50 protein-coding genes, 1 tRNA gene and 1 pseudogene are annotated in these 55,471 nt (G+C 67.1%); 22 read left to right on the top strand and 30 right to left on the bottom strand.

Going from position 1 to position 55,471, the window contains the following annotated elements; translation table 11 throughout:
- Nucleotides 1-2 precede the first annotated feature (2 nt).
- Together C5O79_RS35865 and C5O79_RS35860 are read left to right on the top strand one after the other, a co-directional pair.
- The gene (locus tag C5O79_RS35865) at nucleotides 3-506 is read left to right on the top strand and encodes a shikimate kinase (RefSeq protein WP_046549569.1); all 504 of its coding nucleotides are present in this window, start codon (nucleotides 3-5) and stop codon (nucleotides 504-506) included.
- A gap of 342 nt (nucleotides 507-848) precedes the next feature.
- Nucleotides 849-1,643, top strand: a complete 795-nt coding sequence (locus C5O79_RS35860) for a polysaccharide lyase family 7 protein (RefSeq protein ID WP_046549387.1) — start codon at nucleotides 849-851, stop codon at nucleotides 1,641-1,643.
- Between the two features lie 77 nt (nucleotides 1,644-1,720).
- Here the strand turns inward: C5O79_RS35860 and C5O79_RS35855 are convergent, their stop codons facing one another.
- Together C5O79_RS35855 and C5O79_RS35850 are read right to left on the bottom strand one after the other, a co-directional pair.
- Entirely contained in the window at nucleotides 1,721-3,031 is a 1,311-nt protein-coding gene (locus C5O79_RS35855) for an MFS transporter (protein ID WP_122475086.1), read from the bottom strand.
- Between the two features lie 238 nt (nucleotides 3,032-3,269).
- The gene (locus C5O79_RS35850; protein ID WP_122475084.1) at nucleotides 3,270-4,352 is read right to left on the bottom strand and encodes a tartrate dehydrogenase; all 1,083 of its coding nucleotides are present in this window, start codon (nucleotides 4,350-4,352) and stop codon (nucleotides 3,270-3,272) included.
- 108 nt (nucleotides 4,353-4,460) lie between these two features.
- Between C5O79_RS35850 and C5O79_RS35845 the strand changes: the two genes are divergently transcribed.
- Nucleotides 4,461-5,381, top strand: coding sequence for a LysR substrate-binding domain-containing protein (locus C5O79_RS35845; RefSeq protein ID WP_122475082.1), 921 nt, complete (start codon nucleotides 4,461-4,463; stop codon nucleotides 5,379-5,381).
- A gap of 43 nt (nucleotides 5,382-5,424) precedes the next feature.
- On the opposite strand, the gene C5O79_RS35840 is transcribed toward C5O79_RS35845, so the two are convergent.
- From C5O79_RS35840 to C5O79_RS35830, 3 genes are all read right to left on the bottom strand, one after another.
- Complete coding sequence (locus C5O79_RS35840; protein ID WP_236862371.1) at nucleotides 5,425-6,510, bottom strand: LysR family transcriptional regulator; 1,086 nt, start codon at nucleotides 6,508-6,510, stop codon at nucleotides 5,425-5,427.
- 97 nt (nucleotides 6,511-6,607) lie between these two features.
- On the bottom strand, nucleotides 6,608-7,027 hold the full coding sequence (locus C5O79_RS35835) for an ATP--cob(I)alamin adenosyltransferase (RefSeq protein WP_046549383.1): 420 nt from the start codon (nucleotides 7,025-7,027) through the stop codon (nucleotides 6,608-6,610).
- Nucleotides 7,028-7,154: 127 nt separating this feature from the next.
- Nucleotides 7,155-7,955, bottom strand: a complete 801-nt coding sequence (locus C5O79_RS35830) for a helix-turn-helix transcriptional regulator (protein WP_122475080.1) — start codon at nucleotides 7,953-7,955, stop codon at nucleotides 7,155-7,157.
- 180 nt (nucleotides 7,956-8,135) lie between these two features.
- Between C5O79_RS35830 and C5O79_RS35825 the strand changes: the two genes are divergently transcribed.
- The 3 genes from C5O79_RS35825 (at nucleotide 8,136) to C5O79_RS35815 (ending at nucleotide 11,024) form a co-directional block, all read left to right on the top strand.
- Nucleotides 8,136-8,762: a LysE family translocator gene (locus C5O79_RS35825; protein ID WP_047851713.1), complete on the top strand. Its 627-nt coding sequence runs from the start codon at nucleotides 8,136-8,138 to the stop codon at nucleotides 8,760-8,762.
- An 85-nt stretch (nucleotides 8,763-8,847) separates the two neighbouring features.
- Nucleotides 8,848-10,263: a hypothetical protein gene (locus tag C5O79_RS35820; RefSeq protein WP_122475078.1), complete on the top strand. Its 1,416-nt coding sequence runs from the start codon at nucleotides 8,848-8,850 to the stop codon at nucleotides 10,261-10,263.
- Between the two features lie 8 nt (nucleotides 10,264-10,271).
- Nucleotides 10,272-11,024: a class I SAM-dependent methyltransferase gene (locus tag C5O79_RS35815; protein WP_122475076.1), complete on the top strand. Its 753-nt coding sequence runs from the start codon at nucleotides 10,272-10,274 to the stop codon at nucleotides 11,022-11,024.
- A 24-nt stretch (nucleotides 11,025-11,048) separates the two neighbouring features.
- On the opposite strand, the gene C5O79_RS35810 is transcribed toward C5O79_RS35815, so the two are convergent.
- The 4 genes from C5O79_RS35810 to C5O79_RS35795 all read right to left on the bottom strand — a co-directional run bounded on the left by C5O79_RS35810 (nucleotide 11,049) and on the right by C5O79_RS35795 (nucleotide 14,288).
- Complete coding sequence (locus C5O79_RS35810) at nucleotides 11,049-11,738, bottom strand: DUF2848 domain-containing protein (RefSeq protein WP_047851716.1); 690 nt, start codon at nucleotides 11,736-11,738, stop codon at nucleotides 11,049-11,051.
- A gap of 72 nt (nucleotides 11,739-11,810) precedes the next feature.
- Complete coding sequence (locus tag C5O79_RS35805) at nucleotides 11,811-12,197, bottom strand: cupin (protein ID WP_122475074.1); 387 nt, start codon at nucleotides 12,195-12,197, stop codon at nucleotides 11,811-11,813.
- 48 nt (nucleotides 12,198-12,245) lie between these two features.
- A complete protein-coding gene (locus C5O79_RS35800) occupies nucleotides 12,246-13,724 on the bottom strand; it encodes a 4-hydroxyphenylacetate 3-hydroxylase N-terminal domain-containing protein (RefSeq protein WP_122475071.1) in 1,479 nt (492 codons plus the stop codon).
- Between the two features lie 36 nt (nucleotides 13,725-13,760).
- Nucleotides 13,761-14,288, bottom strand: a complete 528-nt coding sequence (locus C5O79_RS35795) for a flavin reductase family protein (protein WP_122475069.1) — start codon at nucleotides 14,286-14,288, stop codon at nucleotides 13,761-13,763.
- Nucleotides 14,289-14,564: 276 nt separating this feature from the next.
- Here C5O79_RS35795 and C5O79_RS35790 point away from each other — a divergent pair, with 276 nt between their 5' ends.
- Nucleotides 14,565-15,776, top strand: coding sequence for an IscS subfamily cysteine desulfurase (locus tag C5O79_RS35790; protein ID WP_122475067.1), 1,212 nt, complete (start codon nucleotides 14,565-14,567; stop codon nucleotides 15,774-15,776).
- Between the two features lie 40 nt (nucleotides 15,777-15,816).
- Here the strand turns inward: C5O79_RS35790 and C5O79_RS35785 are convergent, their stop codons facing one another.
- Complete coding sequence (locus tag C5O79_RS35785; RefSeq protein WP_047851721.1) at nucleotides 15,817-16,359, bottom strand: MarR family winged helix-turn-helix transcriptional regulator; 543 nt, start codon at nucleotides 16,357-16,359, stop codon at nucleotides 15,817-15,819.
- A 129-nt stretch (nucleotides 16,360-16,488) separates the two neighbouring features.
- On the opposite strand from C5O79_RS35785, the gene C5O79_RS35780 reads away from it, so the two are divergent.
- Nucleotides 16,489-17,079: a nuclear transport factor 2 family protein gene (locus C5O79_RS35780; protein WP_122475065.1), complete on the top strand. Its 591-nt coding sequence runs from the start codon at nucleotides 16,489-16,491 to the stop codon at nucleotides 17,077-17,079.
- Nucleotides 17,080-17,117: 38 nt separating this feature from the next.
- Here C5O79_RS35780 and C5O79_RS35775 read toward each other — a convergent pair whose 3' ends face one another.
- Nucleotides 17,118-17,642: an SUKH-3 domain-containing protein gene (locus tag C5O79_RS35775; protein ID WP_122475063.1), complete on the bottom strand. Its 525-nt coding sequence runs from the start codon at nucleotides 17,640-17,642 to the stop codon at nucleotides 17,118-17,120.
- An 81-nt stretch (nucleotides 17,643-17,723) separates the two neighbouring features.
- Nucleotides 17,724-19,343, bottom strand: coding sequence for an RNA repair transcriptional activator RtcR (rtcR, locus tag C5O79_RS35770; protein ID WP_122475061.1), 1,620 nt, complete (start codon nucleotides 19,341-19,343; stop codon nucleotides 17,724-17,726).
- A 335-nt stretch (nucleotides 19,344-19,678) separates the two neighbouring features.
- Here rtcR and C5O79_RS35765 point away from each other — a divergent pair.
- The 5 genes from C5O79_RS35765 (at nucleotide 19,679) to C5O79_RS35745 (ending at nucleotide 24,707) form a co-directional block, all read left to right on the top strand.
- A tRNA-Cys gene (locus tag C5O79_RS35765) sits at nucleotides 19,679-19,751 on the top strand.
- A gap of 258 nt (nucleotides 19,752-20,009) precedes the next feature.
- Complete coding sequence (locus tag C5O79_RS35760; RefSeq protein ID WP_122475058.1) at nucleotides 20,010-21,149, top strand: slipin family protein; 1,140 nt, start codon at nucleotides 20,010-20,012, stop codon at nucleotides 21,147-21,149.
- Between the two features lie 62 nt (nucleotides 21,150-21,211).
- Nucleotides 21,212-22,435 (top strand): RtcB family protein, encoded by a 1,224-nt coding sequence (locus C5O79_RS35755; RefSeq protein WP_122477327.1) that lies wholly within the window; start codon nucleotides 21,212-21,214, stop codon nucleotides 22,433-22,435.
- 55 nt (nucleotides 22,436-22,490) lie between these two features.
- Nucleotides 22,491-23,303: a nucleotidyltransferase domain-containing protein gene (locus C5O79_RS35750; protein ID WP_122475056.1), complete on the top strand. Its 813-nt coding sequence runs from the start codon at nucleotides 22,491-22,493 to the stop codon at nucleotides 23,301-23,303.
- A gap of 255 nt (nucleotides 23,304-23,558) precedes the next feature.
- A complete protein-coding gene (locus C5O79_RS35745; RefSeq protein ID WP_174242132.1) occupies nucleotides 23,559-24,707 on the top strand; it encodes a DUF1176 domain-containing protein in 1,149 nt (382 codons plus the stop codon).
- Between the two features lie 9 nt (nucleotides 24,708-24,716).
- Here the strand turns inward: C5O79_RS35745 and C5O79_RS35740 are convergent, their stop codons facing one another.
- Complete coding sequence (locus C5O79_RS35740) at nucleotides 24,717-25,385, bottom strand: O-methyltransferase (protein WP_122475053.1); 669 nt, start codon at nucleotides 25,383-25,385, stop codon at nucleotides 24,717-24,719.
- A 132-nt stretch (nucleotides 25,386-25,517) separates the two neighbouring features.
- Here C5O79_RS35740 and C5O79_RS35735 point away from each other — a divergent pair, with 132 nt between their 5' ends.
- Complete coding sequence (locus C5O79_RS35735) at nucleotides 25,518-26,813, top strand: aminotransferase class I/II-fold pyridoxal phosphate-dependent enzyme (RefSeq protein WP_039349320.1); 1,296 nt, start codon at nucleotides 25,518-25,520, stop codon at nucleotides 26,811-26,813.
- A gap of 181 nt (nucleotides 26,814-26,994) precedes the next feature.
- Nucleotides 26,995-27,720 (top strand): hypothetical protein, encoded by a 726-nt coding sequence (locus C5O79_RS35730; protein ID WP_047851725.1) that lies wholly within the window; start codon nucleotides 26,995-26,997, stop codon nucleotides 27,718-27,720.
- A gap of 22 nt (nucleotides 27,721-27,742) precedes the next feature.
- Here C5O79_RS35730 and C5O79_RS35725 read toward each other — a convergent pair whose 3' ends face one another.
- Both C5O79_RS35725 and C5O79_RS35720 read right to left on the bottom strand, forming a co-directional pair.
- On the bottom strand, nucleotides 27,743-28,246 hold the full coding sequence (locus C5O79_RS35725) for a hypothetical protein (RefSeq protein ID WP_047851726.1): 504 nt from the start codon (nucleotides 28,244-28,246) through the stop codon (nucleotides 27,743-27,745).
- Between the two features lie 65 nt (nucleotides 28,247-28,311).
- Nucleotides 28,312-28,587 carry a DUF4148 domain-containing protein gene (locus C5O79_RS35720; protein WP_046549373.1) on the bottom strand — a complete coding sequence of 92 codons (276 nt, stop codon included), beginning with the start codon at nucleotides 28,585-28,587 and terminating at the stop codon, nucleotides 28,312-28,314.
- A 316-nt stretch (nucleotides 28,588-28,903) separates the two neighbouring features.
- Here C5O79_RS35720 and C5O79_RS35715 point away from each other — a divergent pair, with 316 nt between their 5' ends.
- A complete protein-coding gene (locus C5O79_RS35715; RefSeq protein ID WP_122475051.1) occupies nucleotides 28,904-30,064 on the top strand; it encodes a porin in 1,161 nt (386 codons plus the stop codon).
- A 199-nt stretch (nucleotides 30,065-30,263) separates the two neighbouring features.
- On the opposite strand, the gene C5O79_RS35710 is transcribed toward C5O79_RS35715, so the two are convergent.
- Nucleotides 30,264-30,512, bottom strand: a complete 249-nt coding sequence (locus C5O79_RS35710; protein ID WP_236862370.1) for a hypothetical protein — start codon at nucleotides 30,510-30,512, stop codon at nucleotides 30,264-30,266.
- Between the two features lie 297 nt (nucleotides 30,513-30,809).
- Between C5O79_RS35710 and C5O79_RS35705 the strand changes: the two genes are divergently transcribed.
- Entirely contained in the window at nucleotides 30,810-31,097 is a 288-nt protein-coding gene (locus C5O79_RS35705) for a DUF4148 domain-containing protein (protein ID WP_122475049.1), read from the top strand.
- Between the two features lie 79 nt (nucleotides 31,098-31,176).
- Here C5O79_RS35705 and C5O79_RS35700 read toward each other — a convergent pair whose 3' ends face one another.
- From C5O79_RS35700 to C5O79_RS35680, 5 genes are all read right to left on the bottom strand, one after another.
- The gene (locus tag C5O79_RS35700) at nucleotides 31,177-32,601 is read right to left on the bottom strand and encodes a heavy metal sensor histidine kinase (protein WP_046549371.1); all 1,425 of its coding nucleotides are present in this window, start codon (nucleotides 32,599-32,601) and stop codon (nucleotides 31,177-31,179) included.
- Nucleotides 32,598-33,281, bottom strand: a complete 684-nt coding sequence (irlR, locus tag C5O79_RS35695) for a heavy metal response regulator transcription factor IrlR (protein ID WP_039349341.1) — start codon at nucleotides 33,279-33,281, stop codon at nucleotides 32,598-32,600. Before irlR ends, C5O79_RS35700 begins: the two co-directional genes overlap by 4 nt.
- Entirely contained in the window at nucleotides 33,281-36,493 is a 3,213-nt protein-coding gene (locus tag C5O79_RS35690) for a CusA/CzcA family heavy metal efflux RND transporter (protein WP_046549370.1), read from the bottom strand. The genes irlR and C5O79_RS35690 overlap by 1 nt, the downstream gene beginning before the upstream one ends.
- Nucleotides 36,494-36,618: 125 nt before the next feature.
- Nucleotides 36,619-38,094, bottom strand: coding sequence for an efflux RND transporter periplasmic adaptor subunit (locus tag C5O79_RS35685; protein WP_122475047.1), 1,476 nt, complete (start codon nucleotides 38,092-38,094; stop codon nucleotides 36,619-36,621).
- Nucleotides 38,095-38,128: 34 nt separating this feature from the next.
- A complete protein-coding gene (locus tag C5O79_RS35680) occupies nucleotides 38,129-39,442 on the bottom strand; it encodes a TolC family protein (protein WP_122475045.1) in 1,314 nt (437 codons plus the stop codon).
- A 338-nt stretch (nucleotides 39,443-39,780) separates the two neighbouring features.
- On the opposite strand from C5O79_RS35680, the gene C5O79_RS35675 reads away from it, so the two are divergent.
- Entirely contained in the window at nucleotides 39,781-40,233 is a 453-nt protein-coding gene (locus C5O79_RS35675; protein ID WP_131932218.1) for a hypothetical protein, read from the top strand.
- Nucleotides 40,234-40,375: 142 nt separating this feature from the next.
- On the opposite strand, the gene C5O79_RS35670 is transcribed toward C5O79_RS35675, so the two are convergent.
- The 6 genes from C5O79_RS35670 to C5O79_RS35645 all read right to left on the bottom strand — a co-directional run bounded on the left by C5O79_RS35670 (nucleotide 40,376) and on the right by C5O79_RS35645 (nucleotide 48,271).
- Entirely contained in the window at nucleotides 40,376-41,566 is a 1,191-nt protein-coding gene (locus C5O79_RS35670; protein ID WP_122475043.1) for a phosphotransferase, read from the bottom strand.
- Between the two features lie 41 nt (nucleotides 41,567-41,607).
- On the bottom strand, nucleotides 41,608-42,240 hold the full coding sequence (gene pnuC / locus C5O79_RS35665) for a nicotinamide riboside transporter PnuC (RefSeq protein ID WP_047851735.1): 633 nt from the start codon (nucleotides 42,238-42,240) through the stop codon (nucleotides 41,608-41,610).
- 59 nt (nucleotides 42,241-42,299) lie between these two features.
- Nucleotides 42,300-44,531 (bottom strand): TonB-dependent siderophore receptor, encoded by a 2,232-nt coding sequence (locus tag C5O79_RS35660; protein WP_122475041.1) that lies wholly within the window; start codon nucleotides 44,529-44,531, stop codon nucleotides 42,300-42,302.
- Nucleotides 44,532-45,100: 569 nt separating this feature from the next.
- Nucleotides 45,101-45,304, bottom strand: coding sequence for a DUF2970 domain-containing protein (locus tag C5O79_RS35655; protein ID WP_046549365.1), 204 nt, complete (start codon nucleotides 45,302-45,304; stop codon nucleotides 45,101-45,103).
- Between the two features lie 123 nt (nucleotides 45,305-45,427).
- Nucleotides 45,428-47,590, bottom strand: a complete 2,163-nt coding sequence (locus C5O79_RS35650; protein ID WP_131932215.1) for a pyridoxamine 5'-phosphate oxidase family protein — start codon at nucleotides 47,588-47,590, stop codon at nucleotides 45,428-45,430.
- Nucleotides 47,591-47,626: 36 nt separating this feature from the next.
- The gene (locus tag C5O79_RS35645) at nucleotides 47,627-48,271 is read right to left on the bottom strand and encodes a glutathione S-transferase (protein WP_046549363.1); all 645 of its coding nucleotides are present in this window, start codon (nucleotides 48,269-48,271) and stop codon (nucleotides 47,627-47,629) included.
- A gap of 126 nt (nucleotides 48,272-48,397) precedes the next feature.
- On the opposite strand from C5O79_RS35645, the gene C5O79_RS35640 reads away from it, so the two are divergent.
- Nucleotides 48,398-49,348 (top strand): LysR family transcriptional regulator, encoded by a 951-nt coding sequence (locus tag C5O79_RS35640; RefSeq protein ID WP_046549362.1) that lies wholly within the window; start codon nucleotides 48,398-48,400, stop codon nucleotides 49,346-49,348.
- A gap of 663 nt (nucleotides 49,349-50,011) precedes the next feature.
- On the opposite strand, the gene C5O79_RS35635 is transcribed toward C5O79_RS35640, so the two are convergent.
- Nucleotides 50,012-50,653, bottom strand: coding sequence for a TetR/AcrR family transcriptional regulator (locus C5O79_RS35635; protein WP_235442078.1), 642 nt, complete (start codon nucleotides 50,651-50,653; stop codon nucleotides 50,012-50,014).
- Nucleotides 50,654-50,756: 103 nt separating this feature from the next.
- Here C5O79_RS35635 and C5O79_RS35630 point away from each other — a divergent pair, with 103 nt between their 5' ends.
- Genes C5O79_RS35630 through C5O79_RS35620 form a run of 3 tightly spaced genes read left to right on the top strand, consistent with a single transcriptional unit; the run spans nucleotide 50,757 to nucleotide 54,245 of the window.
- The gene (locus C5O79_RS35630) at nucleotides 50,757-51,683 is read left to right on the top strand and encodes an SDR family NAD(P)-dependent oxidoreductase (RefSeq protein WP_131932213.1); all 927 of its coding nucleotides are present in this window, start codon (nucleotides 50,757-50,759) and stop codon (nucleotides 51,681-51,683) included.
- Nucleotides 51,680-53,254 (top strand): NAD(P)/FAD-dependent oxidoreductase, encoded by a 1,575-nt coding sequence (locus C5O79_RS35625; protein ID WP_124471714.1) that lies wholly within the window; start codon nucleotides 51,680-51,682, stop codon nucleotides 53,252-53,254. The genes C5O79_RS35630 and C5O79_RS35625 overlap by 4 nt, the downstream gene beginning before the upstream one ends.
- Before the next feature lie 7 nt (nucleotides 53,255-53,261).
- Entirely contained in the window at nucleotides 53,262-54,245 is a 984-nt protein-coding gene (locus C5O79_RS35620) for an alpha/beta hydrolase (protein ID WP_131932211.1), read from the top strand.
- A gap of 57 nt (nucleotides 54,246-54,302) precedes the next feature.
- Here C5O79_RS35620 and C5O79_RS35615 read toward each other — a convergent pair whose 3' ends face one another.
- Nucleotides 54,303-54,701 (bottom strand): carboxymuconolactone decarboxylase family protein, encoded by a 399-nt coding sequence (locus C5O79_RS35615; protein ID WP_046549358.1) that lies wholly within the window; start codon nucleotides 54,699-54,701, stop codon nucleotides 54,303-54,305.
- 417 nt (nucleotides 54,702-55,118) lie between these two features.
- Nucleotides 55,119-55,471 (bottom strand): annotated as a pseudogene (locus tag C5O79_RS38965) (highly repetitive protein); the annotation flags it as partial.

The following is a 55,471-nucleotide window of genomic DNA, read 5'->3' as shown; positions in this document are numbered from 1 at the left end:
CCATCGCCCCACCCCCCCTTACCGTCATCCACCTGAACGGCCCGATCAACAGCGGCAAGACGACGATCGGTGTCGCGCTCGCACGCGTGCTGCCCGACGCGCGCTTCATCGACGGCGACGATCACGATGCGCCCGAGGATGCGCCGTTCGACGTGCAGTGGGCGATCGCGCTCGAACGTCTCGTCACGCAGATCACCCACGCACGTGAGCGTCATCTGGTCATCGCCTATCCGATCGGCGAAGCGGAATTCGAGCGGCTGCGCGCCGCCTGCGATGCACGCGGTGCGCGGTTGTGCGTCGTGACGCTCGCGCCGCCCGAAGGGATCGCGTCGTCGAATCGCGGCTCACGTGCGTTGACGGACTGGGAGCGCAACCGGATCGCCGAGATGTATCGCGAAGGCTATGCGTCGCGGCCGTTCAGCCAGATGGTGCTCGATACGTCCAATGCAGCGCCCGACGCTTGTGCGGCGAGGATTGCGCAGCACGTCGCGGCGACGGAGCCTTAAACGGCGCACCTGCCCGCGCCCTTCACACGGGCACGCCGATACCTCGCAGCGGTCAGCAATAAAACCACTTCCCCAGCCTGAATAGGAAAACGTTTACTCCCCTCACACTTCTTGCTAGCATCGTCCTCGATCGGCCTGGCCAGATTCACGGAAAGCCGATTGCAAGCCTTGAAATTTCCGCAATTCCCGGCATCACTGTTCCAACCTTCGAGCCTTACCTGCTTTCTGTATTTTGGAGTGCTTTCTACGGGCAGCCGATCCCATTTCGACGATTGTGCGCCTTAAAAGGAAAACGTTATCCACAACGTGGCGCCCAGCCACGGACCATCAGAGAGAGACACCATGAAGAACAGGATCATCCCGTGCGTCGTCGCCGTTCTGTCCGTTGCGTGCCTGTCCGCGTGCGGCGGCGACGATCCGGCCAGCCCGGCCGCCGCCGCCCGCCAGCAGGCCACCGCGATGGCGCTCAGCCCGTCGAGCCCGCCCGGCTCGAACTTCAACCTCGCGCCGTTCACGCTGCAGTTGCCGACCGGCTCGTCCGGCAAGGTCGACACCGTGAGCGGTTCGTCGCTCGCGGGCGGCTACGTGAACCCGACGTATTTCTATACGGACGCCAACGACGGATCGATGGTGATGATGGACCCGACGCAGGGCTGGACGACGTCCGGCTCGCTGCATCCGCGCACCGAACTGCGCGAGAACGCGATCTGGCCGACCTCCGGCACGAACCGGCTGAATGCGACGGTGGCCGTCACGCAGGTGCCCGATCACACGACGATCGGCCAGATCTTCCAGGGCACCGGCCCGAGCAAGCCGCTGTGCGAGCTGCAGTTCACATCCGGCGGCGTCGTGCAGTTGCTGCTCGAAAGCACCAACCAGGGCGGCAAGTCGACCACCACGCCGATCACCACGGTCGGCGTCGGCAAGCAGTTCAGCTACGCGCTGAGCCTGAGCGGCACGACGATCACCGTCACCGCGAACGGCACGACGAAGACCTTCACGATGGATTCGAGCTTCGACGGCGAAAGCTTCTACTTCAAGGCGGGCGACTACGACCAGACGGCCGTGTCCGGCACACCGCTGACGACGCCCGGCACCGTCGTGAAGTTCTATGCGCTGACGCTCACGCATGGCTGATCGCACGGCACGACGCATGAAGCCGGACGGGCGCGCGTCATGCGCGGCGGTCCGGCGTTTCGATGCAGGGGTCGCGCTTACGAGTGATGCCGCACACCCGGCACGACGGCTTCCTTCGCACCCTTGCGGCTCAACATCAGCGTGACGACCGCCGACACCGCGAGCGTCCCCGCGACCACATACAACCCCGCCGCATACCCGCCCGTCACGTGCTTGAGCCACCCGATCGCGAACGGCCCGACGAATCCGCCGAGATTGCCGATCGAATTGATCATCGCGATGCCCGCCGCCGCGCCGGCGCCGGACAGGAACGCACTCGGCATCGCCCACAACGGCGCCTTCGCGGCGCTGATCCCGATGTTGACGACCACCAGCGCGAGCACGGTCAGCAGCGCCGTGCTCGCCTGCCCCGCGAACACGAAGCCGATGCACGCGAGCACGCACGGAATCACGACGTGCCACGTGCGCTCGCCGGTACGATCCGAGTGCCGCGCCCACACGATCATCGCGACGACGGCGGCGATGCTCGGAATCCCGGTGAGCAAACCCGTCTGCAGCGCGGTGAAGCCGAACTGCTTGACCATCAGCGGCGCCCAGAGGCCGAGCGTGTACAGCCCCGCCGACGTGCCGAAGTAGATCAGCGCGAGCGCCAGCACGCGCGGGTCACGCAGCGCCTGCCACGCGCCGGCCGTATGCCCGGCATGCGTGTGGCGCGCATCGGCTTCGGCTTTCAGCTTCGCGACCAGCCAGTCGCGCTCGTCAGCGCGCAGCCACGCGGCCTTCGACGGCGCATCGGTCAGGCACTTGAGCACGACGAAGCCGAGCACGACCGCCGGCAGCGCTTCGATGATGTACAGCATCTGCCAGTCGGCGAGCCCGAACATCGGCGGCATCTGCATGATCGCGCCCGACAGCGGCGAACCGATCGCGGTCGAGATCGGCGCGGCCGCCATGAACCACGCGGCGGCCACCGCGCGCTGCTTCGCGGGAAACCACAGGCTCAGGTACAGGATGATGCCGGGGAAGAACCCGGCTTCGGCCATGCCGAGCAGGAAACGCAGCACGTAGAAGCTCGTGGGCCCGGACGCGAATGCAGATACAGCCGACACGATCCCCCACGTGATCATCACGCGCGCAATCCAGATGCGCGCGCCGACGCGATGGAGGATCAGGTTGCTCGGTACTTCGAACAGAAAGTAGCCGATGAAGAACAGGCCGCCGCCGAACCCGAATGCGGTCGGCGACAGGCCGATCGCCTTGTTCATCGTCATCGCGGCGAAGCCGACGTTGACGCGATCGAGAAAGCTGACGAAGTAAAGCAGCATCACGAACGGAATGATGCGCCACATCAGTTTCCGCGCGACGCGGGTTTCCAGATCCGCTTGCATGTTGTCTCCTCCTTCGAGGTCGAGCCGTCGAGTCGTGCTCGGTGTATGAATGCTCGCCGGCGGCGCGGCGAAACGCGTGAGCCGGCGCGCCCGGCTCGCGTCGGACGCGCGAGTCTCGGGGCAGGAAAATCCCGGGGGACGATGAACGGGCGACGCGCGGTAACCGGTTGCGCACACGCGCCGCCGCGGGTCGCTGGCTGCTACGTCGCGGCCCGCCTGCACATCGCCGCGCGTGTCATCAGGCTGCGACCGCCGCGTTCGCGACGCGCTCGCACACAGCCGCCGTCACCTGCGCGGTCGTCGCGCTGCCGCCGAGGTCGCGCGTATGCAGTGACGGGGCGGCCGTCACGGCCTCGATCGCCTGCATCACGCGCGCGGCGGCTGCCGTTTCGCCGAGATGTTCGAGCAGCATCACGACCGACCAGAACGTGCCGACCGGATTCGCGAGCCCCTTGCCCATGATGTCGAACGCGGAGCCGTGGATCGGCTCGAACATCGACGGATAGCGGCGCTCGGGGTCGATGTTGCCGGTCGGCGCGATGCCGAGGCTGCCGGCGAGCGCGGCCGCGAGATCGCTGAGGATGTCCGCGTGCAGGTTGGTCGCGACGATCGTGTCGAGCGACGCCGGCCGGTTGACCATGCGCGCGGTCGCCGCATCGACGAGCTCCTTGTCCCACGTCACGTCGGGGAACTCCTGCGCAATCTGCTTCGCGATCTCGTCCCACATCACCATCGCGTGCCGCTGCGCGTTGCTCTTCGTGATCACGGTCAGCAGCTTGCGCGGGCGCGACTGTGCGAGCCGGAACGCGAAGCGCATGATGCGTTCGACGCCGGCGCGCGTGAGGATCGACACGTCGGTCGCGGCCTCGATGGGGTGACCCTGATGCACACGCCCGCCAACGCCCGCGTATTCGCCTTCGGAGTTCTCGCGGACGATCACCCAGTTCAGGTCGTCGGGCCCGCAGCGCTTCAGTGGCGCATCGATGCCGGGCAGGATGCGCGTCGGGCGCACGTTCGCGTACTGGTCGAAGCCCTGGCAGATCTTCAGGCGCAGCCCCCACAGCGTCACGTGATCCGGCACGTCGGGGTCGCCCGCCGAGCCGAACAGGATCGCGTCCTTGCCGCGCAAGGCGTCGAGGCCATCGGCCGGCATCATCGCGCCGTGCTGGCGGTAGTAGTCGGCACCCCAGTCGAAATCCTCGAACTCGAACGCAAAGCGGTCGCTGCCGCGGGCCAGCGCTTCCAGCACTTGCTTGGCCGCAGGCACCACTTCCTTGCCGATCCCGTCGCCGGGAATCGTTGCGATACGGTAGGTCTTCATGCGCACATCCTCGATTGATCGTCAGCGTGGATGCACTTTACCGAACCGAAAGTGCGGGAACCGGTGCTAGACTCAAAGCATCTTTAACTTCAATTCATGAATCCCGTCATGGCGGATACCGTCCAGCCGGCCGATCTCGGCTTCTTCTCGACGCTGGCCGCGTCGGGCAGCCTGAGCGCGGCCGCGCGCGAACTCGGGCTCACCGCGGCGGCCGTCAGCAAGCGGCTCACGCAGATGGAGCGGCGCGCGGGCGTGACGCTCGTGAACCGCACGACACGGCGCATGATGCTGACGCCCGAAGGCGACGTATATCTCGACTACGCGCGCCGGATCCTCGATCAGATGGACGAACTCGGCGAACTGCTCGGCAGCGCGAAGCAGCGCCCGAAGGGGCTGCTGCGCGTGAACGCGACGCTCGGCTTCGGGCGTAACCAGGTCGGCCCCGCGATCTCGCGCTTCGTCGCGCGTTATCCGGAGGTGTCGGTGCAGCTGCAGTTGTCGGTGATGCCGCCGCCGCTCACCGACGACGCGTTCGACGTATGCATCCGCTTCGGCGAGCCGCCCGATACGCGGGTCGTCGCGCGGCGGCTCGCGCCGAACCGCCGGCTGCTGTGCGCGGCGCCCGCCTATCTCGCGCAGCACGGCACTCCGGCGACGCCGCACGACCTGACGCAGCACAACTGCATCGGCATCCGGCAGGGGGACGAAGGTTACGGAATCTGGCGCCTGACGAACGGGCGCGGCACGGCGCGCCATACGGAAGCCGTGCGGATCAACGGCAACCTGACGACGAACGACGGCGAGATCGCCGTGAAATGGGCGCTCGACGGGCACGGGATCCTGATGCGCGCGGAATGGGATCTGCGCGACTATCTCGCCGACGGCCGCCTGGTCGTCGTGCTGCCCGACTACGAGACGCCGAGCGCCGACATCTATGCGGTGTATGCGCAGCGCCATCAGATGTCCACGCGGATTCGGGCGTTCGTCGATTTTCTGGCGGACGAGCTGGGGCGGTTGAAAGGCGCGTAGCGCGCCGGCCGCTGCCTTGCGCAACCGCGCGTGAACGACGGGCTCAGTTCAGCGCGGCCAGTGCAGCGGGCTCGAGATCCTCGGCGGCCTGGGCGGCCCTGGTGTGTACCGTGCGTTGGCCGTCGCGCACGGCCAGCGGATCAACACCGTTTTCCACTGCGAGCGCCACGCGCCCATCCTGCACCGCCCGCCATCCCGACACGCCGGCCACCACCAGCCCCTCATGCTCGTGCGCGGCCTGCGCGAAACGCTCGCCGATCCATTCGACGAACGCGCGCACACCGGGCGACACATGCGGCCGCTTCACATACACGGCCGACACCGCGATCGCGTCGGGCCGCCAGCGCGGCAGCACTTCGCGCAACCGCCCCGCATCGATCAGCGGCTGCGCGGCGACGCGCGGCGGCTGGATCAGCCCGAGGCCGTGCATGCCGCACGCCAGATACGCGGGCTCGTCGTCCACGCTGACGATCCCGTCCATCCGCACCTTGCGCACCGCGCCATCGACGAGGAAATCGAGCTCGGCCGTGCGCTGGCCCGGCACCGACGACAGGCTAACCGCGCGATGCGAGGCCAGGTCGTCGAGCGTGCGCGGCACGCCGTGGCGGTCGAGATACGCAGGGCTCGCGCAGGTCACGCGCTCGAGCATGCCGAGCCGGCGCGCGACGAGCGACGAATCGGGCAGTTCGCCGAGCCGGATACTGCAGTCGATCGCATCGCCGACGCGATCGGCCGCGCGCCCGGATACACCCAGCGTCAGCACCAGATCGGGATGCCGCGCATGAAACGCGCCGAGCGCCGGCAGCACGATCGCGTCCGCGACCGCCGCCGGCAGCTCGACGCGCAGCGGCCCGCTCGGATGCAGCGCCGCGCCGCGGATGCTGGCTTCGAGCTCGTCGACGTCCGCCGTGATGCGCACGCAGCGCCGGTAATACGCATCGCCTTCGGGCGTCGCCCGCAGCGCGCGCGTCGTACGCACCAGCAACGGCATGCCGAGTGCCGTTTCGAGCTCCTGCACGGTCCGCGTCGCGGTGGCGCGCGAAATGCCGAGCGCCTGCGCTGCACGCGTAAAGCTGTTCATTTCGACGATGCGCGTGAAGATGCGCATTGCGCGGATCGGATTGTCCACCGGACACCCCTGCATGTTGGCCGCATGCAGCGGCGCGCGTTCGCGCACCGTGCATGCGTTTCGAGGAACGCCGCGCCGCCGGCGCGGCAGAGTGAATTCAGCCGTTCGCCGCCACGGCGCGCCGCGCCGGTTCGTCGAGCAGCCGCTGCGCCAGCGCAAGCGCGTCGTCGCGCGTGGCAGCCGCATTCAGCGGATAGCCCCACACCTTCTCGAACGCACCCGAGAATGCGTTGAGCGCCACACGCCGCGCCGCGTCGGGCTCGATCGCGATCATCGCGGGGATCCATTCGCGCGACTGCGCGCGGTTGGCCTTGCTCCATTTCGCGAGCTGCTTGCGCAGTTCGTGATCGTCCCCGCCGCGATCGTCGCCGGACGGCGCATCGTCGGTCAGAAGAACGAACGGTTCGCGACGCGCCAGCAACGCGTCGAGCTCGGCGATCAGGCGGGCGGGGTCGGTGTGCGTCGAACCGGTGTAACGCAACCAGACAAACGGGAAGTCAGTCGTGACGATTTGCATGTCGGCCTCCAGATGAGAACGATTCTCATTTTATGGATCGAGGCCTGCGGCGTCATTTATCGTCCCGGCCAACCGCTTGCTCAATCCGGCCAATCGCGCACGCATGGGGCGGCACGGCCTTCATCGTTCAGCGTTGCCGGTCGGTCAGGAATTGCGTCGGCGACTTGCCGGTCGCCTTGCGGAACATCGTCACGAAGCTGCTCGCGCTCTCGTAGCCGAGATCGATCGCGATCTGGTGCACGCGGCGGCCGGTCGTCAGCATCCGCAGCGACAGCGCGACGTGCAGCCGCCGGCGCCAGTCGCCGAGGCTCATCCCGAGTTCCTTCGCCGCGAGCCGCGTCAGGCTGCGCTCGCTGACGCCCACGCGCCGCGCGAGTTCGGGCAGCGACGACTTGTCGGCCGGATCGTCGAGCAGATGGTCGATCAGCTTGCGCAGCCGCCGGTCGGCCGGCATCGGCAAGTACAGATCCTCGACCGGCGCCGCGACCAGTTCGTCGAGGAGCGTCGCGATCAATCGCCCTTGCGGCCCGTCGACGTCGTACAGGTTCGGGAAGCTCGCCGCCTTCAGCAGCAGCTCGCGCAGCAGCGGCGACACCGACAGCGTGCAGCAACGCGCCGGCAGATCGAGCGCGGCGTCGGGTTCGACCAGCACCGCGTAGAACGTCGCGCCGGCGGAGCCGCGCGCCGCGTGCGGGACGTCGCCCGGAATCCACACCATGCATTGCGGCGGCGCGCTCCACACGCCGCCGTCGATCTCGCAGTAGATGACGCCGCTCAGCGTATAGAGCAGTTGCGCCTGCGGATGACTGTGCCGCTCCAGCCGCCATTCGGGCTCGACGACCGAGCCGCCGAACACGACGAGCGGACGCGGCACGTGGAAGACTTCGTCATCCGCTGCGGGATCGGTGGTCGGTGGAAGCTTGCGCATGAAACGGTGGACGATGGAGAAAGCCGGACGCGCTGCCTGCGCGCCCTTTCGTGCTTATACCAGAAAGGCACCGGTGCGGCCCTGCCGCCGGCCGGGTGACCGGGCCGCGTCTGCAGCCGCGCGGCGAAGCGAATACAATGCCCCGATCCCCCGCCGCTGCGCCCACTTTCCGGAGCCGCCATGTTCGACCTGACCACGCTGACCACCTTCACGGCCGTCGTCCTGGGCCTGTTCCTGATTCCCGGCCCCGCCGTGCTGCTCGTGCTGAGCCGCACCGTACAGGGCGGCCGCAGGACCGGCATCCTGACCGGTCTCGGCGTCGCCAGCGGCGATTTCGTGCATACGCTGTTCGCGGCGGTCGGCCTGTCGGCGCTGCTGATGACGTCGGCGCTCGCGTTCAACGTCGTGAAGGTGGTCGGCGCCGCATACCTGATCTACCTCGGCGTGCGCGCGCTGATCGAGAAGCCGTCCGATCCGTCGCTGCCGAGCGTGTCGCCCGTCACGCCGCTCAAGGCGTACCTGCAGGCGATTCCCGCCGAAGTGCTGAACCCGAAGACCGCGCTGTTCTTCCTCGCGTTCATGCCGCAGTTCGTGCATCCGGAACGCGGCTCGACGTTCGTGCAGTTCGCGGTGCTCGGGCTGATCTTCGTCGTGCTCAGCTCGCTTTACACGACGCTGATCGCATGCTCGATCCGCCCGCTCGGCCGCATCGTGAAGCGGCTCACGTGGCTCACGCGCTGGCAGGGGAAGATCATCGGCTCGATCTTCATCGCGCTCGGGCTGCGCGTGGCGGTGCAGCAGCGCTGATGCGCACCGGCAGGTCGCACGGCCCCTGCGAGCGCAGGCAAACCGAACAACGACACGACAACAACCGGTAGCGACGCTCCGATACATGGCCGACTCCCCTCGCGCGCCGCGCAAACGCACTGTCCGGCGCATCGCCTGGCCGCTCGCCATCGTCGCGGTATTCGCGCTGGCGGCAGTCTGGCTGCTGACACCCCGTGATCCTCGGCCGCCCGAAGTGCTGGCGCCGCCCGGCACGTCGCACGTGACCCTCGCGCTCAGCGATCTCTACATGCCGTTCCTCGCGCCGGAAGAAAACGCCGATCTGCGCAACCGGCTGCCCGACAGCGTCGATATCGTCGCGCACTACACGCACACGACCACGTCCTACAGCCTGCTGTCGTGCAGTTACGGCCTCGGCTGCCTCCCCGATCCGCACTGGGACCAGCGTGTCGAAGAGGAGATGCGTCCCGTTCCCGCCCGCGTCACGCCGCGCGGCGGCCCCGGCACGCAACGCACGATCAGCTTCGACCTGCCGCACCGGCTCGACGGCGGCTATTCGATCGTCTCGTTTCACGTGACGCTGTCAGCGGATGCGCTGACACACCAGCCGGGCTACCACGCGCTGCTCGCGCGCGCCCGTCAGCCCGACACCGCGATATCCCGCGGCGGCGAGCCGAACCTCGACTACACGATCCGCTTCGACGACCAGGATGCCGCCCGCGAGCAGCGAGTCATGCAGGACTGCTTGGAGACGGTCCTGCCGAGCGGCGTGCCCTCTGCCGGCATCCCGATTGCCGTCACGATAACGACCGGATCGCCGCACGTATCGCTGGCCGGCAGTGCGCGCTGCCCGCTGTCGGACGCGGCGGCCGACGCCCTTCGCGCGACCGACGTGGTTCCTGGCGTCAGCGTGCCGGCCGCACCGGGGCGGTTGCCGCCCGGCCGGATCGCCGCCGCGCAGGTTGCGCTCGACCTCGATCATCAGGTCGGCGCCACGCTGCTGTCGGGCCCGATCGTGCCGACTGCCGCGATGCCGCGCTGGTATCAGCGCAACGACGAAGGCCTCGGTGCATACCTGATCGAATTCGGCCCGTACCGCCAGCTCGAAATCCGCATGCGCTTCGACAACGCGCATCCGGTCAAGGGCATGATGCCGATCCGCACCGAACGCTGGACGTATTTCGACGACGCACTCGTCGGCTACACGGCCGATATCGCCTACTTCATGGACACGGAAAAAGGCATGGTCGTGTTCCATACGCAATGGGATCAGTATTTCCACGACGGCAAGACCGTGTTCACGCAGACGACGAGCCGGCCCTGCGACGACGCCGTGATCTGCGGTGACGATGTCGCCCGCAATCCCGAAGCGCAGGCCGCCAGCCCCGACGTGCGGGCGGCCGGGCGCGATGCGCTCGCCGAGATTAGGGGCTGGATGGCAAGGCCGTATGACGCGCTGCAAGCCGAAGCGCGCTCATACCTGCAATTCCGCTCGGCGCTGAAGCCCGTCGCCAACCGCTGACGCCGCTCATGTCCGCAGACGCAGACATCCTCTACACCGACCCGCGCCTCGTCGCGATCTACGACCTGTTCAACGCGGGCGACCAGGATTTCGCGTTCTATGCGTCCGTGATCGGCACCGCACGGCAGCGCATCCTCGATCTCGGCTGCGGCACCGGCACGTTCGCACGCCGGCTCGCGGCAGCCGGGCACGACGTCGTCGCGATCGATCCCGCGCCGGCGATGATCGAATACGCCCGACGCCAGCCCGGCGCCGACACCGTGCGCTGGCTCGCGTGCGGGCTCGACAGCCTGCCGCCCGGCGCACCACCGTTCGATGCGGTCGTGATGACCGGGCATGCGTTCCAGTGCCTGCTGACCGACACCGAAATCGACACAACGTTGCGAGGCGTGCGACGCGTGCTCGCCAACGGCAGCCGTTTGCTGTTCGACACCCGCAATCCGCGCATCCAGCCGTGGCGTAAATGGACGCAGGAACATTCGGCACGCAGCGTCGAGTCACGTGAAGCGGGCATCGTCGATCTTCATCATGCGGTGCGCTCGGTGGAGGGTGCGATCGTGACGTTCGACACGCACTACCGCTTCCGTCGCGACGACACGGTGCTGACGAACACGAGCCGGCTGCGTTTCATCGCGCAACCCGACCTGCAGGTACGCATAATCGCAGCCGGATTCTCGTCCGCCGACTGGTACGGCGACTGGCAGCACGCGCCGTTCGACGATGCGACCAGCGCGGAGATCGTCGCGATCTGCCGCGCCTGAGTGCGTGCGCGTGCTGCTACCGCATCAGCCAGCCACAGGCAGCGTGTCCACCGCATACGCATGCCGCAGCGTGCGGCCCAGCACCGGATCTTCCAGCTCGACCTCGAACCGCTCGGCCGGCCGGATGCCGCCGATCGCCGCAAGCGTGCCGCACAGCATCGCGGTGCCGTCGACGAAGCGGCCGTCGTGGCGTGCGAACTGCGCGAGCAGGTCGTCCGGCGCACGCATCGCGGTCACCTTTCCTTCCTGATACAGCACGCGCTCGCCGTCGATCGTCGCGTATGCGCGCAGCACGAGCTGATCCCAGTGCCCGGCCACGTCATCGAACTTCCACAGCGTGTTCGCGCACGGTTTGCCGCACACCTGCTTCGACACCGTGATCCCGTAGATTTCGACTTCACGATCGGTGTGGTCGGACGCGATGCCGACGAAAGTCTCGCCGCCGTCTCGCACCAGCACGAATTCCGCTTCGCCGCTGCTCTGCCCTCCCGATACCTGGATCACAGGCGACGGATCGAGGCGATCGGCCGCGACGCGGTAGAACACCGGCGTCGTCGCCGGGCGCTTGACGCCGAGTTCCTCCAGCTCGCGGATGTGCTTCTCCATGGCGACCGTGTCGCGGCCGGTCCAGCCCGCGATCACGAGCGTGTCGATTGTGATCACGCGCTCGGTGCGGCCGTCGCGACCGTCGATCGCGAACGTGATGGTTTTCATCGAATGCTCCTCGTGGCGGGCAGCGCACGTGCTGCGCGCTGCCGCCCGCCGTGTGTCGTTGATCGGCCGTGCTTACGCCGGGTCGTAGTAGTGGATCTCCAGCAGCACGCAGCCGCCGTTCGACTTGAACGGGCCGTGCCACGCGCCGGGCGGACGCACCGCGTACGTGTAGCCCTTGAACGGCGACCCGCCGTTGCCGTGCTCGTCGTTGCCGACGGTCAGGTCGCCCTCGACGAGAAACACTTCTTCCCAGTAGTCGTGCACGAACGGCTTCTTCGTATGCAGCCCGGCAGGCAGGCGCAGCAGGCGCGTGCGGCTGCCGCGCTTGCGCTCGGTGTCGAGCGCGCCGGACAGGATCAGCTCCTGCGCGCCGGACGCCGGGTCATAACCTTCGGGCAGCCGCCAGTCGCGATGTATGTCCAGCGTATGGAATTCGTCGTGAAGCTTGTTGATGGCCATCTGTCTCTCCTGTGGCGATAGCGGGTGAGTCGGACGCACGACGACGCCTCAGGCGGCGCGCGGCGTCGACAGTTCCTGGTTCAACGAATAGCTGCCGAGCATCGAATCGACGAGATGCGACGCGCGCTGCCAGTCGTACGTGCGATACGCGTGCCCCTTCGTGACGAACGACGCGCCGGCATAGAACAGCTCGTACTGGTTGTGGCGCGACGCGAATTCGGAGCCGACCGCATCCCACGCGAGCTTGAAGAACTTCACGCGTTCCTCGGACGAGCACACGGGCGACTTCTGCGTCTTCTCGATGATGCGCAGCAGGTCGGGATTCTCGAAGTCGCGCACGCTGGAAGGCAGCATGATCATTCCGCCGCCGGCGAGCTCGCGCAGCATGTTGAGCACCTTCGAATAGAGTTGCTGCGTGACGACCTGCGAGCCGTACAGCATGTTGCGGTCGGGCACGTAGAAGCCGTTGACGACGGTTCCCTTCGCCTCCATTCCGTAGACCCACGCCTCGACCATCGACGCTTCGGCCGCGAGCTGGCCCAGCGTTTCGCGCACCTGCGGGAACGCATTCGTGCCGTTGACCTCGGAGATCTTCAGCCCGAGCCCGACGAGAAAGCGCAGCTTCGTCATCAGCCGCACCTGGCACTGGTAGTTCTGGTACACGTGCGCGGGCGTCGCGTGGAACTGCTTCGCGCACATCGCCGTGTTGCCGGCGACGAAGATCCGTTCCCACGGCACCTTCACGTCGTCGAAATACAGCACCGCGTCGTTCTCGTCGAAGCGGCTAGACAGCGGGTTGTCGAACACCGACGTCGCGTTCTCCTCGTACGACTTGCGCGACAGGATCTTCATGCCCTTCGCGTTCATCGGCACCGCGAACGACAGCGCGTACATCTCGTCGCCTTCGCGCAGCGGCTGGATGCAGCTGCAGAACACCTCGTTCGCCATGATCCCGCTCGTCGCGAGCATCTTCGCGCCGCGCACCGTGATGCCTGCGGCATCCTGATCGACGATGCCGACCGCGAGGTACTTGTCTTCCTGCTCGTGTGCGGATTTCGACTGGTTCGCCTGCGGATTCACGATCACGTAGGTCAGGAACAGGTCGTTGTCGCGTGCATAGCGGTAGTAGTCGCGCAGCGCGCCCGCGCGCGCCGGATCGTATTGCTCGAACACGTCGGCGCCCATGAACATGCCGGAAAGACAGGATGCGACGTGGTCGGGCGAACGGCCCATGAAGCCGTAATGCAGCTCCGACCACGCTTCCAGCGCGGCACGGCGTTCGACGAGTTCGTCATAAGAGGTCGGCAGTTGCCAGATCCGGCTGACGCGATTGCCCGAGTCGGGCGAGACGAATGTCATCTTCTCGACGTTCTCGTCGCGTGCCTGGTAGTCGTACAGGCTCGCGTAGCTGCGGATCGAATTGCGGAATGCCGGGTGAGCGGTCACGTCGCCGGCCGGCTGGCCGTTCAGGTAGACCTGCCGCCCGTCGCGCAGCGACGCGATGTGCTGAGTCCCGTTCTTGATCATGATGTGCTCCAGGGTGGAATGAAACGTGGGTTGCATTCAGGCAGACGGCGCGTGCATGCCGTCGAGCGTGCGGTAGCAGCCGCCGAAGAAGATCAGCGGGCGCCCTTCCGAGCGCGCGCAATGCCGCGTCACGCGGCCGACGAAGATCACGTGATCGCCGCCGTCGTACTGCGCATAGGGTTCGCATTCGAATGTCGCAAGCGCGTCGGGCAGCAGCACGGCGCCATCGTCATCGGCTGCGCCTGCACGCCAACTCCACTTGTCGCCGTTCGCTTTCGCGAAGCAGTTCGACAGGTGTTGCTGCGTCTCGTCGAGCACGTTGACCGCATAGCCGTTCGCGCCGGCCAGGTCGCCGAGGCTCAGGCTTCGACGGTCGACCGAGAACAGGATCAGCGGCGGGTCCAGCGATACCGAATTGAACGACGCGACCGTGATGCCAATTGGCATCCCCTCCTTGCGCGGGGCGGTAATCACCGCAACGCCCGTCGCGAACATCGACAGCGCCGTGCGAAAGCGCCGCTGCTCGTCGACGCCCGCGCCGGATCCGGCATGGTTCTCGCTCATCTCGTCCTCCTTGGATTACATCGCCGGATTCCGCAGCGGAATCCGGCCCAACAAAGCACCGTTATTTAGCTTTGTTATTTAGCTTTTATTAAATGTAAACACAAAGGCCGGTTCAAGCTGTCGTAAACCCTGACCTTGAAAGCTTTGTTTGAAAGACAACCCTACTGGCGGGATGGATGTTGCGCGGCGTCCGGGAATGTCCACGTACACTGCGGCTACCCTGTTCCCCGGTGCATTCGGGCACCGCGGGAGACACCGTTTTCCGGAGCCGCATCGATGCAATCCCGTCCGATCTACATGGACTACAGCGCGACGACGCCCGTCGATCCGCGCGTGGTCGACAAAATGGTGCCGTTCCTGCACGAGCAGTTCGGCAACCCGGCTTCCCGCAGCCACAGTTACGGGTGGGAGGCCGAGCAGGCCGTCGAGGAAGCGCGCGCACACGTCGCTGCGCTGCTCGGGGCCGACCCGCGCGAAATCGTGTGGACCTCCGGCGCGACCGAGGGCAACAACCTCGCGATCAAGGGTGCGGCGCACTTCTATCAGGGCAAGGGCAAACACCTCGTCACGGTGAAGACCGAGCACAAGGCCGTGCTCGATACGTGCCGTGAACTCGAACGTCAGGGCTTCGACGTCACGTATCTCGACGTGCGCGAAGACGGCCTGCTCGATCTCGATACGGTGCAGCAGGCGCTACGCGCCGACACGATCCTGGTGTCGGTGATGCTCGCGAACAATGAAACGGGCGTAATCCAGCCGGTGGCCGAGATCGGTGCGCTGTGCCGCGCGCGCGGCATCGTGTTCCATTGCGACGCGGTGCAGGCGGCCGGCAAGATTCCGGTCGACGTGAATGCGCTGAACGTCGACCTGCTGACGGTGACCGCGCACAAGGTCTACGGCCCGAAGGGAATCGGCGCGCTGTACGTGCGCCGCAAGCCGCGCGTGCGGATCGAAGCGCAGATGCACGGCGGCGGCCACGAGCGCGGGATGCGCTCGGGCACGCTGCCGACGCACCAGATCGTCGGGATGGGCGAGGCGTTCCGGCTCGCGAAGGAAGAGATGGCGGAAGAGAGCCGCCGCGTAGGCGCATTGCGCGACCGGCTGCTGGCCGGCCTGTCGACGCTCGACGAGGTTTACGTGAACGGCGATCTCGCTCGCCGGATTCCGCACAATCTCAACGTCAGCTTCAATTTCGTCGAAGGCGAATCGCTGATCATGGGAATCAAGGGTGTCGCGGTATCGTCAGGCTCCGCGTGCACGTCGGCATCGCTGGAGCCGTCGTACGTGCTGCGCGCACTCGGCCGCAGCGACGAGCTTGCGCACAGCTCGATCCGCTTCACGCTCGGCCGCTTCACGACCGAAGCCGAAGTCGACAGCGTGATCGCGCAGGTGCGCGACACGGTCGGCAAGCTGCGCGAACTGAGCCCGCTGTGGGACATGCATCTCGAAGGCGTCGACCTGAATACGATCGAGTGGGCCGCGCACTGAGCGTGACCAAAGCGTCAGGCCGGCCTGCGGCTCGCGCGCGTCAGCCTTTTTCCTGGCGCGCGATCAGGTGGGCGAGATCGAGCGTCGCGCGATCGCCATTGGTGACGAGGCGGTCGATCACCGAGCAGAGTGCCTTGAATTCGGTCTTCGTCACGCCCTCGAACAGCACGTTGTTGATGCGCTGTTGCGTATCGGCGAACGCCTTCAGCAGCTTCGAGCCCGCCGGCGTGACCGTGAGCCGCATCTTGCGCTTGTCGTCGGGATCCGAGCGTTTGTCGATCAGGCCGAGCTTCTTCAGCTTGCCGGTCTCGATCGTGACGAATGCGCCGCTCAGGTGCAGGTGATCGGCGAGGCGGTTGACGGTCACGATGTCATCGTGCGACAGGTGCGAGACCGAGACGAGCAGCGAATACTGGATGCCGGTGAGGCCGATCAGTGAGCCGAAGCCGTCGCGCACCGACAGCAGCCGGGCCGCGAACGGCAACAACCCGTTGATCAGGTGACGAAATTCCGTGTCCGTGCCGTCGATCAGGCAGGCCGGGTTGGTAATGGTCAGAACGGACTCCTCTTGCTGCTTGGCCATGACTTCGACGCTCCGTACGGTCATGCGAATTTAGCTTTGAAACGAAATTATACGGCAAAGGCACTTACGCTCCTGGCCAGGCCCGGCCGGCGAATGTGTCCCGATTTCCCGACCCAGGAGGCTTCACCCATGCCCTTCCCGCTTCATCCCGCGTCGGTTCGCGCGCTGCTCGAATGCTATTTGCGCGCGAAGGACCTGAACCGTCCCGCGCTGATCGCCGACTGCTTCGCGACCGATGCAGAGCTGAGCTTTTCGCTCGCGAACGACGATATCGATTTTCCGCCGCGCGTGACAGGCGCGGCCGCAATTGCGCGCACGCTGGTCGAGGAATTCGGCGAGCGGTTCGAGCGGTGCCGGACCTATTACGTTTGCACGGCACCCGAAGTCGACCCGCACGGCGTCAGCGGGATGTCGTGGCTCGTCGTGATGCGGCAGAAGGACAACGGCGCGTTGCGGATCGGGCACGGCACGTATCGCTGGCAGTTCGCGGGCAACGGCGAAAGCGACGACGACGCGCGCATTGCCGCGTTGCATATTCATATCGCACGGATGGATACGATCGATGATCCGCAGTCGGTGAAACTCGATGCGCTGCATGCTGCGTTCGGGTATCCGTGGCTGCCGGCGCACGCGTTCGCGCGCGGGCTCGCGGATGTGGCGGCAGCGCAACCGGAATGGGTATTCCTGACGCCATTCCGGCAGGCAGCCGCGGCCGGTTGAAGCACGGCCGGGCACGCAACCGCATCACGGCGCGAGCGCTAACCTTCGCGCCCGGCAAGGAGCTGCGCAGCCGTCATCAAACGCGGATCATCGCTCGTCAGATCCTCGCCGTAATAGGCAATCGTTGCGCGTTCGTCGAGCAATAGCGGAATCACGATCCGCCCGCACAGCGTCCGCTCGACCGCTTCGCCGAACGTGAATCCGCACAGATACACGCCGTCGACCACGCAGTTCGTCGCGAATACACGCCCCTGCGCATCGACATAAAACTCGACGTACCCGAGATCGTCCTCGGCAACGCCGATCATCGTCGTCCCGATCGCCTGTTCCCACGCGGCAATCTGGCGATCCTTGCGCGCCAGCGCGTGAAACGCGAGCCCCATCCGCGCGCAGGTTTCCCCGCGGCGATCGGCGCGATCCGTTCCCACGATCAACCCGTCGAACGCTCGCAGGATCGTATCGCCCGGATGGTCGCCGTCGTGCGACGATACCCGGCCCTCGGCATCGCCGCGCCAACCGGCTGCGACAAATAGCGACCTGACAGTCGAAGGAATCTCGATCACGACAACGCTCCTGAAGTTTTCGCACACGATACGGTGCGCATCGACGCCCGCCGCCGATGAGGCATCGCACCTACCGGCCCTTCACTGCACTCCCTCGAGCACCTGCCGCACGCCCTCCCAATCCAGCCCGAACCGCGCGAGATACTTGCGCAGCCGGTCCGCATCGTTCGGCTGCTTCTTGCTCTGCCGCGATACCGCGAACAGCGTGCGCCCGGCTTCCGACAGGCTGGCCGACACGCGGCACACGTCGAGCACGCGTTCGAGCTGCGCGCGGTCGAACAGGTCGAGTTCCGCAGCCCGCGCACCGAACACCGCGTCGACGCAGGCATCGGACGCACCCGCGCCGCCCGGCGACGACCACGTGCGCGTCAGCCGCTCGACTTCCTGTTCGGCAAGCGCTTCGGTGATCCGCCCGGCATCGGCCAGTGTCGCCATCCGCGTGACCGACGCGGACAGCTCGCGGAAGTTGCCCGCCCACGCCGCACGTGGCGACGCGGCGAACGCGAGATAGCGCCGCTTCGCCTCGACGTTGAACCGCACCTGCTCGCCCTGCTCTCGACCGAAACGGTCGAGCTCGAATTCGAGGTTCGGTTCGATATCCTCACGGCGCTCGGCCAGCCCCGGCAACTCGTACGTCCACAGGTTGATCCGCGCGTAGAGATCCTCGCGGAACGTGCCGGCCGCCACCATCTGCCGCAGGTCGCGGTGCGTACCCGCGATCAGCTCGAAATCGCTGGTCGCCTCGACGTCCGCGCCGACCGGCAGGAAACGCTTCTCCTCGATCGCCTTCAGCAGCATCGCCTGCTCGTCGAGCCCGAGTTCGCCGATCTCGTCGAGAAACAGCAGGCCGCCGTCCGCCGCGCGCAGCAGCCCGGCACGCGCGGACTGCGCGCCCGTGAACGCGCCCTTCACGTGGCCGAACAGCGTCGACATGGCCGCGTCGCCGCGCAGCGTCGCGCAGTTGATCTCGATGAACGGCCCCGCGAGCCGATGGCGGCCGCGCTTCAGCTCGTACACGCGCTTCGCGAGAAACGACTTGCCGGCCCCCGTCGGCCCGACCAGCAGCATCGGCGCGCGCGAACGCACGGCCACGCGCTCCAGTTGCTCGATCAGCGCGTTGAAGCGTGCATTGCGCGTCGCAATGCCGGCCTTCAGGAACGACACGGTTTCGTCGCGCTCGCGCGTGAAGCGCTGCGCGATCCGGTTGTAGCGCGACAGGTCGAGATCGATCACCGACATCGTGCCTGGCCCGCTCGGCCCTTCGTCGGTCTTTTGCGGCGGCGCCGTCTGCGCGAGACGCGCAGGCAGGTAGCGCGCCTCTGCCAGCAGGAACCAGCAGATCTGCGCGACGTGCGTGCCGGTCGTGATGTGGACCAGGTAGTCCTCGCGGTCGAGATCAAACGGGTAGGCGCGCGCGAAATCGTGCAGCGTGGCGTAGACCTCCTCGAAATCCCACGGATCGCGAATCTCCATCGGGATGAGCCGCACGTCGGTATGCGGCGACACGCGCTCGAGATCCTGCTTCACGCGGTTCGCGAGACGCGCGTAGTTCGGCGAGTGCAGCAGTTCGAGCCGGTCGATCGGCGTGTCACGCTGCTCGCACAGCGAAATCGTCGGCCGCCAGTTGCGCCAGCGGCGCTGCGAGCCGCCGCCCTGGTCGAGCACGGTACCGAGAAAACCGATCGCAACAGTCTTTCGCACGTTTATCTCATAGGATAAGAAGCGATCCCATTGTATCGAATTCTCCTGATCGAGCCACCACCGGATATCCGAAGCCACTCACGATTTAAAATAATTTCTCCTTTTACTTCAATGGCTTGAGATTTTTATCGAGCATCGGGTCACCCACTGGCACGCTCCTCGCTAAATAGAAAGCGCCGGATGTCCCGCTGGCCCACGAGCCAGGGTTCAACAAGCCCTGCTGGTGCGCCGCCGCCGAACCTCGTTCGTCGCGGCAGCGTATGTCGCCATGGGCAGACGAAGGCAAACGGGCGCGTACTGGAACTTCGCCCGGGTTCGAATCCCGGGGCGCCCTCCGTTCGGTAGCTCATTTGGGTAGAGCAGCCGGCGCAAGCCGGTGTGTAGCGGGTTCGAATCCCGCTCGAACACTGTCCGCAAGGACAGTCTCTTGATAGAAGCAGTACCCGCCGGTGCGGGCCGCAAGGCCCGCCGCACGTCGGACCGGTTGCGGTTCCGCGCGATCGGCCGGACGGCCGCACGGCCCGCGCGAAGGCGCACGACGACGCGATGCAGGATGCGTCGCCGTGCACTTCGACGCCGGGCCAGCGTGCCGCCCGCCCGGTTGCGTCGCCCCGCGATCCGCACGATGCGCGTCACCCGGCGGTCATTGAAGAAAAGGACAAGAATATGTGGATGCGACATGTAGTGAAGAAGAACGAACGCGCACTGCTGATGAATGAGGGCGATTTCGTGAAGGTGCTGGAACCGGGCGTGTTCAAGGCCTTCGATCCGTTCAAGCGTTTGTCGGTGCAGACCGCGCGTCTCGACGCGCCGCTCGCCGACGCGGCACTGGCCGACTATCTGCGTCACGACGCGCCGGACGTGCTCGCGCAGCACTTCGTCGCGATGGATCTCGCCGACGATGAAGCGGGCCTGCGCTGCGAAGACGACGTGCTCGTCGAGATCCTGGCGCCGGGCACGCGCCGGCTGTACTGGCGCGGCCTGACCGCGCACCGTCTGGAACGCGTCGATCTCATGCAGGACAGCATGCTGCCGGCCGCGCTCGTGAAGCGCATCGCGCAGCCGGCGCTGCGTGCGCGCGGCGTGGCGGGCCTGACGGGCGTGCTGCTGGCGCAGGTGCCGGCGTATCACGTCGGCGTGCTGAAGATCGACGGCAAGATCGAGCGGTTGCTGGACGCGGGCGTGGCAGCGTTCTGGCGCTTCAACCGCGACGTCGCGGTCGAACTCGTCGACCTGCGTTTGCAGGCGATCGAAGTCGGCGGGCAGGAAATCCTGACGCGCGACAAGGTCGCGCTGCGGCTGAACCTGTCGGCGACGTGGTGCTATGCGGACGTGCTGCATGCGTTCGGCCAGCTGCAGAAACCGGTCGAACACCTGTATCGCGAGCTGCAGTTCGCACTGCGATCGGCCGTCGGCACGCGCTCGCTCGACGAACTGCTGGAGGACAAGCAGTCGATCGACGACGTCGTGATCGCGCAGGTGCGCGCCCGCCTCGGCCATTCCGGCGTGGACGTGCGCAGCGTCGGCGTGAAGGATATCGTGCTGCCGGGCGACATGAAGACGATCCTCGCGCAGGTGGTCGAAGCGGAGAAATCCGCGCAGGCGAACGTGATTCGCCGCCGCGAGGAAACGGCGGCCACGCGTTCGCTGTTGAACACCGCGAAGGTGATGGAAGAAAACCCGACCGCGCTGCGGCTCAAGGAGCTGGAAACGCTCGAGCGCGTCGCGGAACGGATCGACCGCATCTCGGTGTTCGGCGGTCTCGACCAGGTGCTGAACGGACTCGTCAGCATCAAGGGCGCGTAATGAACGATCGGGCACGGCGCACGGGCGCCGTGCCTCGTGAACAAGGTAGCAAGGTGATGAACATGAGTGAAATGGATTACCAGGTGATGGAACTGGCGAACGGCAAGCCGGTGAAGATGTGGACGCAAGGCGTCGCCGTCGAAGACGAAGCACGCGCGCAACTGCGCAACACCGCGCAGATGCCGTTCATCTTCAGTCACGTCGCGGTGATGCCGGACGTCCACCTCGGCAAGGGCTCGACGATCGGCAGCGTGATCCCGACGAAGGGCGCGATCATTCCGGCGGCGGTTGGCGTCGACATCGGCTGCGGGATGATGGCCGCGCGCACGACGCTGACGGCGTCCGACCTGCCGGATTCGCTCGCGGGCCTGCGCAGCGCGATCGAACGCGCGGTGCCGCACGGCCGCGCGCCGGGCCGCCGCGATCCAGGCGCGTGGGGCGACCGCACGCCGGCCGCCGTGACCGAATCGTGGAAGTCGCTGCAACCGGGCTTCCAGCGGATCGTCGACAAGTATCCGAAGCTGGAAAAGACGAACCACTACGCGCATCTCGGCACGCTCGGCACCGGCAATCACTTCATCGAAGTGTGCGTCGACGAAGCGGACCACGTGTGGTTCATGCTGCACAGCGGCTCACGCGGCGTCGGCAATGCGATCGGCAGCCTGTTCATCGAACTCGCGCAGGCCGACATGCGGCAGCACATCGCAAACCTGCCGGATCGCAACCTCGCGTATTTCACCGAGGGCAGCCGGCACTTCGACGACTACGTCGAAGCGGTGGGCTGGGCGCAGGACTACGCGCGCCGCAACCGGCAAGCGATGATGGACGCGGTGATCGGGGCGGCACGCGGCGTGATCGCCAAGCCGTTCTCGGTCGACGAACACGCGGTGAACTGCCACCACAACTACGTGCAGCGCGAACACCACTTCGGCGAAGACGTGCTCGTGACGCGCAAGGGTGCGGTGTCGGCGCAGAAGGGGCAGCTCGGGATCATTCCGGGCTCGATGGGGGCGAAGAGCTTCATCGTGCGCGGGCTCGGCAACCCGGACAGCTTCTGCTCATGCAGCCACGGCGCGGGCCGGACGATGAGCCGTACCGAAGCGAAGCGCCGCTTCACCGTTGACGACCAGGTGAAGGCAACCCAGGGCGTCGAATGCCGGAAGGACTCGGGCGTCGTCGACGAAATCCCGATGGCCTACAAGGACATCGACGCGGTGATGGCGGCCCAGCGCAGCCTCGTCGAAGTGGTGCATACGCTGCGCCAGGTGGTGTGCGTGAAAGGATAGCGCGGTGCGCGGCCGGGGGCCGGCGGCCGCGCACAACGAAAAGGAAGCAAAAACAATGAAAACGGAAAAATTGACGACCGTGCGCGGCGCACATCCGATCGATCCGGCCGTGCGGGCGCGCGTGATGGCGGAGCTTGAAGAAGTAGAGCGCCGCCACGACGTGAGCGTGCTTTTCGCGTGCGAATCGGGCAGCCGCGGCTGGGGGTTCGCATCGCCGGACAGCGATTACGACGTGCGCTTCGTGTATGCACACAAGCGCGACTGGTACCTGAGCGTCGAGTCGCAACGCGACGTGATCGAGCGGCCGCTCGACGACGAGCTCGACGTCAGCGGCTGGGAACTGCGCAAGGCGCTGCAACTGCTGCGCCGCTCGAACCCGACGCTGCTCGAATGGCTCGACTCGCCCGTCGTGTATCGCGAAGACGCGCGCTGGGCGCCGCGGCTCAGGTCGCTGGCGTCGGCGTTCTTCTCGCCGGTGCGCGGGCGTCACCACTACCTCGCGATGGCGAAGAAGAACTTTCGCGGCTATCTGCAAGGCGACACGGTGCGTTACAAGAAGTACCTGTACGTGCTGCGGCCGCTGCTCGCGGTGCGCTGGATCGATACGGGGCTCGGGATGCCGCCGATGCGCTTCGTGGACCTCGTCGACGGCACCGTGCACGAGCCGGCGGTGCGCGCGGAACTCGACGCGTTGCTCGCGCTGAAGATGAGCGCGAACGAAAGCGAGTACGGGCCGCGCCGGCCGGCGATCCACGCGCTCGTCGAGACGATGCTCGCCGATGCCGAACACGATCGCGAATACAAGCGGCCGTGGGGCGACGTGGCGATGCTCGATGCGTTCCTGCGCGACGTCGTCGACGGGCGATGAAAGGTGAACGGCGCGATGCCTGAGGGCGTCGCGCCGTTTTTTTCACCCGCGCTTGTCCGACCCATGCCAGCAACCGCCGTGCCCGCACACTACGCGTCGTCGTCGCGATCGCAACACATTGCGGCGGTATACTCGACGCTGTTCGGTAACGCGCGCCGCCGCATGCGCCGCAGCCTTCGACCTGCCCCGCTTGCTGACGATCCGCTTGCAGTCCGACGTCTTCCGCCCGCCCTTCCACAGTCGATACGAACCGTCATGTCGCACCGCCTTTCGCTCGCCATCGCCGCCCTCCTCGCCGTTTCCCCGATCGTTGCCCAGGCTCGCCCGCTCGCGCGGCCGCCGGTCGAGCGCAACTTCAAGAACTGGTCGGTCGTCTGCGACAACGGCAACCGTTGCATTGCCGAAAGCCACGCGGACGATATCGACGACGCACGCACGCGCGTCATCCTGCGCGTGACGCGCGATGCGGGCCCGGACGCACAGGCATCGCTCGACCTCTACGCGTCGGCGCCGCTGGACCTGCGCACCGCACGCGTGGATGGCCGGCCGTTCGATGCCATGGCTGCCCAATGGCATGCGTTCGGCGGCAAACCGGACGATGACGACGCGCATCCATTCCGGATCCGCACCAACGATCCGGCAACGGTTGCGGCATGGCTCACCGCTTCGCGCAATGCGCAGTTGCTGAGCTTCGGCGATCCGGCGTCGGCGCAAACCGCCCGCACGCCGTTGACGGGATTGAATGCCGCGCTGCTGTTGATCGACGACACGCAGGGCCGGGTCGGCACCGTTACCGCGCTGCTGCGCCCGGGCACCCGGCCCGCGTCGTCGGTACCGGCCGCACCGGCACTCCCGCCCGCCGTCACGCCGGCACCGGCCGTCGCGGACCTGTCGGCCGCCGAGCAACGCCCGCTCGTCGACGCGGTGCTTGCGAAGTTCGGCGGTGACGTGAAGCAATGTGCGGCCGACGTCGAAGACGAAATGTCGGCGAGCGATCGCCGGAAGGCATCGCGCGCCGTGGCGATCTCCGCCGACGAAGCACTGGTCGCGATACCGTGCCAGACCAGCAGCATGTATAACCACACCGACCTGTGGTACCGCGTGCGACGGACGGCACCATTCACGCCGACGGCGATGAATTTCGGCGAGAACGCGAGCGCGGGGCTCGATTCGGCGTCGTTCGCGAACGAACTGACCGAGGCCGGCTACGATTCCGCCAGCGCGACGTTGTCGAGCAAGGTGAGGCTGCGCAGTGCCGGTGATTGCGGCTCGACCGCCTCATGGATCTTCGACGGCCGGCGCTTCGTGCTCGGCGACATTGCGACGCACGGCACCTGCAACGGCCTGTTCGACGATCAGTGGCCACGCCTGTATCGACGGGCCGATGCGGCAGGAAACCGCTGACGCATCACCTCACGCGCCGACGATCGAGATCGAGAACCCGTCCCAGCCCTTCTGCCCGACCGTCTGCACGGCGGTCGTCGTGAGGTTCGGTGCGGCCGCGAGACGCGCGAACCCGTCGCGCACGCCGACCACGTCGGGTTCGCGATTGTCCGGATCGGCCACGCGCCCGCCGCGCACGACGTTGTCGACGACGATCACCGTGCCGGGCCGCGACAGCTTCAGCGCCGCATCGAGATATACGGGGTTGTTGTCCTTGTCGGCATCGATGAAGATGAAATCGAACGGCGTTTCACCCGCGTCGACGAGCCGCGCGAGGCTATCCTTGGCACTGCCGACCACCACCGTCACGACTTCCGCGAACCCGGCACGCGCGATGTTCTGCGTCGCGACCTTTGCATGGTCCGGATTCAGTTCGAGCGTCACGAGCGTGCCGCCCGGCGGCAACGCGCGCGCGAGCCAGATCGTGCTGTAGCCGCCGAGCGTGCCGACCTCGAGAATCCTCCGCGCGCCGCGGATCGTCGCGAGCAGTTGCAGCAGCTTGCCCTGGTTCGGCGCGACGTTGATCGCGGGCAGCCCCGCTGCGTCGCTCGCCGCGAGCGCCGCGTCGAGCGCGTCGTCGGATGGCACGAGCGTCGCGGAAAAATACGCATCCACCTGGTTCCAATGATCCTGATTCATCGCGCACCCCTTGTTTGCGGAACAGGCATTTTATGCGCCGCCCCGCCATAAGCAACAAACCATTCGTTCTAAGGGCAGATGCGCACGTGCTCCTATAATCGCTCGACCACCACAACAACAGACGGAGCACCCATGACCGATCAGGCCGCATCGAACTGGCGCCTCGAAACCATCGCCGTACACGGCGGTTATCGTCCCGACCCGACCACGCGCGCGGTCGCCGTACCGATCTACCAGACCGTTGCGTACGCATTCGACGACACGCAGCACGGCGCCGACCTGTTCGACCTGAAGGTCCAGGGCAACATCTACACGCGGATCATGAACCCGACGACGGACGTGCTCGAGCAGCGCATCGCCGCGCTCGAGGGCGGCATCGGCGCGCTGGCGCTCGCATCGGGGCAATCGGCCGTCACGTACGCGATCCAGACGATCGCCGAAGCCGGCGACAACATCGTGTCCGCAAGTTCGCTGTACGGCGGCACCTACAACCTGTTCGCGCATACGCTGCCGCAATACGGGATCACGACGCGCTTCGCCGATCCGCGCGACCCCGCGTCGTTCGAGCCGCTGATCGACGCGCGCACGAAGGCGATCTTCGCGGAATCGGTCGGTAACCCGCTCGGCAACGTCACCGACATCGCCGCGCTCGCGGAAGTCGCGCATCGCCACGGCATCCCGCTGATCGTCGACAACACGGTGCCGTCGCCGTACCTGCTGCGCCCGTTCGAGCACGGCGCAGATATCGTCGTGCACTCGCTGACGAAGTATCTCGGCGGGCACGGCACGAGCCTCGGCGGCGCGATCGTCGATTCGGGCAAGTTCCCGTGGGCCGAGCATGCGGACCGCTTCAAGCGGCTGAACGAGCCCGACGTCAGCTATCACGGCGTCGTCTACACGGAGGCTTTCGGGCCGGCTGCGTATATCGGCCGCGCACGCGTGGTGCCGCTGCGCAACATGGGCGCGGCCATTTCACCGTTCAATGCGTTCCAGATCCTGCAAGGCATCGAGACGCTGGCGCTGCGCATCGAGCGCATCAGCGACAACGCACTGAAGATCGCGCAGCATCTCGCGCGCCACGAAAACGTCGAATGGGTGAACTACGCGGGCCTGCCCGATCACCCGGACCATCCGCTCGTCGCGCGCTACCTGTCGGGCCGCGCACCGGGCATACTGACGTTCGGCGTGAAGGGCGGCCGCGACGGCGGCGCGAAGTTCCAGGACGCGCTGAAGCTGTTCACGCGGCTCGTCAACATCGGCGACACGAAGTCGCTCGCCACGCACCCGGCATCGACGACGCACCGGCAACTGTCGCCGGCCGAACTCGCGAAGGCCGGTGTGAAGGAAGAAACGGTGCGGCTGTCGATCGGCATCGAGCATATCGACGACCTGCTCGCCGATCTCGACCAGGCGCTCGCGCAGCTTTGACCGCCACGGGCGCACCGGCTGGCAGGTGCGCCCTGCATCGAACGGGTTGACCTTGAAGCGGCTTCAAGGTGTTCAATCGCAGGTTGGTGCCGGGGCTACGCCCGGCGTACACGAACCGTACAATGCAGCGGGCAGCATGATGTCGAGCCCGCTGCGGTACGCCAACCGTCCGAGAGATCTCATGACACCGACCGCGAAGCTCGCGCTGCTCACGTTACCGCCCTTGCTGGCGGCCTGTTTCGGTGCCCTCGCGGCCGCGTGGCGCTCACCCGGCCCGAAAACTTCCAGCGTCATCCAGCATTTCACCGGCGGGATCGTGTTCGCGGCCGCCGCGCTCGAGCTGCTGCCGCAGGACCGCGCGCACGCGCTGTTTCCGGTCGTCGTCGGCTTCGTGCTCGGCATCGCACTGATGCTCGCGGTCCGCGCGCTGTCGGGCGCGATCGAGACGCGCTTCGAAGCGGCGCGGCTGCCCGTGAGCCTCATCATCGTCACCGCGATCGACCTCGTCATCGATGGTCTCGTACTCGGGATCGCGTTCTCCGCGAGCGACGAAAGCGGGATCATCCTGACCGTCGCGCTGACGCTCGAGGTGCTGTTCCTCGCGCTGTCGGTCAGCGCGGCGCTCGCGGCCGCCGGCATCGGTCGCCTGCTGTCGATCGTCGTACCGGTCGGGCTCGCGGCGCTGCTGAGCATCGCGGCCGTGGCCGGTAACGCCGCGTTCGCCGGCCTTCCTCCCAACCTCTACGCAGCGCTGCTCGGGCTGGGTACCGTCGCGCTGCTGTACCTCGTCACCGAAGAACTGCTGGTCGAAGCGCATGAGGTACCTGAAACACCGTTCGCAACGGCTGCGTTCTTCATCGGCTTCATCGTGTTCTTCCTCATCGAGGGATCGGTGAAGGCAGGATAAGCCGCGCACGACCGCGCACCGGCTACCACGTGGTCGCGCCCGTCGGATACGTATCGACGATGCGCGTGCCGTTGACGGGCGTCACGCCCTCGTTGCGCAGCGCGGCCCACAGGTCGATCGCATGTTCGCGCGACTTGCGGCTGCCGTCGTCGGTCAGCACGTTCAACGCGATCACGTCGTCGCCGGATGTCAGTTGCAACTGTTCCTTCAGCTTGCGCGACTGATGCGACGCGGTGCGGATGTCGCCGAGCAGGATGCGCTTCTCCGCGCCATTCGATCCACCGCCTGCAACGGCCGGCACGAGCGTCAGCCGGCCGTTGTCGACCTCGCATTGCCCGCGCATGAACGTCGCGCTCCACTCGCCGGCCGGCACGACCGCGAACTCGCAGCGTATCCGCTCGTTAGCGCGCCGGCCAACGTCATGCGCCGACGCGTGCGACAACGCTCGCTCCGGCCAGCCGGCCGCCATCGCGGCCGTCGACATCAGGCACGCCGCAAGCACGATTCCTTTCGCTAAATGGCGCATGGCACTCTCCTCTTCGTGTGGGGGGCGGCCGACCGGCGCCGCGCCGGCCGGCCGCGAATGAACGATCAACGAACCGTAAAGCGGTTGTCGTGGGCGTCGACCATCGGCGCCGTCTCGCCGCGATGCACCGTCGCACGATGGATTTCCCGGTTGCGCGCGACGGCGGCCGGGCTCGCGGGGTAGTCGTGATTCGGGCTCGGGATCACGCCATCGTGGCGCGCCCGCACCAGTTCCTGACGGACTTCCTGCCGGGTCTTCTGCTGCGCGGCCACGGCCTGGGAAAAGGCCGCCATCGACAGTGCGGCAGCGGCGATGACGATCATCGGTCGCGGAATGTTCATGTTGTTCGCTCCTTGCTGGAAATCCGTGACAGGAGCGTTCACTTTGAGCCGGCAGCGGTGCGGAATCGTGATCGCAGCATGACGGTTTCGTCACCACTTCCACACCATATGCGTCGCACTGCGAATGACATTTCGTCACGCGTTTCGCCATGCATGACGCGGCGATGACATTTTTCTCATTTGTCCCTCACCTCCACGATCCGAACGCTTTCCAGAATCGGCAGCGCCATCGCGATATTCCGCGCCCGCCGGCACCCCGCGCGGCACGAAATCGATCGATGCACGAAACGATCATCTTGACCTTCAGGGGCACACCATGAAAACTCCAGTTCGGCTCGCCATGATGTCGGGTGCGCTGCTCGCGACCGCTCACGCGGCCCACGCATCGGAAGTCACGTTATACGGCCTGTTCGATACGTCGCTGACGTACGTATGGAACGCCAACGCGGACGGCAGGAATCTCGTCGGCCTCGGCAACGGCAATCTGCTCGGCAACCGCTTCGGGGTGAAAGGCTCGGAAGATCTCGGCGGCGGGCTGAAAGCGATCTTCACGCTGGAAAACGGCTTCAATCCGAACACCGGCGCGCTCGGGCAGGGCAACCGGATGTTCGGCCGCCAGGCATTCGTCGGCCTCGAAAGCGCACGCTGGGGCACGCTGACGCTCGGTCGCCAGTACGATGCACTCGCGGATGTCGCGTGGCCGGTCACCGGCGACTTCTACTTCGGCAGCGTCTACGCAACACCCGGCGACGTCGACAACTACGACACGTCGTCGCGCACCGACAACGCGGTGAAATACACGTCGCCCGTGATCAACGGACTCCAGTTCGTCGGCATGTATGCGCTGGGCGGCGTGGCAGGCAAGAGCAGCGCCGGACAAACCTGGTCGGCCGGCCTGTCGTACAGCAACGGCCCGGTCGACGCGGCGGGCGGCTATTACTACGCGGCCAATCGCTCGTCACTCACCAACGGCATCCGCACCGGCTGGAATGGCACATCCGACGGCACGTTCGACGGGTCGCTGGTCAACGGCGGCTATATCTCCGCGAAATCGATCGGCATCGCGCGCGGCGCATTGCGCTACAACTTCGCGCCGTTCGCGGTCGGCATCGACTACAGCAACGCGCTGTACAAGGCCGATGCGATGTCCGCGTTTCGCAGCACGCAGAAGTACGACACCGCGCGCGGCTTCTTCAACTATCAGGCGACACCCAGCCTGCTCGTCGGCGTCGGCTACAGCTACACGCGTGCCCACGGCGATACGAGCGCAACCTACCATCAGATGTCCGCCGGCGCCGACTACATGCTGTCGAAGCGCACCGATCTCTACGCAGTCGGCGCATGGCAACGCGCGAACGGGGAGCAGCGCACGCTCGACGGCGGCACGCAAACGGCGCAGGCGTCGATCGGCTCGTATGGCTACGGCGGAACGCGCACGCAGGGCATCGTCAATCTCGGGTTGCGCCACCGGTTCTGACCGCGAAGGCATGACGCGCGCCGCGTGACGAAAATTTCATGTTCCGATCAGGTTCGCGAAGCGTCGTATCGCTACGATCGGAAACGTGACGGGCAGCGCCCGTTCCAGACCACGCAAGCGAGTCGCTGCCGCACGGCACGTCACGCGTTAGGCCCGGACACGTCGAGTGCCGGGCCTTTTTTTGATCGCGCGCCGACGATCAGGGCGTTGAATTGCGTTGCGGAAACAGGCAGTTGTGCGTCTTTACGTACAGGTTCGGATTGCCGCAACGATGCCCGGCGTAGTCGATCTGCTCGCCGGGCATGAGATCGGCCGGCACCGGCTTTTTCGCAGCGGCGGGCGCGGCCTGCGCAGTAGGCGGGGTGCCGGAACGTGTCGATGCGCAGCCCGAGAACAGCGGGACGATCAGGACTGCGATCAAGGCTAGGCGAATGGCGGGACGATGCACTTTTCGGTCCGGAAGGAAAGTCTGAACGAGGCCGCACGCGCTTCATACAGCGATTGCAAACGGCATGAATGCCGCCGGCCACATTGACCAGCGGCGGACTTCATGTTCCGCTTCCCGCTCATCGCGCCCATGACCCGAACATGACGATTGCGTCATGTCGGTCGCGTCCGAACGGCACCGCCCCTCATCACGCAATCTGACGCATTTTTCATCTCGCGATCACGATCACGCACGACTGCTTTCGCATACTGGGTCCATGGTTCGCCACCCGGCGGCCCTGATCAAGGAGAGCACTCGATGAAAACCGCAAAACTCGCAGCACTGTTCGTCACCGCCGCGCTGTCGCTCGGCATGGCCACGCAGGGCGCATTCGCGCAGACGCAAACGCAGGGCAAGACCCGCACGCAGGTTGTCAATGAACTGAAGCAGGCGCAGCACGACGGCGTCGTGCCGGTGAGCAAGACGCAGTACCCGCCCACCGGCGAGCTCGTCGCGCGCAACAAGGAACTGCATGGGATTTCGGTGCATGGCGGCGAGAAGAAGCCGCAGACCGACAACCACGACAACCTGACCGCGCAGAGATGATGCCCGGTCATACGACCGCGGGCGGCGCGCCGCGCACGGCCGCCTCATGGCGAACGCGCGGGCGTGCCCACCGGCGGTGTCAGGTATGGATGGCCGCCGGCCGTATCGGCTCGGCCGGCCGGCGCGGAAAGCGCAGCCAGAACGTCGTGCGCCGGCCGGGGTCGCTGTCGACGCCGCATTCGCCGCCGTGATTGTCCATGATCGACCGGACGATCGCGAGCCCCAACCCCGTCCCCTGCGCCGAGTTGTGCCGGGACGGATCGATGCGATAAAAGCGCTCGAAGATCCTTCCGACGTGCTGGGCCTCGATGCCGGGCCCCGTATCCGACACGGCGATCATCGTCGCCCCGCCCTGCTCCATGCAATCGATCGTCACGATGCTGCCGCGCGGCGCGTAGGCCAGCGCATTCGACAGCAGGTTGCTCAGCGCGCGCTGGTACAGCGTCAGATCCGCGTCGACCCACGCATGGCCGTCGACCTTCACCGTCACACCGGCATCCTCCGCAAGCGGCTCGTAATAGCCCGCGACGCGCCCCGCCTCTTCCGACGCATCCAGGCGCCGCACGCTGATCGACGTGCCGGCCTGCTCCGAACGCGCCAGGAACAGCATGTCCTCGATCATCCGCGACAACCGCTGGTATTCGTCGATGCTCGACTCGATCACGTTCCGGTATTCATCCGCGCTGCGCGGCTGCGACAGCACGACCTGCGCGGCCGCCTGCAGGTTCGTGAGCGGCGTGCGCATGTCGTGCGCGAGATTCGACGAGAACTGGCTCAGCCGCGTGAACGATTCGTTCAGCCGCTCGAGCATGCCGTTGAACGCGTGCTCGAGCTCCTTCAATTCGCCGGCCGTATCGAGCGCCGGCAGCGGATGGGCGAGCCGGCTCGTCGACATCTGTTCGGCGCGCGCCGCGAACCGCCGCAGCGGACTCAGCCCGAGCGCCGCGATGCCGTATGCGATCGCGGCCGCGAGCACCACGCCGAACACCTCGATCACGACGATCGTATAAGCGTGCGTGCGCAGCAGCAGCACGTCGGCGCTGCGGTCGTACTGCACCACGACGCGCACCACGGGCGCGCCCGCACCGGCAAGCGGCACATTCGTCACCAGATACTGCTGCCGTGCGCCGGGCGGCGCGACGCCCACCGGCACGCGCCCTGCATTCAGCGACATCAGGGGTGCAACGAGGCGGAAGCCCGGCGTGCCGACCAGGCGCGCGCCCGTGGCATCGAAGATCGCGAGATCCATGTTCGGATGACCATGCAACTGGTCGATCCAGATGTCGGTGTTGCGCGCGACGTCGGCCGTCGAGCGTGCTTCACCTAGGTGCGTACCCAACGCGGCGGATATGCCGGCCATCTGCTCGGCCGCCGTCGTGTCGACGCGATTGCTCAGCGCCTCGTACAGCGCGACGCCGCTCGACGCGAGGATCACCGACGTCGACAGGATGATCAGCGCGGTCAGGCGTCCGCGCAGCGTGCGCGGCAGCAGGCGCGCGATCATGCCGCGCTGCCGCCGCGCGCCTCGAGCACGTAGCCCATGCCGCGCACGGTGTGGATCAGCTTTGGGTCGTACGCGTCGTCGATCTTCGAGCGCAGGCGCCGGATCGCCGAATCGACGACGTTCGTGTCGCTGTTGAAATTCATGTCCCACACCTGCGACGCGATGGTCGCGCGCGGCAGGATCTCGCCTTCGCGGCGCATCAGCAGCCACAGCAGCGCGAACTCCTTCGCGGTCAGCAGGATCGTGTCGCCCTGCCGGGTGGCCTTGCGGCGGGTGAGGTCGAGTTCCAGGTCGGCCACGCGCAGCGTATTCGAATCGCGCGGCTGGCCGCGCCGCAGGATCGACTTGATTCGCGCGGTCAGCTCGACGAAGTCGAACGGCTTCGCGAGATAGTCGTCGGCGCCGAGCTCGAGCCCCTTCACGCGATCGCCGACATCGTCACGCGCGGTCAGGAACAGCACGGGCGTCGACTTGCTGCGCCGCAGGTTCTGCAGCAGCGTCCAGCCGTCCTGGCCGGGCAGCATCACGTCGAGCACGAGCAGGTCGTACTCCTCGGTTTCGGCCTGATGCTGGCCCGTGATGCCGTCCTCGACCCAGTCGACGACGTAGCCGGCCTCGGTCAGCCCCTTGCGCAGGTACGCGCCCGTCTTCGGTTCATCCTCGACAATCAAAATTCGCATCACGCATTACCCTTGAAGAAACCCAGCCGGCGCAGCACGCCCGAGCCGAAACCGCCGCGCAACGCCGTGCGCCACGACACCGCGTGGCTGACACGGTACAGCACCGGCAGCACCAGCAGCGTCAGCGCCGTGGACGACAGGATACCGCCGATCACGACCGTCGCGAGCGGGCGCTGCACCTCGGCACCGGTGCCGGTCGCGAACGCCATCGGCAGGAAGCCCAGCGACGCGACGAGTGCCGTCATCAGCACCGGCCGCAGCCGCGTGAGCGCGCCTTCACGCACGGCGGCCTCGAGCGGCATGCCTTCGTCGCGCAGGTTGCGGATGAACGAGATCATCACGAGCCCGTTGAGCACGGCGACGCCGGACAGCGCGATGAAGCCGACCGCCGCCGTGATCGACAGCGGAATCCCGCGCAGCCACAGCGACACGACGCCGCCGCTCAGCGCGAACGGAATGCCGGTGAACACGAGCAGCCCGTCCTTCACGTTGTTGAACATCACGAACAGCAGCACGAACACCATGAACAGCGCGAGCGGCACGACGAGCTTCAGGCGCTCGCTCGCGCTCTGCAGCTGCTCGAACTGACCGCCCCACGACACCCAGTAGCCGGCCGGCACGCGCACGTCCTGCTGCAGTTGGTCGCGCGCGTCGGCGACGAACGAACCGACGTCGCGGCCGCGCACGTTCGCGCTGACGACCACCCGCCGCTTGCCGTCCTCACGGCTGATCTGGTTCGGGCCGGGCGCGACGTCGATCGTCGCCAGTTCCGCGAGCGGCACATACGGCGCTGCCGCGAGCGGCGCGCTGGCGCCGGCCGCCGGTGCGGGCAGCGCGATCGGTAGCCGCTTGATCGCCTCGATGTCCGAGCGCAGCTCGTCGGGCAGCCGCACGACGATGTCGAAGCGACGGTCGCCCTGGAACAGCGTGCCGGCCTTCTGCCCGCCGACGGCCGCTGCAACCGAGTCCTGCAGGTCCGCAACGCTCACGCCGTAGCGCGCGAGCTTGTCGCGATCGAGGTTGACGGTCAGCACGGGCAGGCCGGTGGTCTGCTCGACCTTCACTTCCGACGCGCCCGGCACCTTCTGCAGCGCGGCCGCGATCTGCTCGCCGGTCTGGTTCAGCACGGCCATGTCGTCGCCGAAGATCTTCACGGCGACGTCGCTGCGCACGCCCGAGATCAGTTCGTTGAAACGCAGCTGGATCGGCTGCGAGAACTCGTACGCGTTGCCCGGCAGCTCGGCCAGCGCTTCCTCGATCTCGCGCACGAGCTGGTCGCGCGGCTTCTTCGGATCGGGCCACTTGTCGGCCGCCTTCAGCATGATGTAGCCGTCCGACAGGTTCGGCGGCATCGGGTCGGCCGCGATCTCGGCCGTGCCGGTGCGCGCGAACACGCGCTCGATCTCGGGGAAGCGCGCCTTCAGCGTCTTCTCGATCGACTTCTGCATCTCGACCGACTGCGACAGGCTCGTGCCGGGAATCCGCAATGCGGCAACGGCCAGGTCGCCTTCGTTGAGGCTCGGGATGAACTCGCTGCCGAGCCGCGTGGCCAGCCCGAGCGTGGCCAGCACGATCACGCCAGCACCGACCATCACGCGCGCCGGGCGCGTCATGAATGCGGCGAGCGCCGGCTCGTACGCGCGCCGCGCCCAGCCCATCAACCGGTTCTCCTTCTCCTCGACACGCTCGCCGATGAACAGCGCGACAGCCGCCGGAATGAACGTGACGGTCAGCACCATCGCGGCCGCGAGCGCCATCACGACGGTAATGGCCATCGGGTGGAACATCTTGCCTTCGACACCGGTGAGCGCAAAGATCGGCAGGTACACGACCATGATGATCAGTTGCCCGAAGATCAGCGCGCGACGCGCTTCCTGCGACGCGCCGAACACCTCCGCGAAGCGCTCGTCGCGTGTGAGCGGCCGGCCCGCGGCGGCCTGCGCGTGCGCAAGCCGCCTCACGCAGTTCTCCACGATCACCACCGCGCCGTCGACGATGATCCCGAAGTCGAGCGCGCCGAGGCTCATCAGGTTCGCGCTCACCTTCGCGTTCACCATCCCGGTGAAGGTCATCAGCATCGACAGCGGGATCACGAGCGCCGTGATCAGCGCCGCGCGCATGTTGCCGAGGAACAGGAACAGCACGGCGATCACGAGGATCGCGCCTTCGAGCAGGTTCTTCTTCACCGTCGCGACGGCCTTCTCGACGAGCACCGTGCGGTCGTACACGGGAATCGCCTTCACGCCCGCCGGCAGCGTGCGGTTCACGTCCTCCATCTTCGCGGCGACGGCCTTCGCGACCGTGCGGCTGTTCTCGCCCATCAGCATGAAGACCGTGCCGAGCACGACCTCCTCGCCGTCCGACGTCGCCGCGCCGGTGCGCAGCTCGCGGCCGATGTCGACCAGCCCGACGTCCTTCATCCGCACCGGCACGCCGCCGACGTTGGTCAGCACGATGCTGGCAATGTCGTCGACGGTGCGCGCCTGGCCCGGCACGCGCACCAGATACTGCTCGCCGCGCTTCTCGATGTAGCCGGCGCCGACGTTGTCGTTGTTGCGTTCCAGCGCGCGCACGACGTCGGCGAGCGTCAGCCCGTACGACATCAGCTTGGCCGGATTCGGCGCGACGCGGTATTCCTTCACGTAGCCGCCGATCGAGTTGACCTCGGTCACGCCGCGCACGTTGCGCAGCTGCGGCCGGACGACCCAGTCCTGCAGCTCGCGCAGGTCGGCCGCCGTATAGCGCGTGCCGTCGGGCTTGCGCGCGTTGGCGTCGGCCTCGACGGTCCACAGGTAGATCTCGCCGAGGCCCGTCGACGTCGGCCCCATCGCGGGCGCGATACCGGCCGGCAGCTTGTCCTTCGCTTCCTGGATGCGCTCGTTGACGAGCTGCCGCGCGAAATAGATGTCGGTGCCGTCCTTGAAGATCACCGTGACCTGCGACAGCCCGTAGCGCGAGATCGAGCGCGTCTGCTCGAGGCCCGGCAGGCCGGCCATCACGGTCTCGACCGGATAGGTGATGCGCTGCTCGGCCTCCAGCGGCGAATAGCCGGGCGCGGCCGTGTTGATCTGGACCTGCACGTTGGTGATGTCGGGCACCGCGTCGATCGGCAGCTTCTGGTAGCTGAACACGCCCAGCGCGGCCACGGCCGCGATCGCCAGCATCACGAGCCAACGGTGCGCAATCGCAAAGCGGATCAGGCGCTCAAACATGACGGGATTCCTTGAAACGGGGCACGGTCACCCTCGACGGACGGGCCGCCCGGCCGGTCACCCGGCGGGCCGGAAAGCGGGTCGCATATCGGGCCGCAAGGCGCGCAACGGCGCACACGTATCGCTCATTCATGTTCCGCACTCCCCTTGCCGAGTTCGGCCTTCAGCACGAAGCTGTTCGACGCTGCGTATTCCTGGCCCGGCTTGAGCCCCTTCAGCACTTCGGTCGCACGTTCGTCACGCCGGCCCGTTTCGACGGCCTGCGCGACGAAACCCTTCGACGAGCGCACGAAGACGGACGGTGCGCCGTCGACGTCCTGCAGCGCGTCGCTCGCGACCGCGAGCGGCACGGCCTGCTTGCCCGCATCGACCGACACGTTCACGAACATCCCGGGCCGCCACACGCCATCCGGGTTCGGCAGCACGACGCGCGCCGGCGCAGTGCGCGTCTGTTCACCGAGCAGCGACCCCACGTACGCGATCGGGCCGCTCGAACGCGATTCGAACGCGGTTGCGATAACCGTCGCATCGCGGCCGACCCGCACGTCGTTCAACCGTTGCGCCGGCACGGCCATCTCGGCCCATACCGTCGACAGGTCGGAGATCACGAACATGCTGGCATCGGCGGCAACCGCTTCGCCCGGCGTTGCATGCTTCTCGACGATCGTGCCCGCGAACGGCGCGCGCAGTTCGTAGCGGTTCAGCGCGCCCGCGCCGACCGGCGCGTTCAGCGCGGCGAGCTTCTGCCGCGCGTTCTGCACGGCGATCTCGGCTTCACGCAACTGCACCTGCGCCTGCTGGTAGTCCTGCTCGGCCGAGATGCGCTCCTTCCACAGCGTGCGCTCGCGCTCGTAGGTCGCGCGCGCGCCCGACAGCCGGCGCTCGGCCGTCAGCAGCTCGCTGCGCCGGTCGGCGAGATCGGTGCTCGCGATCACGGCCAGCACCTGCCCCTTCGCCACGTTCTGCCCGAGCGACACCGACACCTGCTCGACGATGCCGGCCACGCGCGGCACCACGTGCGCGGTGCGATCCTCGTTGAACTTGATCTCGCCCGGCAACTGGAACGGCGTCGCGATCTGCGCGGGGCCGGCCTTCGCCAGCGCGATCTTCGAAGTCGCGAGCTGCGCGTCGGTCAGCGCGATCGCGCCGTCGGCGCGGGCGAACGGGAACGACGCCGATTCGTCGCCCGCCTTCACATCGATCGTCGCGTCGAACACGTGCGGCTTGCCGATCGACTGCGCGGACATGAACTTCTGGCCGGCCGCGTCGAAACGCAACGGCTCGTGCGTGCGGTCGTAGCGAACCAGCGTGCCGGACACGGTGACGCCCTTGTCGGCCGGCTTGCCGTCGACGAACGGATAGACGATGAGGCGCGCGTCGCCGGGCTTCTCCGTCATCACGATTTCGATGGACAGCTTGCCGCGCTTGAGCACGACACCGCCGCGCTCGCCGGCGGCTTCGGCGGATGAAGCGGCAACGGCCGCCGCCGACGCGGCCGCGCCGTTGCCGCCGCTGTTGCGCGTGACGCCGAGTGCGCCGATGACGATCCCGGCACTGCCGAGCACGACCGCCGCGATGATCAGGATTCTGCTGCGTGACATGGTGATCCTTCAGGTAAGAGTGGCATCCGTTCCGCTATTGCGCGACCGGCGCGAGCGGCGTGCCGACGAGCCGGCCGATGTCGGCGCGGGCCGTATGGGCATCGGCGAGCGCGCGCACGTATTGCGACTGGCCCTGGAACAGCGTGCGCTGCGCGTCGAGCACGTCGAGGAAGCTGAATTTCCCGAGCTCGTAGCCGCGCGACATCGCGTCGAGCGCGAGACGCGCTGCCGGCAGGATGTCGGCCTTCAGCCGCTGCGCTTCCTGCGCGGCGGCTTCGAAATTCGCGTATGCCTGCGTGAGGTCCAGCCGCAGGCGCGTGCGTTCGCGATCGAGATCGGCATTCGCGCGCACGGCCTTGTGCGTCGCCTCGAGCAGCGCGCCCTTGTTCGTGTTGAACAGCGGAATCGGGATCGACACGCCGACTACCGCCTGGTTGTCCGGCACGCCGCCCGTGGTCACGCGTTTCACACCGGCGCTGATCGTCACGTCTGGAATGCGCCGCGCGCGTTCGAGCGACACGGCCGCGTTCGAACGCAGCATCTCGGCGCGCGCGATCCGGGCAAGCGGAGAATCATCGAGCTGCGCGGTCAACGCGGACAGCGGCTCGACCGGCGGCACGGCTTCGAGGTCGCCCTGCACCGCAAGCCGGCCGTCGCGTGCTTCGCCCATCACCGCGTTCAGCTTTTCGCGCGCGACCTCGACATGGCCGCGCGCGGTCACGACTTCGATCTGCACGCCTGCCGCCGCCACGTGCGCCTTGGTCGCCTCGACCGGCGACACCTTGCCGGCCTGTGCGCGGCGGCTCGCGAGATCCGCGGAGCGCGCGGCGATCGCGGCCGATTCCTCGGTCACCTGAAGCTGGCGCTGCGCGGCCAGCAGCCCGTAGAACGCGGCGATCACGTCGGCGCGCACGACGGCGCCCTGCTCGTCGAGCGATGCATTCGCCGCTTCCCTGCCGTACGACGCGACATCGAGCCGCGCGCTGCGCTTGCCGCCGAGTTCGATCGTCTGGTTGATCAGCGCGGTCGACGTGCGCTCGGCGCGACGAAACCCTTCCTGCAGGAACGACACTTCGGGATTCGGACGCGCGCCGGCCTGCATCAGCGCGCCGGCCGACGCATCGACGTCCGCGCGGGCGCCGCGCAGCGCCGGATTGTTGCGGGCCGCGACCGATAGCGCATCGGCAAGCGTCAACGAGGGGGAAGGGAGCGTGTCGGGGGGCGGTGCGCCGATCGGCGCGGCGCTGCCGGAGGCAGCCGGGGCCGGCCCCGGCGACAGCGACGGCTGCGCATGAGCCGTCGCGGCCATCGCGAAGACGATGGCCACGGCGAGGTTGAGCTTGAGCATGTTCGGTTCTGCGGTAACGGTTCGCGACCGATGCTACGGTCCGGCCGCAGTGCGAACATGAGGCGAAGATGATATTTCCGTCATGTTGAGCGTGACGTACTCGCCGAATCGATGGGCATATCTGCCCTGATAGCCAACTGTACGCGACGTCCAAGCTCTCGCGTCCGATCGGACTATGCGGTCAAAGTTAATCGGATTCGTCGCATCGTTCCCGATCACTCGATTCGGTCACGTCAAAATCATAGAAATATTCTGCATTCGAAAATTTCGAACGAGTTCTATAGACATAGTCACTCGAAAATATGATTTTTCAAGATTCCGGGAACACGAACGCAACCATGCTCAGAATAATTTTCACGGCACTAATCGCCCTCATCGCAACGTCGTTCTTTTTCTTCACAGATGCTGCAGCAAAATGCCAGGAATCACAAAATCTGCCGTCACAGCAATTTTTCGTTGCATTCCCACCCAACAGTCACGAATTCTCCGAATCCGAACGAATGCGAATTGCACGATGGGTCTTGGCAATGAACACAAAATATCCAATACAAAACTGGATAGACATCATTGGCAGCGCGTCAAGAAGTGAAACCACCCCCGATCGACTCGCAACGAAACGTGCTGCCGCGACGGCGAAGTTGGTCATAGACGATGGCTTGATCAACGCGCCACTTCAGATAAAAACGCAAATTTATCCAGTCAACAGCACAACCGTGTCAACGTCGGAAACCCGTGAGGTCACCGTTCAAGTGAGCCCCGGCTGCCTCGACAACTGCTGTACGGGCCACTGACACGAACGCCGCCGCGCTTGCGTTTAACCCCACATATCCAGCGCTTTCGTGCGGGGACCCATCGAATCTATCCGGCAAGATTTCGATTTTCAAATCGATAATGATTCGAGCGAAATCGAAGCTATCAGGGGGTTCTCGAGAATCAGACAGCCCCTTGCTTCGCTCGCCGCCGCTGCACGAGCCAGTCGAGCAATTGCCGCCCGTCGCGCTCGCCGAACCAGCGAGCGTGACCGATCAGGTAGCCGTCGTACGCGATGTCGACGATCGCCGGCGCATCGATGACGCAGCCGAAATAAGCGACTTCCGACAGCGCGAACTCCGTATGCACGATCGGCAGCAGCGCGACCAGCGCCGCGTAGGCTTCGTCGCTCAGCGGTTCGAGCGATTCGTAGCCGTCGAGCAGCGCGTCGATCTGCGCGTACTCGACGCGCCGCGCATCGGCCGGCGCCATCCAGTCGACCGTATTGCGCTCGATCGCGAGTGCGAGATCCATCACCGCACAGGTGCGATCCGACAGCCCGAAATCGAGTACCGTCCGCACCTGCGCGCCAGGTCCTGCCTCGGTCCACAACAGGTTCGACGCATGCCAGTCGCCGTGTGTCCACAACGGCGTAAGCGCGGGCAGCAACGGCACGAGGCGTGCGTGATACGGGCCGATCGCGTCGGCCACGTCGCCGCGCCAGTCGCGCGCACCAAGCGCGCACACGAGCAGCGGCTGCGCGTCGACCCAATGTTCGAGCGCGCCCGCAAGATCGGCGGACGACAGCACGCGAAAGCTCGACAGCAGGGTCCGCACGGGCCGCGCCGGCGCATCGTAGCCGGCCGACGCGCGATGCAGCTCCGCCAGCGCGCGGCCGGCCGCGTATGCGTGCGAAGCATGCGTGAACGGCTGCCACGACATCACGCCGCGATACGGGTCGACGCCGGGCGCGCGCACGTGCACCTCGTAGGTCCAGTCGCCGGACGCGAATGCGGTCGCGCCGTCGCGGTCGGCAAGAATATCCACCACGGGCATCCCGCGTTCGCGAAGATGCGCGATGAAGCGATGCTCTTCCTCGAGCCCTTCCACATCTCGCAGGCTCACGTGATGACGCTTGACGAACAGCCCGCGCCCGTCCGTCATCTGGACCAGGACGGCCGCCGCGAACTGCCGCGGGCTGTGCCATGTGAGCCGCGCCGGCGCGCCGGCGCCGTCGATCCGCGCGAGCACCGCCGCCACCTCGTCGTGTGTCATCAGCGGCCAGTCGCGCTCGGCCTGTTCGCCGTCGACACCGAATTGCGGCGGCGCGACGTCACGCGACAGGGATCCGTCCGGCTCGAGTGGGAATGACATGAACGACGTTGCTCCGTGGTTGAATCCGAATCGGCGCGGAATCAGCGCGCGCCGCCGCCTGTTGCCAGCGCACCGCCGGCCGCCGCGCGCAGCGCCGCGGCCGTGCGACTCCAGTCGCGCCAGCCGACGACGGCCAGCCCGATGAACAGCGCATAGAGTCCGGCCGTCAGATACAGTTCCTTGAACACGAACATCCCGACGTACACGACGTTCACGACGATCCACAGCCCCCACGACGCGATGTAGCGCCGCGCGGTCCAGTATTGCGCGACGAGGCTGAACGCGGTCAGCGACGCATCGACGAACGGCAGCGCCGCATCGGTCCAGCGCGCCATCATGCCGCCGAGCAGCGCGCTGCCGGCGACGGCCGCGATCAGGTCGGGCAGCATCTGCATCGGCCGCACGCCCGTGACGGGTGCGACGTCCCCCGCCGGTGCCGCGCTGCCATTAGCCTCGCTCGCACGCTGCGCGAGCCAGCGTTGCCAGCCGTACACCTGCAGTACCGCGAACGCGCCCTGCAGCAGCATGTCCGAATACAGCTTCGCGTCGAAGAAGATCCAGCCGTACAGCGCAACCGACACGAGCCCGACCGGCCAGCACAGCATGCGCCGTTTCGCGGTCAGCCAGATCGCGAGCGCGCTGACGATCACGCCGGCGATTTCGAGTGGGGACATCGTCTGTGCTCTCCAGGTTAGCCGCCGGGGCCGCACATCACGCGGCCGGTTCCCGACGGTCAGAAATCATAGGTCAACGACACGCGCGCAGTGCGCGGCGCACCGGGGAACAGGTACGCATCGCCCTGCTGCTCGCCCGCGTCGCGCCAATAGAACTTGTTGAACAGGTTGTCCACCGACACGCGCAGCACCGTGCGATGGCCGCCGATCTTCGTCGTATAGCGCGCGCCGAGATTGAACACGAACCACGACGGCACGCGCGCGGTGCCCTCCTCGTTCGCATTGCGGGCCGCGCTGTACTCGACGCCGCCCAGCACGTTCAGCCCCGCGACGCCCGGCACCGCGTAATCCGCATACACCGTCGCGCGCAGCGCAGGCACGTTGATGATCTGGTGCCCTTCGTACGCCGGCGAACCTGAATCGTACGCACGCGCACGAATCGCCGCGACGCTGGCCGTCAGCCCCAGGCGCTCGGTCACGCGCCCGGCCGCGCCGAGCTCGATTCCCTGGTGCCGCTGCGTGCCGCGCTGCACGAACGTGTAAGTCGTGCCCGATGCGTCCGGGTCGGCGAACTGGAACGGCTTGCTGATCGAGAACACGGCGGCCGTGAGGCTCAGCCGGTCGAGCCAGTCGTATTTTGCGCCGACCTCGAACTGGTGCGATTCGACGGGCGGCAGGAACGCATACGCGTTGGTCGCGCGCACGGGCGCCTGGTCGCCGAGCGACAGCGCCTTGCTGTACGACGCGTACAGCGACAGCACGTTCACCGGCTTGTAGACGAGCGCCACCTGCGGCAGGAACACCGAGCGGTCGGTGTGCGTCGCGTCGCCGTCGAGGCTGCTCCAGCTGCGCTGGCGCAGCAGCACTTCCTTGCCGCCCGCGAGCACCTGCCAGTGCTCGCCGATGCTGATGCGGTCGAGCCCGAACACACCGTACTGCCACGCATCGAGGCGCGGATACGACGGGCCGGGCGAATTCGGCGACGGCGAGAACGTCGTGTCGGGCCCGTAGATGTTCTCGCTGCCCACGTAGTCGTACACGGCGTCGGCCATGCTCACGACGCGGCGCTGCACGCTCACGCCGAGCGTCAGCTCGTGCCGCAGCGGCCCTGTCGCGAACTTGCCGGTCGTGACCGCGCGCAGGTCGTCGTTGCGCCGATATTCGCCGGGGCTGCGGAAGTCGTACACGTCGTAGTCGCCGTTCGCACCGAAGAAGAACGGCGACGTCGCACCGGCCGCGCAGCTCGCCGCGTACGAGCAGCCGTACGCGAACGCGCTGTTGTCGTCGATCATCGTGCGGCTGCGGCCGGCGGCGATGTAGGCCTTCCAGTCGTCGTTGAACTGGTAGTCGAAGCGCGCATTCAGGTTCAGCGCGTCGGTCGTCACCGGCTTCGCCCACGGCTGCGTGCCGAGCGCCTTCGACGTCGTCTTGACCGACGGCACGACGGTGCCGCCGAGCAGCTGATAGCCGGGGGCGGAACGCTGGATCCACTGCTGGAATTCGGCGTTGAACTGCAGGCTCGCACGCGGGCTGATGTCCCAGTCGGCGGCGATCGAGCCGAACGTGCGCCGTCCGTTCGTGCCGTCGATATACGAGTGCATGTTCTCCTTCGCGGCATTGATCCGGAAGCCGAACTGATTGTCGGGGCCGAAGCGGCGGCCGAGATCGACGGCCGCCGACGTCGAGCCGCGGCTGTCGACGCCACCCGTCACGCTCGCGACGTTCGCCGAGCGCTTCGTCACGAAGTTGATCACGCCGCCCGGCGCGACGACGCCGCTGTCGATGCCGGCAAGCCCCTTCAGGATCTCGACGCGCTCCTTGTTCTCGAGCGGCACGTTCTGCTCGCCGGACACCGTGAGCCCGTCGATCCGGATCGCGCTCGCGAGATCGACCGGGAAGCCGCGGATCGCAAAGCCCTCGAAATAACCGACCGGCGCATAGTCGTTGACGACCGACGCGTCATTGCGCACGACGTCGCTCAACCGCTTCGCCTGCTGGTCGTCGAGCTGCGCGCGCGTGACGACGCTCACCGACGCCGGCGTGTCGCGCAGCGGCGTGTCGTCGAGCCCCGCGACCGACGCATTGCGCACGCGCAGCGCATTGCCGCGCTCGCCGCTCACCGTGATCGTCGGCAGCGTCGCGCTGCCGGCCGCCTCCGTGTCCAGCGCCGGCGTGTCGCCCTGCGCCGCGGCGGCCTGGGCCGCGAAAAGCGTGATGCCGAGACCGACGCCAAGCCCGACCTTCGCGCGCCGCCGCCGTGCGGGCGACGCTGTTGTTCTATTCACCGTCATTGTTCTGGATGGAAAACTCGCCACTCGACCCTGTCGAAACCCGTTACGAAGCTGCGAAGCGTGCCCGCGCGCGACATTCATCAGACGAACCGGACGATGCGGCACGCAAGCGGGCCGCTCGGTCGGGAAGGCGCAGGATGGGACATCGGATTCAGGTGACGCACCAGGCACCGACGCGGCCGTCGACGGGTTCGTCGGGGGCGTGTCGGGCGGCCGGCTGCATCGCACAGTCTTGTCGTGCGGGGGGACGCTTCGAACGCCTCGGTGCGGGCGCGACGCATTGGCGCGCACCGTTCGCTGGAACGGCGGCGTGCCCGTCGCGCGCGACATCGCGGCGCGGCGCGCATTTTACCCCGGGCGGGGCTGACCGCCCGGGAATCGGGCGAAACGGGAGGCGGAGAAGGCGTGAATGGGGGGAGCGCGATTCGCGCGGCACGACGACGGTGTCGATCAGCGCGTGACTTGCGTCGTGCGCGCCCGCTTCAATGAGCGGCGCCGTTTCGCGCCGGTCATACGGCCGGCAACCGGAGCGGGAACGTTCGCCCGCTCGCGATTCATCGGCCGTCTGCTCAGAACCCCTGCATCGTCACGGTCGGATCGACGACCAGGTGCACGACGCCGTAGATGACCGCGCCGACGAGCACCGCGAGGATGATCGCCACGAACGGCAGCAGCGTGAAGTTGACGTTGGCGAGATCGGCCGCGTGCGCCTTGCTGTTGCGTACGCCGAAGAAACTCCACAGGACCAGTTTGATCATGCCGAGCAGTTTCATGATTGCGCTCCTTTCATCTATCGGTTGACGCTATCGTCGATCCGACCGGCATCCGAAAAAAGAAGCAGTTGCGCGCGCTTTTCGCGCAGCAGGCCGTCTGCGGCGGCATGTCGCATGCGTGAGTCAGCGGTCGAGAACGAGCAGTTCCGTCCCTTTCGCGGGCCGCGCGACGCACAGCAGCGCGCAACCGGGTTCGACCTGTGCATCGGGCGCCTGCTCGTAGTCGACCGCGCCGGACAGCACGCGCGTCGCGCACGTGCCGCACGACCCGGAACGGCATTCGGACGGCACGTCCACACGCTGCCCTTCCGCGAATTCGAGCAAAGAACCGTCGGCGGGCGTCCACGCGGCTTCGCGGCCAGTGCGCCGGAAGACGACCGGCACGCTCGCCGCCGCCGGCGTGGCAGACGTGCGGGTCGCGCTGCGTGCCACGCTCGACGGCCCGAACGCCTCGAAACGGATGCGTTCGTCCGGCACGTTCAGCGCGCGCAATCCGTCGTACAAGTCGCGCATGAACGCCGACGGCCCGCAGAGGTAGAAATCGTAATCGTCGAACGAAAGGATTCGCTTCAGCTGCGCGACGTCGATGCGGCCGGCATGCGCTGCCGAGCCTTCGTGAGGATGACTGTCGAACCAGTGAAGCGACAAGCGCGCGTCGGCGGCTGCGACGCGTGCCAGTTCCTCGGCGAACGGTCGATCGGCTGCTTCACGCGCACCGTGTACGAACACCACGCGGCGCGAAGGTGGCGCGTCGGCCAGCGCACGGCGCAGCATCGCGATCATCGGCGTGATGCCGATACCGGCCGACACGAGCACGGCCGGGCGCGGGCTCGCGAGATCGAAAGAGAAGCGGCCGCGCGGCATCTGCGCGTCGAGCGTCATGCCCGCGTGCGCGTGATCGTGCAGCCACGCCGAGACGCGCCCTTCGCGCTTCACGGCGATTCGATAGAGCGCGCCGCCCGGCGCATCGGAGAGCGTGTAGCTGCGGATCGCCGGCGCATCGCTGCCCGGCAGCGGGATGCGCAGCGTCAGGTGCTGCCCGGCTTCGTAGGCAGGCAGTGCGCCGCCTTCCGCCGGTTCGAAATGGAACGAGCGGATCGCGCGCGCTTCGTCGACGATCTTCACAACGCGCAGTGAGCGCCATGCGGGTGCCGACGTCGATGCGGTGCGCAATGCCGATGCGGATTCGCGTGCGGATGCGGATGCGGATGCCGATGCGGATGCGGATGCGGATGCGGATGCGGATGCGGATGCGGATGCGGATGCGGACGGTACCACCACGCCTGCCCCTGCGGTTGCGTTTGCGCCCACACCCGCCGCCATCGCCGCGAACTGCGGCGCACGCTCGACCGCCGACCACCGGAACGGCAGCACCGCGCGCATGTGCCGCACCTCCCGCACATGGAACCGCACGACCCGCTGCGCGCCGTCGAACGACGCGACGAGCGGCCCGTCCCACACGATCTCGGCGCGCGCGGCCACATACAGCAGGTCGCCGTTGTCGAAATCGACGAACAGCAGCCCCGCGCGCGGATCTTGCTGCAGGTTCCCGAGCGTGTTGAAGAAGCGGTTGCCGCTGAAATCCGGCGTCGTCAGCGTGCGTGCATCGTCGACACGCACGAAGCCCGGCATCCCGCCTCGATGCGATACGTCCGCGCCGCGCGCGGCGCCCGCATCCGCCGACGTGTTCGCGCTCGCGACGAAGAACGTATCGGCCTGCGCCAGCAGCGCGCGATCGGCGTCGTTCAACGCATCCGACACGTCCGGCTCGGCAAACGCATCGGCTTCCCGTGCGACGAACGTCGGCTTGCGCCCCTGGATGTACTTCGCACAGTTGCCGAAGCTCTGCTCGACCGCGATCGTCAGCGCATCGCCGTCCACCGCGCGCACGACGCCGTTGACGCGATTGCGCCGCCGCGTATCGAATTCGATCCCGAGGCCGCCGAGCGGCGCGCCCGGCTGCCACGCGCCGGCCAGCGGATCGCCGGGCAGCGCGCGCGCCGCGATGCGCAGCGTGCGCGGATCCGGCGACGTCACGAAGCCCGGCGCGGCGGCCCGCAGCGTCGCCCACGGCTGGCCCTGCGCATCGACACCGCCGAGCACGAAGAACGGCAGTTGCGCGAAAAACGTCCGGTGCTGGTCCGGCATGAAGCGCCGGATCCCGCGCCGGCCGGCCGAACCCGCGGCCTCCGTCACGCCCGCGCGCTGCTGCACGGCGAGCTCGCCCGCGTGAAACGGCGCAGTGTCGAGTTCCCAGCCTGGTACGACGGCGGTCGGGGTGTTCATCACGTTCTCCCTGGACAGGCCCGGCTTCGGTGGGCGTTACGCGGCAAGCAGGCCCGCGCGCGTCGTCGGCATTGCGACGAAGCCCGGCAGCGCCTCGATGCGCGCGAGCCACGCACGCACGTGCGGATACGGTTCGAGCGACACGCCGCCCTCCGGCGCATGCGCGATGTACGAGTAAGCGGCGATATCGGCGATCGTCGGCTGCGCGCCGGCCGCGAACGGCTTGCCGGCCAGCTCGCGGTCGATCACGTCGAGCACCTTCGCGGCCGTGCGCTTGGCGGCCTCCTGGTCGAGCTTCGCGCCGAATACGGTCACGAGCCGCGCGGCAGCCGGCCCCGATGCGATCGGCCCCGCCGCATACGACAGCCAGCGCTGCACGAGCGCCGCGCCGGCCGGATCGTCGGGCAGCCAGTGCGCGTCGCCGTAGCGCTTCGCGAGATACACGAGGATCGCGTTCGAATCGGCGATCACCGTGCCGCCGTCGTCGATCACGGGCACCTGCCCGAGCGGATTGAGCGCGAGGAACGCCGGTTCGCGCTGCGCGCCGGCCGCCAGATCGACGTCGACGGTCTCGGACGGCAGGCCGAGCAGCGACACGAACAACCGGACGCGATGGGCGTGCCCGGACAGCAGGAACGAATAGACGCGGATCGGCGAGGCGGGCTTGCGGGCGGCAGACATGGAAACACTCCGGAATCTCGCGCCGCCGGGGATCGGCGACGAACGACTGCAGCGTAACGCTCGCCGTTCGTCACCAGAAGACGGATAATCGCGGAAACATTATCCTTTCCCATAGGACAATCAACGATGGCCGATCTGCGCGACGTGAACCTGAACCGGCTGGCGATCTTCGTCGCAGTGGTCGACGCCGGCTCGCTGACAGCTGCGGCCGAGCGGCTCGGCCTGGCGAAGACGGTCGTCAGCACGCACATGCAGCGCCTCGAATCCGAGGTCGGCGCGAACCTGCTGGTGCGCACGACGCGGCGGCTGAGCGTGACCGACGCGGGGCGGGCGTTCTACGACGCGTGCCGCGACATCGTGCGCGCCGCCGAAAGCGCGCTCGACGCGGTGTCGTCCGATGCGGGGCCGCTGCGGGGCACGCTGCGCGTGAGCGTGCCGATCGACTACGGCGCGCTGGTCGTCGCGCCTGCCGTGGTCGCGTTGCGCGACCGGCATCCGGGGCTCGACGTCGAACTCGTCGCGAACGACCGCGTGGTCGATCTCGTCGCGGAGAACCTCGACGTCGCGATCCGCATCGGCCGCCTCGCCGATTCGAACTATCGGGCGGTGCAGCTCGGCACGTACGAGAAATGGCTGGTGGCGAGCCCCGCGTTCGTCGCGCGCCACGGACGGCCGCAAGATCCGGATGCGATCGCCGCGTTGCCGTTCGTGATGCTGTCGACGCTGCCGCACTCGCATACGGTCAAACTGGAAGACGCGAACGGCAACACCGCTTCCGTGCGCTGTGTCGCGCAGGTCGTGTCGAACACCGCCACCGCGTGCCGCGCGATCGTGCTCGCGGGCGGCGGCTTCGGGCTGCTGACGGATTTCTCGACCGCCGACGACGTCGCAGCCGGCCGGCTCGTGCGGCTGCTGCCCGCGTGGCGCTCGGCGCCGGCCGGGATTCACGCGGTGTATCCGTCGACGCGGCTGCCTTCGCCGAAAGTGCGGGCGTTCGTCGATGCGATGAAGGCGAGGATCGGGGAGACGGCGGGCGCGCCGGTGGGTGCGACGCGAGCGAAACACACGAGCAGCTGATTCCGGATAGCCGGCCCCGTCCGGCATGCCCGCCTGCAATCCCGTCGCTTTAACTCACCTCCAACATCCTTTCTGCAGGCTTTCGCATTAAAAACGAATATGCCCTTTATTATTCAAAAAAATCGGTTTTTGTATTTTCCGTTTTTCTACTAATCTTGTTCCCAAGCAACACGATGATTTGAGTTTACCGAAACGCTTCAATTCCTTCCTTTGTTCAATCAAGGAGCCTGAAATGCAAAGCGCCGCAATTTCGTGGGGAACCGCGCCGGTGATCCGCGTCTAGACGGCCAGCGGCAACAAGATCACCGAGCGCTGCTGCGACGACCAGCACGGGTACGCGCGGCAGCTATACGGGTTCGTGATCGAACGTGCCTGGGGCGCGATGATGTTCGCGCCACGATCGGCGCAATGCGAACTGAAATTCGCATTGCGTCGCTTTTTAATTTCATTCACATGGCCTTCATCAATTCATCGCCATATGGATTCATAATTTAAAACAATGAATTTTATTTAAATTGGTTTTACAACAAAAAATCGCCGGCCTTCCATTTATGTAACAGACGATTAAATCACGCAGGAAGACGACACGGCACCCGGTGCGCTGTGCCGCCATCGCTTTATTTTCATTTTCAACCGGCGTTGCGAAAGCGCGATGCCTTCCGGTTACCCGATCTCCCGCAACGTCCCCAACAGCACCTTCCTGCAACTCGCGACCATCTGCGCCTCCGGATCGCGATAGTCGGTGAGCAGCCACGCCGCGCCGACGTTCGTCATCGCGCCGACGAGCGCGAGCCCGATCAGCCGCTGCTCGGTGCGCTCCGCAGACGTTGCCGCTTCGCGCGGCGCGCCGATCGCCATGATCAGCTTGCCGAAGTCGATCAGCATGCGCTGGTAGGTCATGTCGGTGTCCGCGCTCACGCCCATCACCTCGAGCAGCAGCACGCGCGCCGCGCACGGGTCGCGCAGAAACGCAAAGAACGCGGCGAGCCCCGCGTCGACGCTCTCGCGCAGGTCACCGCCGCGCTCGGCCACCGCCCGCCCGACCGCGTCGTGCAGCTGCTGCGCATGATGCAGGTAGGTGCAGCGCAGCAAATCCTCGGTGCTGTCGAACGCCGCATAAAAATAGCGATCGTTCAGTTTCGCTTCCTGGCAGATCGACCGCACGGTCGCCTTGCGGAACCCGACCGTGCCGAACACGCGCGTCGCTGCGCGAATCAGCGCGTCGCGCCGCTCCGCGGCCCGCACCTCGGGAGCCACGCCACCATACGACCGGCCCCTTTTTTCCGTTTCGAGTGCTTTCTCCATTCCGCTATTTGACATCAGGACACCCGAAAACTAAAGTGGTGACGAACAACACCACATTAGACGCGCCGCCGGCGCAGCGCAAGCGGAACGGGAGGAGCAACGCATGAACGGGTTTTCCGGCAAGGTCGCCGCGATCACGGGCGCCGGTTCGGGCATGGGCCGCAGCCTCGCGGTCGAGCTCGCGCGGCGCGGCTGCGAGGTCGCACTGAGCGACGTCAACGACGTCGGGCTCGCCGGCACGGCGGCCGCCTGCGCGCAGCACGGCGTGCGCGTGAGCACGCGGCGGCTCGACGTCGCCGACCGCGATGCGGTGTTCGCATGGGCCGATTTCGTGCGCGCGGAGCACGGCAAGGTCAACCTGATCTTCAACAACGCGGGCGTGTCCCTGGCCGCGAGCGCCGAGACCGCACGCATCGCCGATCTCGAATGGATCGTCGGCATCAACTTCTGGGGCGTCGTGCACGGCACGCAGGCGTTCCTGCCGCATCTGCGCGCATCGGGCGACGGGCACATCGTCAACACGTCGAGCCTGTTCGGCCTCGTCGCGATGCCCACCCAAAGCGCGTACAACGCGACCAAGTTCGCGGTGCGCGGCTTCACCGAGGCGCTGCGGATGGAGCTCGAACTCGACGGTGCGCCGGTGAGCGCGACCTGCGTGCATCCGGGCGGCGTCGCGACGAGCATCGTCGACGCTGGCCGCGTCGACACCAGCATCCATGCGCTCACGGGCCAGGACGAAGCAACCCATCGCCGCCAGGCGAACCGCCTGATCAACGCGACGACGGCCGACGACGCCGCGCGGCAGATCCTCGCGGGTGTCGAGCGCAATGCGCGCCGCGTGCTCGTGGGCGCCGATGCGCGCCGGCTCGACCGGATCGCGCGCGTGCTCGGCGCCGGCTACCAGTGGCTGATGCTGCGCCACGTACGCCGCGCCCGGGCCCGCAACCTCCGACCGAAGGAAGTCCCTGTGGGAGAACGCGCGCGTGCCCCGGCCGCGCTCCCGACCACGCCGACCAAGGACCCCGCATGACCTCGACGACGACCGACCGGCGCGACGCGCCGCCCGCCCCCGACGCCCGTGGCGACAGTTACGACCTCGACGTGCTGATCGTCGGCGCCGGCCTGTCCGGCATCGGCGCGGCCTATCACCTGAAGCAGCGCTGCCCGTATGCGAGCGTCGCGATCGTCGAGGCGCGCGACGCGATCGGCGGCACCTGGGACCTGTTCCGCTATCCGGGCGTCCGTTCGGATTCCGACATGTTCACGCTCGGCTACAGCTTCCGGCCGTGGCACAGCGACAAGGCGATCTCGGACGGCCAGACGATCCTCGACTACATCCGCGATACCGCACGCGCGTACGGCATCGACAAGACGATCCGCTACGGCCAGAAGGTGGTCGCGGCCGACTGGGACTCGAACCGCGCGCGCTGGACGGTGCGCATCGAGCGCACGCAGGGCGGCGCGACCGATACGCTCGTCTACACCTGCCGTTTCCTGTTCATGTGCAGCGGCTACTACGACTACGACGCCGGCTACCTGCCCGACTGGGCGGGGATGGACACGTTCGAAGGCAAGCTCGTGCATCCGCAGCACTGGCCGAAGGACCTGTCGTACGCGAACCGGCGCGTGGTCGTGATCGGCAGCGGCGCGACGGCCGTCACGCTCGTGCCGTCGATGGCGGCCGATGCGCAGCACGTGACGATGCTGCAGCGCTCGCCGACCTACATCGTGTCGCTGCCCGCGCGCGACAGGATCGCGAACGCGTTGCGCCGCGTGCTGCCGTCGCGGCTCGCGCACCGGCTCGTGCGCGTGAAGAACGTACTGCTGACGATGTACCTGTACAACGTGTCGCGCCGCAAGCCCGACCGGACGAAGCAGTTCATCATCCGCGCGGCCAGCAAGCAGGTCGGCCCCGGCTTCGACGTCGCGAAGCACCTGACGCCGCGCTACATGCCGTGGGACCAGCGCGTGTGCCTCGTGCCGAACGGCGACCTGTTCAAGGCGATCCGCTCGGGCCGCGCGTCGATCGTCACCGACGAGATCGAGCGCTTCACGCCGACCGGCCTCAAGCTGAAGAGCGGCCAGCAGCTCGACGCCGACGTGATCGTCACCGCGACCGGGCTGAAGGTGAAGATGCTCGGCGGTGCGCGCGTTACCGTCGACGGCCGCGCGGTCAACCTGCCGGACACCGTGTCGTACAAGGGCATGATGTACAGCGACGTGCCGAACCTCGCGTCGTCGTTCGGCTACACGAATGCGTCGTGGACGCTGAAGGCCGAGCTGATCGCGCGCTACGTGTGCCGGCTGCTCAACCACATGCGCGCGAACGGCTACGACACGTGCGTGCCGCGGCTCGGCACCGGCGACCTCGGCAACGTGCCGGCCGTCAACCTGAGCTCGGGCTACATCCAGCGCGCGGCCGGCATCCTGCCGAAGCAGGGGCACAGCAAGCCGTGGAAGTTCCATCAGAACTACGTGCTCGATCTCGCATCGCTGAAGTTCAGCGGACTCGCCGATTCGGCGATGCAGTTCGAACGCCGCGCGAAAACCGGGCCGGCCGCGACGTCGCCGGTTGCCGAACCCGCACTCGAAACCCGTTGAGGCCGACATGACCCATACGCTCCATCTGATCCAGAACGTGCTGCTCGGCGTCGTCGCGGTGCTCGCCGCGCTCGCGCTGTTTACCGGCTACGTGGCCCGCCGCGTGACGCGCGCGTTTCCGCCCGAAGGCCGCTTCGTCGACATCGGCGGCGACCGCATCCACTACGTCGAATACGGCAACGGCCCGCCGATCGTGTTCGTCCACGGGCTCGCGGGGCAACTGCGCAATTTCGCGTACCTGCCGCTCGCGCGGCTCGCGCAGCAGCATCGCGTGATCCTCATCGACCGGCCCGGCGCCGGCCGCTCGCTGCGCGGCGCGGGTTCGCAGGCGAACGTGTTCGCGCAGGCCCGCACGGTCGCCGCGTTCATCGACGCGCTGCAGCTCGACAAGCCGGTGCTGGTGGGCCACTCGCTCGGCGGCGCGATCGCGCTCGCGGTCGGCCTCAATCATACGGACCGCGTGAGCCGCCTCGCGCTGATCGCGCCGCTGTCGCACGAGCAGAGCGAGCCGCCGGCACCGTTCAAGCCGCTGATGCTGCCGTCGCCGCTGGTGCGCCGCTTCGTGTCGTGGACCTTCGCGATTCCGCTGACGATCCTGACCGGCCGCAAGGCCGTGCGCCAGGTGTTCGCGCCGGAAGACGTGCCGCGCGACTTCCCGGTCAAGGGGGGTGGACTGCTCGGGATGCGCCCGCACGTGTTTTACGCAACGGCGACCGACCTGCTGTCGGCGCCGGTCGACCTGCCCGCGATGGAGCGCCGCTACCCGGACCTCGCGCTGCCGGTCGACGTGCTGTACGGCCGTGCCGATCCGATCCTGAACTGGCGCGAGCACGGCGAAGCGCTCGCGAAGAAATCGGCGCGCGTGCGGCTGAAGGTCGTCGAGGGCGGGCACATGCTGCCGGTCACGATTCCGGAGGCCACCGCCGACTGGTTGCTCGAAGTCGCCGCTGCGCCGGCCGAGGTTGCCGCGCCGTCGGCACGCATCGCGTAGGCCGAAACCGTGTAACAGGGCCTGATTCCGTGCCGTGCCGCCGGCACTGCGGCGGAATCAGGCTTCGTCGTCGGGCAGCGACAGCCCGAGATCCGAGATTACCTCCCGCGCGCTGCGGAACGCCTCGACCGCGGCCGGCGCGCCCGCGTACAGCGCGCTGTGCAGCAACACCTCGCGGATCTCGACGAGGCTCGCGCCGTTGTTGAGCGCACCGCGAACGTGACCCTTCAGTTCCGTGCTGCGGCCAAGCGCCGCCAGCATCGCGCACGTGCACAAACTGCGCGTCTTCAGGTCGATCCCGCCCCGCTGCCACGTGCTGCCCCACGCGTGCTCGTTCAGCCAGTCCTGCAGCGGCCGCGAAAAACCGTCGAGGTCACGCATCGCACGCTCGACGAACGCCTCGCCCATCACGTCGATGCGTCGCGCCTTGCCGTATTCCCTGTCCTGTTCGCTCATGTCCGTGTCCTGTGTGGAGTCGTGGTTGTTGCGGCGTCGCCGGCAGCCGGGGATGTCGCGCCATGTTCATCGGACCGGCGCGTTTCGTCAAAGATGCGGCCCTCGGTTCGAGGCGCCCGTGTCACGCAATATCGAACGCTACGTAACATCACGCCGCACGTTACGGCGGCGCGCGGGAACATCGCATCCGCCGCGTCGGCGCACCCTGCGTGCCCGTCGCGCGAAAGCCCCGTTACACCGTTTAAATCGCGCGTATATTCCCGATTCCCGCAACAAAGCGCGACATCGTTTCGGGAAAACTACCGTGGCGCGGAATTTGCAGTGGTGGCTTGGACACACTTCCAATGTCGAGGCCAACATGCACAAACTCTTCAAGAAGACGACGGTAACGATGGCCGTCTCGTCGCTGCTCGCACTCTATGGTTGCGGCTCGGTCGATGGACCGACGACGCCGCCGACGATCAAGCCGAGCACGTCCGGGTCGGGCGGCAGCTCGGGGACTTCGGGGTCGTCGGGGTCTTCTGGTACGTCGGGTTCGTCCGGGACGTCGGGTTCTTCTGGTACGTCGGGCTCGTCCGGGACGTCGGGTACTACTTCGGGTACTTCCGGCACCTCGGGTACCTCCGGCACCTCGGGTACCTCCGGCACCTCGGGCACCTCCGGCACCTCGGGTACTTCCGGCACCTCGGGTACTTCCGGCACCTCGGGCACCTCCGGCACGTCGGGTACTTCCGGCGCGTCGGGGCCGGCCGGCGCGGCGGGGCCGGGCG

The organism is Burkholderia sp. SRS-25 (genome assembly GCF_004343765.1).
GTDB lineage: Bacteria > Pseudomonadota > Gammaproteobacteria > Burkholderiales > Burkholderiaceae > Burkholderia > Burkholderia contaminans.
This window is presented reverse-complemented; position numbering and strand designations above follow the sequence as displayed.

Coding starts and splice junctions, on each gene's coding strand:
- C5O79_RS35860 (WP_046549387.1), top strand. CDS start 849: ATGAAGAACAGGATCATCCCGTGCGTCGTCGCCGTTCTGTCCGTTGCG.
- C5O79_RS35855 (WP_122475086.1), bottom strand. CDS start 3,031: ATGCAAGCGGATCTGGAAACCCGCGTCGCGCGGAAACTGATGTGGCGC.
- C5O79_RS35850 (WP_122475084.1), bottom strand. CDS start 4,352: ATGAAGACCTACCGTATCGCAACGATTCCCGGCGACGGGATCGGCAAG.
- C5O79_RS35845 (WP_122475082.1), top strand. CDS start 4,461: ATGGCGGATACCGTCCAGCCGGCCGATCTCGGCTTCTTCTCGACGCTG.
- C5O79_RS35835 (WP_046549383.1), bottom strand. CDS start 7,027: ATGCAAATCGTCACGACTGACTTCCCGTTTGTCTGGTTGCGTTACACC.
- C5O79_RS35830 (WP_122475080.1), bottom strand. CDS start 7,955: ATGCGCAAGCTTCCACCGACCACCGATCCCGCAGCGGATGACGAAGTC.
- C5O79_RS35825 (WP_047851713.1), top strand. CDS start 8,136: ATGTTCGACCTGACCACGCTGACCACCTTCACGGCCGTCGTCCTGGGC.
- C5O79_RS35820 (WP_122475078.1), top strand. CDS start 8,848: ATGGCCGACTCCCCTCGCGCGCCGCGCAAACGCACTGTCCGGCGCATC.
- C5O79_RS35815 (WP_122475076.1), top strand. CDS start 10,272: ATGTCCGCAGACGCAGACATCCTCTACACCGACCCGCGCCTCGTCGCG.
- C5O79_RS35810 (WP_047851716.1), bottom strand. CDS start 11,738: ATGAAAACCATCACGTTCGCGATCGACGGTCGCGACGGCCGCACCGAG.
- C5O79_RS35805 (WP_122475074.1), bottom strand. CDS start 12,197: ATGGCCATCAACAAGCTTCACGACGAATTCCATACGCTGGACATACAT.
- C5O79_RS35800 (WP_122475071.1), bottom strand. CDS start 13,724: ATGATCAAGAACGGGACTCAGCACATCGCGTCGCTGCGCGACGGGCGG.
- C5O79_RS35795 (WP_122475069.1), bottom strand. CDS start 14,288: ATGAGCGAGAACCATGCCGGATCCGGCGCGGGCGTCGACGAGCAGCGG.
- C5O79_RS35790 (WP_122475067.1), top strand. CDS start 14,565: ATGCAATCCCGTCCGATCTACATGGACTACAGCGCGACGACGCCCGTC.
- C5O79_RS35785 (WP_047851721.1), bottom strand. CDS start 16,359: ATGGCCAAGCAGCAAGAGGAGTCCGTTCTGACCATTACCAACCCGGCC.
- C5O79_RS35780 (WP_122475065.1), top strand. CDS start 16,489: ATGCCCTTCCCGCTTCATCCCGCGTCGGTTCGCGCGCTGCTCGAATGC.
- C5O79_RS35760 (WP_122475058.1), top strand. CDS start 20,010: ATGTGGATGCGACATGTAGTGAAGAAGAACGAACGCGCACTGCTGATG.
- C5O79_RS35755 (WP_122477327.1), top strand. CDS start 21,212: ATGAGTGAAATGGATTACCAGGTGATGGAACTGGCGAACGGCAAGCCG.
- C5O79_RS35750 (WP_122475056.1), top strand. CDS start 22,491: ATGAAAACGGAAAAATTGACGACCGTGCGCGGCGCACATCCGATCGAT.
- C5O79_RS35745 (WP_174242132.1), top strand. CDS start 23,559: ATGTCGCACCGCCTTTCGCTCGCCATCGCCGCCCTCCTCGCCGTTTCC.
- C5O79_RS35740 (WP_122475053.1), bottom strand. CDS start 25,385: ATGAATCAGGATCATTGGAACCAGGTGGATGCGTATTTTTCCGCGACG.
- C5O79_RS35735 (WP_039349320.1), top strand. CDS start 25,518: ATGACCGATCAGGCCGCATCGAACTGGCGCCTCGAAACCATCGCCGTA.
- C5O79_RS35730 (WP_047851725.1), top strand. CDS start 26,995: ATGACACCGACCGCGAAGCTCGCGCTGCTCACGTTACCGCCCTTGCTG.
- C5O79_RS35725 (WP_047851726.1), bottom strand. CDS start 28,246: ATGCGCCATTTAGCGAAAGGAATCGTGCTTGCGGCGTGCCTGATGTCG.
- C5O79_RS35720 (WP_046549373.1), bottom strand. CDS start 28,587: ATGAACATTCCGCGACCGATGATCGTCATCGCCGCTGCCGCACTGTCG.
- C5O79_RS35715 (WP_122475051.1), top strand. CDS start 28,904: ATGAAAACTCCAGTTCGGCTCGCCATGATGTCGGGTGCGCTGCTCGCG.
- C5O79_RS35705 (WP_122475049.1), top strand. CDS start 30,810: ATGAAAACCGCAAAACTCGCAGCACTGTTCGTCACCGCCGCGCTGTCG.
- C5O79_RS35700 (WP_046549371.1), bottom strand. CDS start 32,601: ATGATCGCGCGCCTGCTGCCGCGCACGCTGCGCGGACGCCTGACCGCG.
- irlR (WP_039349341.1), bottom strand. CDS start 33,281: ATGCGAATTTTGATTGTCGAGGATGAACCGAAGACGGGCGCGTACCTG.
- C5O79_RS35690 (WP_046549370.1), bottom strand. CDS start 36,493: ATGTTTGAGCGCCTGATCCGCTTTGCGATTGCGCACCGTTGGCTCGTG.
- C5O79_RS35685 (WP_122475047.1), bottom strand. CDS start 38,094: ATGTCACGCAGCAGAATCCTGATCATCGCGGCGGTCGTGCTCGGCAGT.
- C5O79_RS35680 (WP_122475045.1), bottom strand. CDS start 39,442: ATGCTCAAGCTCAACCTCGCCGTGGCCATCGTCTTCGCGATGGCCGCG.
- C5O79_RS35675 (WP_131932218.1), top strand. CDS start 39,781: ATGCTCAGAATAATTTTCACGGCACTAATCGCCCTCATCGCAACGTCG.
- C5O79_RS35670 (WP_122475043.1), bottom strand. CDS start 41,566: ATGTCATTCCCACTCGAGCCGGACGGATCCCTGTCGCGTGACGTCGCG.
- pnuC (WP_047851735.1), bottom strand. CDS start 42,240: ATGTCCCCACTCGAAATCGCCGGCGTGATCGTCAGCGCGCTCGCGATC.
- C5O79_RS35660 (WP_122475041.1), bottom strand. CDS start 44,531: ATGACGGTGAATAGAACAACAGCGTCGCCCGCACGGCGGCGGCGCGCG.
- C5O79_RS35655 (WP_046549365.1), bottom strand. CDS start 45,304: ATGAAACTGCTCGGCATGATCAAACTGGTCCTGTGGAGTTTCTTCGGC.
- C5O79_RS35650 (WP_131932215.1), bottom strand. CDS start 47,590: ATGAACACCCCGACCGCCGTCGTACCAGGCTGGGAACTCGACACTGCG.
- C5O79_RS35645 (WP_046549363.1), bottom strand. CDS start 48,271: ATGTCTGCCGCCCGCAAGCCCGCCTCGCCGATCCGCGTCTATTCGTTC.
- C5O79_RS35640 (WP_046549362.1), top strand. CDS start 48,398: ATGGCCGATCTGCGCGACGTGAACCTGAACCGGCTGGCGATCTTCGTC.
- C5O79_RS35635 (WP_235442078.1), bottom strand. CDS start 50,653: ATGGAGAAAGCACTCGAAACGGAAAAAAGGGGCCGGTCGTATGGTGGC.
- C5O79_RS35630 (WP_131932213.1), top strand. CDS start 50,757: ATGAACGGGTTTTCCGGCAAGGTCGCCGCGATCACGGGCGCCGGTTCG.
- C5O79_RS35625 (WP_124471714.1), top strand. CDS start 51,680: ATGACCTCGACGACGACCGACCGGCGCGACGCGCCGCCCGCCCCCGAC.
- C5O79_RS35620 (WP_131932211.1), top strand. CDS start 53,262: ATGACCCATACGCTCCATCTGATCCAGAACGTGCTGCTCGGCGTCGTC.
- C5O79_RS35615 (WP_046549358.1), bottom strand. CDS start 54,701: ATGAGCGAACAGGACAGGGAATACGGCAAGGCGCGACGCATCGACGTG.